Below are 53,880 nucleotides of genomic sequence, written 5' to 3'. Positions count from 1 at the left end.
GTCTCGGCTTCCTTCCGGGGGCGGCACACCCGTTTGAAAACGGGCAAGCGGCAGCTGCATTCCCTGCTTTCATAGCCCATTTACTGCGCAGACGCAGCAAGTTTCGCTGCATTGCGGCGAAAAAGCGCTGTTTTTGAGAAGAGGCGGCTAAATTTTCCGCATTCCCGCAGGGTTAGCCAACGTGGAATAAGGTCGTGAACAGACGCGGATCAAGGCTGGATGCCGCAAATGTAGGCCCTTCCGTCAGGATCGAGACCGCATCATGGCTGTGAAGGCTCTCCTGATGGCTGGCGATCACACGGAAATCGCCCACGTGATGATCGGCCAGCAATTCGGCACAGAACAGGCGCGCAGCGTCTTCGACAAAGATCGGATTGGCCGCGTTCAACTCGGCAAAAGCCTGTTCATCCTCGCGCTTGACCATGACCTGTGTTTCCGTCGGGACCGCACGGCGGCACAACTCGATCAGGTCTTCAAACCACAGGCAATCAGCGTCGCAATCCACCAACACTGAAATCCGCGCGACCGAGCGCTGCGAGTGCGGCGTTGCCAACTGTCCGCGCTGCGACCTGGCATGCTCGCTCAGTTCCAGCGAGCAAGGACAGGTCGAGGAATAGACATAGTCCAGATGCATGATCTTCTGGCGCACACCGTTCTGTTCGATCAGCTCCAGTGCGATGTCGTAATATTGGTAGCCCTCGAGGCCAGAGCGCAGGCTTTTAACCTTGGCCGGATAGGAAAAGCGCATCTGCAGACGCGCGTCGAAACTGTCGAGGTCGGTCAGATAGTCGCTCAGCGCCGCTTCCATCACCTCAAAGCTGAAGGTCCGCTCGGCGTGTTTGTAGAAGGACCGCATGATACGGGACATGTTGATGCCCTTCTTCTCGGCCTCCAGGCTCACCGTGCCAGTGACTGAAGCCTCGAGCGTCAGATCGTCCCCATCCTTGCGGTGAAAACGGATCGGCAGGCGAAAGTTCGAGATGCCCACATGTTGGATCTGCTGCTTGGCCCCCCGGATCAAGCTGGACGGGCCGTTTTGCAGGTCGGGCAATGTTGCCCGATACGCCTCATCCGCGACAAAACCTTCGGGGTATTCACGTGACAGGGACGGATAGTTCACCGCCGACATGCCGGGCACGAGCCGCGCCAAGGACGGGTCTAGCTGGCTGATCTCGGCCGCAGGCGCGGTCTTGGCCCATTGCCGTAGCAATTTCAGCGCTTCAGCGGCCTGTTCCCGGTTTGGGGCGTCGTCGATGTCACGGGGGTGAACGTTCATAGGCTGAGGTTCCTCGGTTGGCCGTCGAAATTAAGACGGCTGAAGTTCAGTATCCAGTTTAACCCGATACGGGCCAATTAACAGGATGGATCGAAAAAACCCAGCGTAAATCCGGCATTCTGCGCGCGGCAGCGACACATTGTGCCGCCAGTTTCCACGGATCAGAGCGGCAGGCTGCACCACCTCTCTGCCTGTCACGGCGCCTGCTAGCCCTGCGAAACGTCCAACGCATGTTGGATATCGGCCAACAGGTCATTTGCATCCTCAAGACCAATCGACAGGCGGATCAGACCGGGTGTGATGCCCAGCTCATCTTTCTGTTCATCACTCAGACGCTGATGGGTTGTGGTTGCAGGATGGGTCGCGATGGATTTCGCATCCCCCAGATTGTTCGAGATCACCGGGATCGTCAGCGCATTCAGAAATGCAAATGCTGCGTCCTTGCCGCCCTTGATATCCAAAGACAGTACGGTTCCGCCCTTGCCCCCGAGCTGCGTCTGCACCAGAGCATTCTGCGCATGGGTTTTCAAACCCGGATACAGCGTCCGCTCCAGCGCCGAGTGACCTTCCAGCGCCTCGGCCACCGCCTGCGCCGTTGCGGCCTGCGCGTTGACCCGCAGGGCCATCGTCTCAAGACCCTTAAGCATGATCCACGCGCTGAACGGGCTAAGTGCACCGCCGGTATGCTTCATGTAGGGTTCGACCGTGCCGCGGATAAACTCCTTGGTGCCAAGGATCACACCACCCAGCGCCCGGCCCTGCCCGTCGATATGTTTGGTCGCCGAATAGATCACCACATCCGCGCCCTGCTCGACCGCGCGCGAGAACACCGGTGTCGAAAACACGTTGTCCACCAGAACCAGAGCACCAACCGAATGGGCCAGTTCCGCAACGGCGGCAATGTCGATCACCTCGAGCGTCGGGTTTGACATGGACTCGAAGAATACGGCCTTAGTGTCGGGGCGGATCGCCGCCTTCCACTGGTCAAGATCGGTTCCATCGACAAACGTCACCTCGACACCATAGCGGGTCAGGATGTTTTCCAGAATGAACAGGCACGACCCGAACAGCGCCTTGGCCGAGACCACATGGTCCCCCGCTTTCAGCATCGAGGTCAACGCACCATTGACAGCTGCCATGCCGGACGCCGTGGCAAACGCATCCTCGGCCCCTTCCAGCGCCGCGATACGCTGTTCGAACATCGACACAGTCGGGTTGCCATAGCGGGCATAGATGAACTCATCCGGGCCACATTCCAGGAACCGGGCCTCGGCCTGCTCGGCAGTGTCGTATACGAAGCCCTGGGTCAGGAAGATCGCTTCGCTCACCTCGTTGTACTGACTACGACGGATACCGCCATGGACGGCTTGGGTGCGTTTGGTCCAGTTCTCGCTCATGTCATTCCTTTCGGCCTCAATCCCAGAGGCGCATCAAAAAAACCCCAGACGCGGTCAAGCGAAAGGGGCCTTTCATCCTGACCTTTTAGCGGTGTTGTTTAGCGTGGCCCGCAATCCGGTAACAAATCGCCACGTGGTGTTGTTGCCCTTACGCCGCAGTTGCGAATTCGTCAAGCCCGACGCCTGCGACGTCACGGTTCTGTAATCGTTCATTCACGGAAACGTCATAGCGTCATGACAAAGCGGCACCACAACATCTTGTATGAGGCAGAGCTATGCCAGTAATCAGGATCAACGCTGTTAACGGACGTGCTGAGTTGCATGGTAGTTCCCGACCCCTGATCGGGGCTGTGCAAGAGGCCCAGCAATCCGACGGGCCAGCCATTGTCATGACCCACGGATACAAGTATCGGCCCGACGATGCAGGTGCCTGCCCACACCGGCATATTCTGTCGCTGCATCCCAAGGCGATGCCCTGGTACAGCCCCAGCTGGCCACAACATCTGGGCTTTGGTAGCGGGTTTGAGGACGAAGGTCTTGCCATTGCCGTTGGTTGGGACGCGCGGGGCCCGCTCTGGTCAGCGCAACGTCGTGCCGTTGAAGCGGGCAAGGTACTGGCTGACGTCATTCGGGATGTGCATCACTTGAACCCAAAGCGTCCGATCCATTTCATCGGCCATTCCATGGGTATCGAAGTGGCGCTGGAGGCTCTGCATCACATTCCACCCGGCGCGCTCAGCCGGATTATTTCTCTCACCGGAGCCGCCTATCAATCCCGCACCGTCGCGGCCCTGAAAACACCTGCCGGGCGCGCAGCTGATTTCATCAACATCATCAGCCGCGAGAACGATCTATTCGACTTTCTTTACGAAACCTTCATCCAGCCACCCTGTCGTGGCGATGTCAGCATTGGCGCGGGCCTGACGGCACCAAACTCGGTCACATTGCAGATCGATTGCCCGGACACGGTGGATCACCTGTCGGCGCTAATCTCCCCGCTCGCCGCGCCCGAGCGGCGTATCTGCCACTGGTCCAGCTACACACGCCCAGGCGTGCTACGCGTCTACAACGCCTTGCTGCGCGACCCCGAGCGCCTCTGCCTGCAAAGGCTCAAACGCGGTATCCCCGAAAAACCGCACAGGCGCTGGTCACGGTTTTTTGCCCTACCCCGCCCACAGGGCCTCTTGCCGTTTGCTCAGAAAGCTTCATGATCCCGTCAGCTTGAGGAGACATCATGATCGACCTGTATTTCTGGCCAACCCCAAACGGTTGGAAAGCCTCCATCGCCCTGGAAGAGATGGAGCTGCCCTACACCACGCATCTGATCAATATCGGCAAGGGTGACCAGTTCGAACCGGAGTTCCTTAAGATCTCGCCCAATAACCGCATGCCCGCTATCGTCGATCCAGACGGCCCCGATGGTGCGCCGATCACGGTTTTCGAAAGCGGCGCGATCCTGATGTATCTGGCCCGTAAAACCGGCCGGTTTTACGGCGCGACCGAACGGGACAGGGTTGCGGTAGAAGAGTGGCTGATGTGGCAGATGGGCGGCGTTGGCCCGATGGCGGGTCAGGCGCATCACTTCCTGAAATATGCTCCCAACCTAGAGCCTCCGCAGGACCTGCCCTACGCCAAAGACCGCTACCGGACCGAAGTCGCCCGGCTCTACGGCGTGCTGGATCGGCGTCTGGCCGAGAACGAGTATGTTGCGGGTGATTTTTACTCGATCGCCGATATATCTATCTGGGGTTGGGCGAGCCTTTGGGAGGGTCAGCAGCAGGTTCTGGACGACAAGCCTCACTTCACCCGCTGGCTAGAGGCTGTGAGCGCCCGCCCGGGCGTGCAAGCCGGACGCGCCTTGTATGCAGAGCTGCGTGGGGATCACAGCAGCAAGCAAGCGCAGAGTGTTCTGTTCAAGCGATAGCTGAGGCCAGTTCGCCAACATTCGAAGCCTACGCGAAAACGTCGGCCATGTTGCGAACAACCGGTTTCTGACGCGCCACGATAAGAGCGATACTTGTCAGCCCAAACACAATGAACGGCGTCATCAACACGTTTTCAACCCACGGATAAACTGCATCCCGCTGTGACAAGTCCTCGAACAGACGAGTATGAAACAAAAAGGCCCGAGTTGTTAGCTTGGTGGCGAAAAGCGCGGACATTGCGACGCAGAACTGCAATGCGATGTTCCAAAGACTGATCGGCTTTTCGAAATTCCTCACGCTGAGTTTCGACGTGCCAAGCAGAGTCGCGAATATCCACATTACGATACAAACTCCGACCGTGGTGGTCGTCGTCGGACTATTCAGGAATATAACCGACCCCAGAATTGTGCCAGCGATGACAAAGGCAAATACACACGCAATCAACCGGGCGGAATAGTGCACTTTGCGCAGCGTTCTGAACTGACCCCAGGGATCTTCATCACCTTTTGGCCAAGTGAGACGAAAGGCCCCCAATACAGCAAGGCAACAATACGAAGCGGCACACCCCAAAATGAAAAACTGCGCGATGTCATTGGGCGCGACCCAAGAGATCAACGGGGCATCAAGGACAATAAATCCACTCAATATGACCAGAGCGGCGCCGCACAGGCATATCACGGCGTGAAACAGAACGTATCCAACTGTACCGGGCGAAACCACGTGCTCCATCAGTCTCGGCACGGCTAAAAAAGCCAGAATGAATGTCAGACCCGCAACGGGAAAATAGGCCTGAACGTCCAAATCAGTTCTGATTTTTCTATCAAGCTGCTGTATGAAAAACGAAATGGACAGGGCGATCACAATCAGAGTGATCACGACGGCAAATCTCAACAACAAACGATGCGTGTGGAAAATAAATGAACTCATAGCTGCCGCGTAGTCAGGGAATTGGGCGAAACTAAGACCTTACGCTTTCTTTGAGCGCGACTAGTGGCGATCGATTGGCAAGCACATAAAAATTGGAATTTTCAGGCCAACGCCCCCTCTCCCCGCACCAGAACATCCAGCATTCCCGAGATATCCTCGATCTCTTCCGCAATTACATGGATCACGGCGTCGGCCTTCTGCATTCGGCCCGTGACCCTCAGCAAACGCCCCGAGATCACCGCGCGGCGGAATTGCTCGTAGATCTTGCGCCAGACCACGATGTTCACGATCCCCGTCTCGTCCTCAAGCGTCAAAAAGATCACCCCTTTGGCGGTTCCGGGCCGCTGTCGCAGGATCACCAAACCCGCCACCGCCACCTGCGCGCCTTCGGGCGGCTGATCCAACCGGTTGGCAGGCAAACAGGCCGGCGGTCGGGGCCAGGTTCGGTTTGAAACATCAGGACAAGTCGCGGCAACAAGCATGAGAACAAAAATAGAACAATTGCGCAGAAAGTCCAGACGCGGCGCACAGAGTCGCAAATGAGGCTAGAAAGACCTAAATGCCTTGATTAAGGAAGAATTCGAACATCGCAAAAGGAAGACGCAAGCCATGGCAAAGATCACCTATGTCGAGCATAGCGGTACTGAACATACAGTCGACGTCGCCAATGGGCTGACCGTTATGGAAGGGGCCCGAGACAACAACATTCCCGGCATCGAGGCCGATTGCGGCGGCGCTTGCGCCTGCTCGACCTGCCACGTCTACATCCACCCCGACTGGGTTGAGAAAATCCCCGCCAAGGACGACATGGAAGAGGACATGCTGGACTTTGCCTATGAGCCCGACCCCGCCCGCTCGCGCCTGACCTGCCAAATCAAGGTCACGGACGCATTGGACGGTCTGGTTGTGCAAATGCCAGAAAAACAGATCTGATGCCCTCCAAAGCGCCGCGTCCCCCCGCCTGCCCCTGGCACCGTCGGGCACGCGGCGCGAAACTGATGTTGTGCCTTTGGCTGGCGGGCGCAAGCTCTGCCGCAGCATCAGAAGAAATCATCGAAGCCCGATTTGCTGAGCCCACGACGCGCTATGCCCATGGCGTATTGGGGGACGATGTGGAATACGGCGCCTTAGAGCTCCGGGTCGAAACTCGCGGTTCAGACAGTGCGCAAACGTTGCGGACGATACGCCTGCCCCAAGATCGGGTTTTCGAAGACCTTTCTCCTCGACTGGTGGACATGGACTCCGACGGAACGCCCGAAGTGATCGTGGTCGAGTCCCACGCTCAACTTGGCGCACAACTTGCAATCTACGACGAAAGCGGCACAAAGATCGCTGCCACCCCGCATATCGGAACCCGCTTTCGCTGGCTTGCCCCGATCGGAGCCGCCGATCTGGATGGCGATGGCTATACCGAGATCGCTTATATCGACCGCCCGCACCTCGCCAGAACCCTGCGCATCTGGCGTTACAAAGGGGGCGCGTTGACCCAAATCGCCTCTCTGCCCGGTCTGACCAACCATCGCATCGGTGAAGACTATATATCTGGTGGCCTGCGTGTCTGCGGCGAGACGCCAGAACTGATCACAGCCAGCGCCGACTGGTCGCGTATCATCAGCGTCACGTACGACAAGGGATGGACCAAGTCGGACCTCGGCCCATTCACAGGCCGCCAAAGCCTGAACCAAGCCTTAGAGTGCTGATCCGCTCTTCATCTGGCTAAAAATATCCTGGGGGAGAGGCCGCAGGCCAAGGGGGCAAAGCCCCCTGACCCACATCAAAGTCAAAGCGCCCGCCACCCAATATCGCGCCGATAAAAGCCCTCGGACCAATCCACGCCGTCAACCATTGCATAGGCCCGATCCCGCGCCTCTTGCAACGTCGCACCTCGGGCGGTGACACTCAGAACACGACCGCCAACCGCTTGAATCTGCCCTTCGACAGCCTTTGTCCCCGCGTGGAACACCATGTTGCTGCTGTCTTCAGGAAGGCCGTCCAAACCTTTGATAACCGAGCCTTTCTCATAAGAACCCGGATACCCGTTGGCTGCCATAACGATGGTCATCGCGTGATCATCGGCCCAGTTCACGCGCGTTTCGTCCAAACGCCCTTCGGCTGCGGCATGCATCAGGTCCATCGCCTGCGCCCCAAGACGCATCATCAAAACCTGACATTCGGGATCGCCAAACCGGACGTTGTATTCCACCAAACGCGGCTGCCCATCCTTGATCATCAAACCGGCATAGAGAACCCCTTGGAACGGCGCGCCCTGGCGCTTCATCTCGGCCATGGTTGGGCGGATGATTTCATCCATCGCGCGCGCCTCAATCTCGGCGCTCAGAACCGGAGCCGGGGAATAGGCCCCCATCCCGCCGGTGTTCAGACCTGTATCCCCCTCGCCCACGCGCTTGTGGTCCTGCGCGGTGCCGATCGACAGGATGTTCTCTCCATCGCAGAGAACGAACAATGAGGCCTCTTCGCCATCCATAAACTCTTCGATGACAACCTCGGCACCCGCCCCACCGAAGGCCCCGCCAAACATGTCGTCAATTGCGTCCAGAGCGGTCTGCTCGTCCATCGCTACAATCACGCCCTTACCCGCCGCCAGACCATCAGCCTTGACCACGATCGGAGCGCCTTGCGCTTGGATGTAAGCCTTAGCGGGGGCGGCTTCGGTGAACCTTGCATAGGCCGCTGTCGGCGCACCGGATGCATCGCAAACCTCTTTGGTGAAGCTCTTCGAGGCTTCCAACCGGGCCGCTTCGGCAGAGGGGCCAAACACCAGCACACCGGCTTCACGTAGCCGGTCCGCCACGCCAGCGGCCAAAGGGGCCTCGGGGCCGACGATCACGAAGTCAATCGCGTTGGCCTCGGCGAAATTGACCACGGCACCGCCATTCTCGATATCCAGCGAAGCGCATTCGGCGATCTGGGCGATCCCGGCATTGCCTGGCGCAACGATCAGACGGTCGCATTTGGGGTTCTGCATCACCGCCCAAGCGAGGCTGTGTTCACGCCCACCGCTGCCGAGAATAAGAATGTTCATTGGGTCGTCTCCGATCTGCTTGGCCTCGCCTGCGCGGCGTTCTAAGCTGGCACGGCATTTGACACAAGGCGCTGAAATGTCCGACCTGCTTGATGACCCAATTCCCGGCCAAAACACCCCTGAATACTCGGTTTCCGAGATTTCTGGCGAGGTGAAGCGCACGCTCGAGGGCTCGTTCGGGCGAATCCGTGTACGCGGCGAGGTTGGCCGCGTGTTCAAGGCGCGCTCGGGTCATTTGTATTACGACATCAAGGACGACCGAAACGTTCTGGCCTGCACCACGTGGAAGGGGCAGATTTCCGGACTGTCCGTTGTTCCAGAGGAAGGGTTGGAGGTCGTCGTTACCGGCCGCCTGACCGCATTCGGTGCGCAATCCAAATACAATATGAACGTTGATGAGGTCGCAGTCGCTGGCCAAGGCGCGCTGATGGCCCTGCTGGAAAAGCGAAAAAAGCAGCTGGAGGCCGAAGGACTTTTCGCGCCTGAGCGCAAGAAACCGCTGCCCTACCTGCCCCAGATCATCGGTGTCGTGACCTCTCCGTCCGGGGCGGTGATCCGCGATATCCTGCATCGCCTGCGCGACCGGTTTCCCCGCAAAGTCCTGATCTGGCCTGTCGCCGTGCAGGGTGCAAATTGTGCGCCCGAGGTGACCCGCGCCATCGAAGGCTTTAACGCGCTGACGCCAGGTGGCGCGCTGCCCCGCCCCGATCTGATCATCGTCGCGCGCGGTGGCGGCTCAATCGAAGACCTATGGGGGTTTAACGAAGAAAACGTGGCCCGCGCGGCTGCGGCATCAGATATCCCGCTGATCTCGGCCGTGGGGCATGAGACAGACACGACGCTGATCGACTTTGTCTCCGATCGCCGCGCGCCTACGCCAACAGCCGCAGCCGAATTGGCCGTCCCCGTGCGGATGGAGTTGATGGCCTGGACCAACGAACAGGGTGCGCGCCTTTCGCGGGCTGCGAGCGATGCGGTTCAGCGCCGTGCGCAGCGTCTGCGTGACGTGTCGCGTGCGCTTCCACGTCCGGATAGTTTGTTGAACTCTCCACGGCAACGTTTTGATCTGATTGCAGAACGCCTAACACCCGCCTTGAATCGCGGGGTGCAAAACCGTCGCCTGCAACTGGTCGAGATGTCGGCGCATCTGCGCCCATCGACTTTGCGAAGCGTCGTCTCCTCCCGTCAGGAGCATCTACGTAACCTGTCGTCGCGCCTCTCCCTCCGCCCGATTCAGCGCGAAATTGAACAGCAACGCCAGGCTACCGCTCGACTGGCCGAGCGGCTGGACGCGGCCCAAACCGTCCGACTAGAGCGCCTGCGCCAGCAACTGAGCGCAACCGACCGCCTGCGTGAAACGCTCAGCTACAAGGCAACGCTGGCGCGGGGCTATGCGGTCGTGCGCGCCGAGGGTGACGTTGTGACTACCAAGGCTCAGGCTGGCAAACACGCGGCGCTTGAGATCGAATTCTCGGACGGTCGCCTGGCGACCGGTTCCGCTGGCCGCCCTGCCGCGAAAAAACCCAAACCCGACACGCCGGATCAGGGATCGCTGTTCTAGAGGTTAAACCCCAACTTCAGGCCCCAGACACACCATCTCTTCCCCGAGGTCTTCCGCCTCATAGAGTTCAGTCGCCTGTGGGTCGCCTTCGAACTGCGCGATCAGCCCACCGCCCGACTTGGTGAATACCCAGCATTGCGGGTCCAGCCGGTCCTCGTAGACGAAACAGATTTGATCCTCGCGCTGATACCAGACGCCTTCTTTGCACTGTCCGTCCAAAAACGACCAGATCACGCGGCGGTTGGGCAAGTATCGCTCAACCCCATAAACCTGCCCTTCAAAACCATAAAACAGGGTTTTGCCCCGCGTGTACTCATCGAACTCGGCCCCGGACAGCGCCGTTTGCGCGCCCGCCGTCTGCGCCGACAGCGCCAATAGAATCACGAGATGCCTCAACATGAGGCCATAGTGTCAGATGCGGGCGGGCATGGCCAATCACCACGGCGGTATTCGCCTGCCCCCACGTCATTATTGTACCGCGTGCCTCCGCAAAGAACAGTGGTCTCGAACAAGACAGAGGGAACTGATGTGACAAACCTGCTATTCTGGCTCGCCGCCGCGTGCGCCTTGGCCTATTTGCCGCTATCCCCGCGCCCGGCAAGTTTGCTCCGCACCGTTCTGAAAACCGCGTCGGTTGCTTTCTTGGCCTTCGTCGCCCTCCTCAGCGGTGGCGCGACCTTGCTGGTTGTCGCCTTGGGCCTCTGCGCAGTTGGGGATGCTCTGCTGTCGCGAGAGTCCGACACCGCCTTCATGGCAGGTATTGGCGCGTTCGCCGCGGGGCATATCGCTTATATCGCGCTTTTCCTGACGCACCCTGGCAGCAACTTCGACCTCATTCTGGAACGGCCGGGATATTTCTGGTCGCTCCTCATTCTGGGGATCGTTGCCTCCACTTTGTTCGCCCCGCGCGCTGGAGATCTAAAACTCCCGGTTCTGATGTACATCCCGATCATCCTCGGCATGGGCGTCGCAGTTCTATCTTTGCCCGAGACCGGAATGCTGCGTTGGGCCTTACCTGCGGCACTGGCATTCATCGCCTCAGACCTCGTGCTGGCAACCGAGAAGTTTCTGCTGCCCCAAGGACATCCAGCCCTGAAGCAAACCCCCTATATGGTCTGGCCGCTTTATTGGGCTGCGCAGGCTGGACTACTGAACGCTTTCACCTGACCCTTTGCAACTCCGGCAAATCCACATTAGGTGGAGGGGAACACCTGCGGAGACCGAAAATGGCGTTTTTTTCAAAGCTGAAGGACAAGCTGTTCAAATCCTCATCTCGTATTGAGGAAGGGCTGGACGCCATTGTCGAAGACGGAGGTGAAGAAACCACCGCACCAGAGCCGGTGGCGCAGACGCCCGAACCCGCCCCGCAGCCGCAGCCGCAGGAAGCTGCGCCGCTACCAGAGACTTTGCAAGAAAATCAGCCCGCATCCAGCGGATTGCTGGGTCGCCTGTTCAGCCGCACAGAAACCAAGACCGAAATCCGCCGGACGCTGGATGACGATATGCTGGAACAGCTCGAAGAGTTGTTGATCGCCTCGGATATGGGCGTCGACACTGCCCTGCGCGTTACCTCGAATATGGCCGAGGGGCGTTTTGGCCGTAAACTCTCGTCCCGAGAGATCAAGCAACTGCTGGCGCAGGAAGTGGCCCGCGTGATGGAGCCGGTCGCCCGCCCCCTGCCAATCTACCCCAAACGCCCGCAAGTGGTGCTGGTGGTTGGCGTCAACGGCTCGGGCAAGACCACGACCATCGGCAAACTGGCCAGCCAGTTCAAATCCGCGGGCAAAAAGGTCGTGATCGCCGCCGGAGATACCTTTCGCGCCGCCGCCGTAGAACAACTGCAGGTCTGGGGTGACCGCGCTGGCGTCCCGGTTCTGACCGCGCCCGAAGGCTCGGACCCCGCAAGCCTTGCCTTTGACGCCCTGACCAAAGCGCAACAGGACGGTGCCGACCTTCTGATGATCGATACCGCAGGCCGCCTGCAAAACCGAGCCGACCTGATGGAGGAACTGGCCAAGATCGTCCGCGTGATCCGCAAGGTCGATGAGACCGCGCCGCACAACACGCTGCTTGTGCTGGATGCGACCACGGGCCAGAATGCCCTCAGCCAGGTGGAAACCTTCCGCAAACTCGCCGATGTGTCGGGCCTTGTGATGACCAAACTGGACGGCACAGCCAAAGGCGGCGTGCTGGTCGCGCTGGCCGACAAGTTCGGCCTACCCATCCACGCCATCGGCGTCGGAGAGCAAATAGACGACCTCGCCCCGTTCGACCCCGAAGAATTCGCAGCGGCCCTGACCGGCCTCGACCAAAACTGATCCGCCTCTTCATCTGGCTGAAAATATCCTCGGGGGTCTGGGGGCAGACAGCCCCCAACCTCGTCACACAAAACAAGTTCTGACAATTGAGCGACTGGCTGATCTCACTCGAAGGCACCGAAGCGGGCCACACCCTCGCCCTGGGCCTCGCCTTGATGGCCGCCTTCCTGCACGCAGTCTTCGGAGCACTGCAAAAGGGCCGCCACGATCCGTGGCTGTCTCGCGGGGCCATCGACGCCTGCTATTGCCTGATGGCCATCCCTTTTGCCCTATTCGTCGTGCCGTGGCCCGAACCCTATATGTGGCCCATCTTCGGCATCGTCTGGCTGATCCACATCACCTACAAGATTCTTCAGGCCTTTGCCTATACCAAAGGCTCCTACACGGTGGTCTACCCGGTCGTTCGCGGCACCGGCCCGCTTTTCACTGTGATCGGAGCCTACCTCCTGTTCGGAGAAACCTTCACAGGCACGCAATGGTTCGGTGTGGCCGTCCTTCTGGCCGGTATCTTTGGGCTGGCTGCCTATAATTTCCGGTTTCTGGAAACCAATCGTGAGACTCTAGGCATCGCTCTCACCCTGGCGATTGCCACAGGTCTCTTCGTAGCGCTCTACACGACCTATGACGCCTATGGCATCCGCGCCACCGCTGATCCGTTCACCTTTCTGGCCTGGTTCTTCATGATCGACGGCTTCGCGATGCCGATCTACGCGTTCCTCAGATGGCGCGCCATGATCAACCGCCCTTCCCCAGGTCCGCTGATGCTGCGGGGGCTTGCAGGCGGCTTGATCGCGCCACTGTCATTCGGAGCCATCATGCTGGCCACCCGATTGGACAAAGTCGGAGAAGCGGCTGTACTGCGCGAAACATCAACTGTATTTGCAGCCTTGATCGGCTGGCTGGTTTTGAAAGAAACCGTTGGCCCAAGACGCATCGCCCTGATGGCACTGATTGCATTGGGCGCTGTAATCGTTGAAATGGGCGGATGAACAGCAGGACACCACGATGACAGGCAAAAAAGAGATCAATCCGTTTCTGAAACAGGTGCTGGAGCTGGGCCCCCCGCTGGCCTTCTTCTTCATCTACCTGCGACTGCGTGATGACAGTTTTCTGATCGGCGGTATCGAGTATTCAGGCTTCATCATCGCTACTATCCTCTTTGTCCCGCTGATGCTGGCGGCAATGGGCATCTTGTGGTTTCTGACAGGCAAGCTCAGCCGGATGCAGATTTTCACCGCTTTCATGGTGATCTTCTTTGGTGGCCTAACCGCCTGGTTCAATGATGAGCGGTTCTTCAAGATGAAAACCACGCTGGTCTACGGGTTCTTCTCAGTCATTCTGGGGATCGGGTTGCTGCAGGGAAAGTCCTACCTGGCCTACGTTCTGGATGAAATGCTACCCATGAAACACGAAGGTTGGATGATCCTGACCCGTCGCCTCTGTGCCTGCTTTGCGGTTCTGGCCATCGCCAATGAGATCGTCTGGCGCACCATGTCCACCGATCTTTGGGTCAAGATCGAAACCTTCGCCTTTCCCATCGCGTTGATGGCCTTCCTGATGTACCAGTTCCACCGCTTGCAAAGCTATCTGGAAGACCCCGATCGCCAGTAGTCGACCTAAAGCCCCTTTGGTATCAGTTTGACACTCATCCAAGGAAACCACTTGGCTTGTTGACCTTGCTGTGAATAATTGAGTAACCACTCACCATCCTACTCCGGAGATTAGTACCCGAATGGCGGTATTCCCAAATAGCGGCTTCCTGTCCGATGCATCCGAAGGCCTGCGCGAGATGCTCTCGGCGCTGGCGACGGAAATCTCTTTGGATAAAAACGAAACCCTGTTCGATCAGGACGATGAAGGCGATGCGCTTTATGCCATCGTCGAAGGGACGCTCGAAGTGTCCTTCCTGGCCATGAGCGGCCGGAAGCTGGCGCTGACGCTCATGCGCCCGGGCGAGGTCTTCGGTGAGATCGCTCTGTTCGACAGCGGCCCTCGCACTGCCACTGTTGCGGCTGCTGAACCTTCTCGGGTTCTGCGCGTGCGTCGCAGGGACGTGATGGAGCAAATCCGCCAACACCCCGATCTTGCCGTTGATATGGTCCGTCTTGCCGGATTGCGCATGCGATCGATGAGCTCGCAGTTGAACGAGCAGGTCTTTCTGCCGATGCCGATTCGACTGGCGCGCAAACTGCTGCACCTGTCGTCTCTGCAGGACGATCCCACGGAACGCATTACCCTGTCGCAAAGTGAATTGGCCGAATTCGTTGGGGCCACGCGTGAGGCCGTCTCAAAAACCATATCGATCTGGAAACGGGACAATGTGGTTGAGGCATCGCGGGGCGGATTGCTGATCCACGACATCGAAGCTTTGCGCGCTTTGGCTGAATCGGACCTGATCTGACCTTTTGTGATCTTGTTCACAGACGACTCGGAAGACAGTGCCCTAGGTTAAACCTGTTACCGTAGGAGGTCAGTAATCATCCCCGATATCTGTCCACTGATCTCTCCCTGTACCTAAGCCATATGCTCAAAAGGCATATGGCTTATTTTCTTTCTGCCGGACCCAGAAGAAATGAAAAAAGGCCGGGGAAACCCCCGGCCGTTTTCAGTAGTTATGTGATGAGCTTAGTTTTCAAGGCTCAACGCGACAAAGCGCGGGTCGCCGCCACGGCGCACCAACAACAGCAGTGATTTGCGCCCGGCTTCAGTAGCTTCTTCAATACGCGCCTCAAGGTCGCTGATGGATTCGACCTTCTGCTGTCCAGCTTCAGTGATCAGGTCACCCACGCGCAGACCCTTGGCAAAGGCTTCCGAGGCTTCATCAACCTCGGTCACAACCAGACCGTCCGCCTCGGCATCCAGCCCCAGATCTTCACGCAGCGTATCTGTCAGCGGTGAAATGGTCAGGCCCAGAATGTCAGCGTTTTCGTCGGTTGGCGCGTCCGGAGTATCTTCCTCACTCGTCTCGGCACGCTCTGCATCCTCACGACGCCCTAGTGTGACCAGAATAGTCTGAGTGCCACCGTCGCGATGTACGACCACACGAACCGATTTGCCTACGGTTGTCTCACCGACCTGACGTACCAGACCGCGCGTGTCTTCGACCTCGACCCCGTCAAAGCTGAGGATCACGTCCCCTGCTTTCAGACCGGCCTCTTTCGCAGGACCCTCCGGTACATCGCTGATCAGCGCCCCCCCGGGTTTATCCAGACCCATCGCCTCAGCCATGTCTTCGGTCACATCCTGAATGCGCACACCCAACCAACCCCGGCGGGTTTCGCCGAACTCACGCAGCTGGTCGACGACCTTGGTTACGACATTGGAGGCCATCGAAAAACCGATACCGATCGAGCCGCCGTTGGGCGACAGAATCGCGGTGTTCACGCCGATGACCTGACCATCCATGTTGAACAGAGGACCACCCGAGTTGCCCCGGTTGATCGCAGCATCGGTCTGGATGTAGTCGTCATAGGACCCGCTCAGCGCGCGGTTACGGGCCGAGACGATCCCCGCCGACACCGAGAATCCCTGCCCCAGCGGGTTGCCCATGGCAATCACCCAGTCACCAACACGCGCCGTGTCGCTGTCGCCGAACTGGACGTATTGCAGCGGCCCCGAAGCCTCGACTTTCAACAGAGCGATATCGGTTTTCTCATCCGTGCCGATGACCTTGGCAGGCAGTTCCTTCACGGGCTGGCCGTCGCCTGGGAAGAACTCGATCAGAATTTCATCAGCCTCGGCGATCACGTGGTTATTTGTAACGATAAAGCCGTCTTCCGAGATCACGAACCCCGACCCCAGCGCATTACTGCGGCGCGGGCGGTCACCATTGTCGCCGTTGCGATCCTGAAACTCGCGGAAGAAGTCTTCGAACGGAGAGCCCTCGGGCACGATCCCCTGCGGCCCGGTCTGGCCTTCAATCAGGGTCGACGTGGTGATATTGACCACCGCCGGGCTGATCTGTTCCGCCAGCGGCGCAAGGCTTTCCCCGCGTGCATAAGCCGCAACTGTTTGCGCTGCGATCAGAACCATCGCTCCGAAGGCCAGCCACATCAGTCGCATGAAACCAACACTATCGTCCCGCCGGACGGAAATACTGCGCGCTTGTGCCTGCACTTGGGAACTCCTTGTCGTCAATTTCTTACAGACCGCCCTAAGGCAGACTATCTTTCCACCCAATGTAGTCGGTTTGATCACGCTCGCAACTGAGGATCGCGGGGAAATCACCGGCAAGTGAGGTCAGCAAGTCAAAACCCCAGCTGATAGGCGCCCCAAAGCAGCACAAGACCGCTTACAACACACAGCAGCCCTGCCAAACGACGCGCTTGTTCTGGTAGCGTGCGCAGCGCGTCTAACATACGTTCAATAAGCGAAGGGGCCAGCGCATAGGCCAGCCCCTCGACAATCAACACCAGCCCAAAGGCCAGAAGGATCATACCCATTACTGGGTCGCCTGCCCGGTGGGCGATTTCAGGTAGTTGAAGAACTCCGAATCCGGGCTGAGGACCATTGAGCTGTTCCCGCCCTGCAACGCGCGCTCATAAGCTGACAGCGAGCGGTAGAATTCAAAGAACTCTGGGTCTTTGCCAAAGGCGTCGGCGAAGATCGCGTTACGTTCGGCATCTGCCTCACCGCGGATGATTTCGGCCTCGCGGTTGGCGTCCGAAACCAGTTCAACCACGGTCCGGTCAGCCTGCGCGCGGACACGCTGCGCGGCTTCGTTACCGCGGGCGCGTTCGTCGGTTGCTTCACGTTCCCGCTCGGCTTTCATCCGATCAAAGGTCGCCTCAAGGTTCGCCTGCGGCAGGTCGGTGGCTTTCAGGCGCACGTCGATGACGTTGACGCCCAGCGCCCGCGCTTCGGCAATTGCGCTGTTGCGGATCCGCAGCATCAGGGCCGCACGGTCAGAGCTGAGGATATCCCGCGAGGAGACCGAACCCAGAACTTCCCGAGTTTCCGCACGAAGGATACGGTCCAGACGATCCTCGGCAACCGGAATACCGCCAACACCAACGGCCTGACGGAACTGCTCCAGATCCGAAATCCGGTAGCGCGCAAAGGCATCAACCACCAGACGACGGTCATCAAGAGGTGTTACCTCAAGCGGCTGCACGTCGATCGACAGGATGCGGTCATCATAGCGCACAACCTCTTGAATCAGAGGGATTTTAAACGCCAATCCGGGCTCTTCCTTGACCGCGACAACGCGACCAAACTGCAGAACCAGAGCGCGTTCACGCTCATCCACGATAAAGATCGAGGACAGAACACCGACAATCGCGAGGAAGACGACGGGTAGGATAAATGTCGTTTTACGCATCAGTTGCTCTCCGCTGCAGGGGTACGACGCAGTTCATTCAACGGCAGGTACGGCACAACGCCCTGCCCCGCGCCGCCGGTGTTTTCGTCCAGGATAATCTTGTCCACGTCACCCAGAACCTGCTCCATGCGCTCCAGATACAGACGCTTGCGGGTCACATCCGGCGCTTTGGAGTATTCCTCCAGAACCGCGCTGAAGCGGCTGGCCTCACCTTGGGCGCTGTTGATCTGTTGGGCGCGATAGGCTTCGGCCTCTTCCAGAACCTGAGCAGCTTCACCACGCGCTTCCGCTAGAACACGGTTGGCGTAGGCATCAGCGACGTTCTGCAGACGATCCCTTTCCTGCGCAGCGGCCTGAACGTCACGGAACGCGGCAATCACGTCCTGAGGCGGGTCAGCCTTGTCGAAGTTCACGCGGACGATGTTCACACCCGAATCGTAGCTGTCCATTGTCGCCTGAATCAGCTCTTGCAGACGTTCTGCGATAATGCCGCGGTCTCTGTTCAGGATCGGAGCAAGTTCGCTTTGCGCGATAATCTCACGCATCGCCGATTCCGACACCGCCTGAATCGTTTGACGCGGGTCGCGCAGGTTAAAGAGGAACTTGGCGGGGTCGTTGATATTCCAAACGACCTGATAGTCGATATCGACCACGTTTTCGTCACCGGTCAGCATCAGACCATCATCGCTGCCACGAGCGCCGCCCATGTCTTCATTCTGTTCCCGTGTAACAGGAATGACTTCGGCAGTTACGAATGGCCAAGGTGCAAAGTTCAGACCGGGATTTCCAACAGCCGAGAATTCGCCAAGGAACAGTTCAACTGACTGTTCTTCCGGCTTGACGGTGTAAAAGCTGGCCGCAGCCCAGAGGCCGATCGCGACCAATGCACCAATCGCCACGGTTCCCTTGGTAAAGATAGGGCCACCGCCGCCGCCTGAACCGTTGCTTCCACGGCCACCGCCGCCACGACCGCCCATGAGGACGCGCAGCTGCTCTTGCCCTTTTTTCATCAGCTCATCGATTTCGGGGATCTGCGGGCTCTCCCCTTCGGGAGGCTTGCGCCCGTCACCGTTGTTACCCCGATTTCCTCCACCACCAGAGGAGCCTCCGCCCCCCCAGGGGCCACCGCTGTTGCCCGCCATATGTGTCTATTCCCTTGTGTTTGACCGTGTGATCACGGTGTTCCTTGTAACTTGGTTGCGCGCAGTTGCAAATCAAGCCGTGCGTACAGGTTGCCGCATTGTCACCAGTTCTTCGGCCATGACCGGGTGAACTGCAACCGTGCGGTCGAAATCTTCCTTGGTCGCACCCATTTTGACGGCAATGCCCGCCAGTTGGATCATCTCACCCGCGCCAGGCGCCACGATGTGGCAACCCAACACCTTGCGCGTCGCCTGAGAGACGATCAGCTTCATCAGAACCCTCTGAGTACCACCGGCAAAGGATTTCTGCATCGGCTTGAACGAAGTCGCATAGACGTCAATTGGTTCCTGCGCGGCCGCCTCTTCCTCGCTGAGGCCCACGGTGCCGAATTCGGGCTGGGTGAAAATCGCGGTCGGGATCAGCTCATGATCCACTGGCGTCGGGTTGCCTTTGAAGACGGTCTCGACAAAAGCCATGCCTTCGCGGATCGCAACCGGGGTCAGATTCACTCGGTCGGTCACATCACCAATCGCATAAATCGAGGGCACGCCGGTCTGGCTGTACTCATCCACAACGATCTCACCCTTGCGCCCACGCTCGACGCCCACGTCCTCAAGCCCCAGGTTGTCCGCATTCGGAGTGCGCCCGGTGGCATACATGACCACGTCGAAATGATCCTCGGTCCCGTCGGTGGCTTTGACCCGGATCTTGTCGCCCTCTTTCGTCATCTCAAGCACATTGGTGCCCAGACGCACGTCGATACCGTTCTGGCGCATCTCTTCACAGATCAGGCCACGCGCTTCTTCGTCAAAGCCACGCAGGATCTGCGCACCGCGGTAGAACTGAGTGGTCTTGACGCCCAACCCGTTCATGATCCCGGCGAATTCACTGGCGATGTAACCGCCGCCGACGATCAGAATGCTTTCGGGCAATTTCTCAAGGTGGAAGATTTCATTCGACGTAATCGCCAGATCCGAGCCGGGGAAGTTCGGCACAACCGGACGGCCACCCGTCGCAATCAGGATATGCTTTGCGGTCTTGCGTGTGCCATCGGCCAGTTCAACCGTATGCGGATCAACCACATGGGCACGCTGATCAAAGCTCTCGACACCGTTGTTTTTCAGGATGTTGCGGTAGATGCCTTCCAGCCGATCCAGTTCCGTCACCAGCTTGTCGTGGAAGGTGTTCCAGTTGAACGCTCCGGGCTGAATGTCCCAGCCATAAGCCTGCGCGTCACCGACCATCCCCGAATATTCGCTGGCGAAGACCATAAGTTTCTTTGGAACGCATCCACGGATAACGCAAGTGCCGCCGTACCGATCCTCTTCCGCCAGAGCCACTTTGGCACCGTTTTCACCCGCCGCTACGCGCGCCGCGCGGACCCCACCCGAGCCTCCGCCGATTACGAAGAGGTCATAGTCAAAGCTCATGCTGGGTTCCTTCATTCAGCTTGCAAAATTCTTTGGATATCTGGGCGCGAAAACCGCCCTGCCAACCCCCAAAGGCGTAAATTTCCAGTATATTCCAACACGTCCTTGGGATGGCGCCTTCCACTCAGTCCGAAAAATCCGAAAATAGGTTGTCCTTGGCGCCATCAAGGAACTGGTCCAACTCAACTGTTCCGGCATTGATATCGCGCAGCTCGACCCGTCCATCGCCGTAGCCCACAACGACCTTGTCGCAGATATCTATGAACAGCCCGTTCTCGACGACACCCGGCACCTGGTTCAAAACCAGCGCCATCTGCCGGGCATTGCCGATCCGCTGCAGATGCAGGTCGAGGATATGGTTGCCCTCATCGGTTACAAATGGGGCCTCACCATTCATCCGAAGGGCTGAGTTAGTGCCAAGCACATCCATCGTGTCCAAAACTTCTTCGATCAGCGTTCGAGTGGTCTGCCAGCCAAAGGGGATCACCTCGACCGGCAGCGGGAATGCGCCGAGCGTTTCGACCTCTTTCCCGGCATCGGCGATCACCACCATCTGATCGCTGGCCGTTGCCACGATTTTTTCCTGCAGATGCGCGCCGCCACCGCCTTTGATCAGGTTCAGATCACCGTCGAACTCATCCGCGCCGTCAATCGTCAGGTCCAGCCATCCGGCCTGATCCAGCGACACGACCTCGATCCCGACTTCACGCGCCAATTGCGCGGTTCGGGTTGAGGTTGGTACGCCCTTGATGCGCAGGTCTTCTTGCTGGACACGCTCGCCCAGACGGCGAACAAGCCAAGCGGCGGTCGAGCCGGTGCCCAGCCCCACCCGCATTCCGTCTTCGACCATGTCGGCCGCGCGGTACGCCGCAACGTATTTGGCTGTGTCGATTGGCGACAAATCCGCGGTCATTGGCAGTCTTCCCCAAATAGTCTGCAAGACTTATATGCAATGCTCCACCCAACTTCGAGACCCAATTCACGTCGCCCGGATGCGAAAGATGTCGCTCAATTGCGCGTTTCCTATCGGAAACGTCGCAAACAAGGCTTTTCAGGTTTCGGTTGCTGTATATCTAGTCCGTATGATGACGCCCTATCGCCTGCACTATGCCCCTGACAACGCCTCGCTGGTGATCCGGCTGGTGCTGGATGAAATGGATCAGCCCTATGAGACGGTGCTGGTTGATCGTCGTCAGAACGCGCAAGACAGCGCAGCCTACCAAGCGTTGAACCCGAACGGGCTGATCCCGGTTCTCGAAACCCCTCAGGGGCCGATATTCGAGACAGCAGCCATTCTGCTGTGGTTGGCCGATAGCCATGGGCAACTTGCACCCGCGTCGACCAGCCCTGACCGGGCCGCCTTTCTGAAATGGCTGTTTTTCGCGTCAAACACGCTCCATGCCGATCTGCGCATCCTGTTTTATGCCGAGAAATACATAGACCCAGAACAGGCGGAGACCATGCGAGTCGGAATACGTCCAAGGCTGCGCACTCATCTGCAAAATCTGGACGCGGTCGCCGCGCAGGCTCCGGAATGGCTCAGCGCTGATCAGCCGTCAGTTCTGACATACTATATCGGCTGCATGATGCGGTGGATGGCGCTCTACCCATCCAATGCGGACCGCAGCTGGTACCAACTCGCCGATACGCCCTATCTTCAGCGCATCCTGACGCAGCTGGAGATGCGTCCCGCAACGCGAACGGCAATAGCCGCCGAAGGTCTTGGGGCCACGCCGTTCACCTCACCTATCTATGCCAACCCTCCTGAAGGCTCAGCTATCTGACATGTTCCTCTCTGTCTTCGATATGTTCAAAGTGGGCATCGGCCCGTCCTCATCCCACACCATGGGCCCCATGGTGGCCGCCGCGCGTTTTCTGGACATGATGCGTGCATCGCCGTTTGAATTTGCCGGGCTGCGCGGCTCGCTACACGGTTCGCTGGCCTTTACCGGGGTCGGTCACGCCACCGACCGCGCCACCATTCTTGGCCTCGCTGGGTTCGTGCCGGACACATATGACAACGACAAGGCCGAGGCCGCGCTGGCAGCGATTGCTGAGACGCACACCGTAACGCCCGAGGGGCTGCCGACTCTGGCCTTCAACCCCAAGACCGATCTGGTCTTTGACTACGACCACAATCTGCCCGGCCATGCCAACGGTATGATCCTGATGGCAACCGACGCGCAGGGCGATGTGATACTGCGGCAGGTCTTCTACTCGATCGGCGGCGGCTTTGTTCTGACCGAAGAGGAACTGGCCGCTGGCAAGGCCACAGACGAAGGCGCTCCAGTGCCCTTCCCCTTCAAATCGGCTGTCGAGATGTTGGAGATGGCCAAGTCCAGCGGCAAGTCCATTGCCGAAATGAAACGTGCCAACGAAATCGCACGTGGCTGCGCGGATAGCTTTGCCAAAGGCTCTGCCCGGCTGTGGCAGGTGATGAACGACTGTATCGAGCGTGGTCTGACCACCGACGGCATCCTGCCCGGCGGCCTCAGCGTGCGTCGCCGCGCAAAGGGTATCTATGATGCGCTGATGGCCGAGCGCGGCATGAACCTGACCGCACCGCACACCATCAACGATTGGATGAGCGTCTATGCCATGGCCGTGAACGAGGAAAACGCGGCCGGAGGCCAGGTGGTCACCGCGCCAACCAACGGCGCGGCAGGTGTTCTGCCTGCGGTACTGCGCTACTACCTCGACCACGTGCCTGGCGCGGCGGAAAGCCATATCGAGGATTTCCTTCTGACCGCAGCTGCCATTGGGGGGCTGGTGAAATTCAACGCCTCGATCTCGGGAGCTGAGGCTGGATGTCAGGCCGAGGTAGGCAGTGCCTCGGCGATGGCGGCGGCTGGTCTTTGCGCCGTGATGGGTGGCACGCCCGAGCAGGTGGAGAACGCCGCTGAAATCGCGCTTGAACACCACCTGGGCATGACCTGCGATCCGGTTGCAGGGCTGGTTCAGGTGCCGTGCATCGAGCGCAACGGCCTTGGCGCGATCAAGGCCGTTTCGGCCGCGTCGCTTGCGTTGCGTGGCGATGGGCAGCATTTTGTACCTCTGGACGCTGTGATCGAAACCATGCGTCAGACCGGGCATGATATGCATGAGAAGTACAAAGAAACCTCATTGGGTGGTTTGGCCGTAAACGTCCCGAACTGCTGAAGTGAGACAGGAGGTGGCGCAATGCGCGGACATTGTTTGTGCGGCAAGGTTGCGTATGAAGTTGATCCTCCGGTCTTGTCCTGCGTCTCATGCCATTGTGACAGTTGCCGCCGCCAGTGTGCCGCTCCGATGACGACCTATTTCGGGGTGCGCGATGGCCAATGGCGCTGGATCGGAGAAGAACCTAAGCGCTTCAACTCTTCGCCCGGAGTCCAGCGGAGTTTCTGCCCACATTGCGGAACACCGATCTCATTTCGGTCGACCAAGATGTCGGACGTTCTTCACCTTTACGTAGCGACTCTAGAGAGCCCCGAAGTCTTGCAGCCAACACTTCATGTCTCACATGAAGAGAAGTTGGAGTGGCTGAAACTGGGCGATGATTTGCCCACCTGCATCGGCCCCGACTACACCAAGGTTCAACCACTTCCGAAGGCTTGAGAACAGAGCTTTTCTCGGCCTTGGGAAACCGCTAGCGTCGCAGCCATGACTCAGGATCGTCCCGTATTCGGCATCGTTCTGATGCTTGGTTTCTGCGTGCTTGCCCCGATGGGGGATGCGCTGGCAAAGCTGTTGGGGGAAACAACCCCGCTGGCGCTGTTGGTCTTCGTGCGTTTCGCCATTCAGGCGGCGATTCTTGTGCCCTTGGTAGCGTTCACCGGCAGGCCATGGCGCATGCGGGGCCGTATTCTGCGACTGACCGTGATCCGCACACTTTTGCACATCGCGGGCATCACCGCGATGTTCTCGGCGTTGCAATTCCTGCCCCTGGCTGATGCGGTCGCCATCGCCTTCGTGATGCCCTTCATCATGCTGCTGCTCGGGAAATACATACTGAACGAAGAGGTCGGGCACCGCCGCCTAGCAGCCTGTATTGTCGGATTCGCCGGAACCCTTCTGGTCATTCAACCCAGCTTTGCCGAGGTCGGGCTGCCCGCGTTTTTGCCCCTGATCGTCGCAGTTGTCTTTGCCTTGTTCATGCTGGTCACGCGCCAGATCGCCAAAGAGACCGACCCAATGTCGTTACAGGCCGTCTCGGGTGTGTTTGCCACGATCCTACTGCTGCCCCTTCTAATCTGGGGAACGCAGTCTGAGATCCGGGAGCTGTCATTCACCCTCCCCTCGGGCCACGAACACTGGCTGCTTCTGTCTATCGGGATACTGGGTACTGTCGCCCATCTGTTTATGACATGGTCGCTGCGCTATGCGCCTTCGGCAACGCTGGCACCGATGCAGTATCTTGAGATCCCCGTCGCCACCCTGATCGGCTGGCTGATCTTTCACGACCTGCCGAACGGTCTGGCTGCGCTTGGCATCCTGATCACGATCGCCGCAGGGCTCTATGTTATTCTGCGCGAGAGGGCCACGGCGCGCTCAGCCCCGACTGAAACGCCTGCATGACCTGATCCAGAGCGCTACGAGGTACCATCACCAACATTCCCGGGCCGTCCATCTGAAGCTCAACCTTTGAAATGACACGGTTCGAGGTGCCCACCTGCCCGCTCGGATCGAAGTGAAGCCCCTCGATCGGCCACTCCAACCCGCGGCTGCGCCCGGTGACATTTTTCAGAGGAAAGAGAGAAACAACTGCGCCCGGCGTCAGATCCAACACGATGCTGGGCGGCGCATGGAACACGACCTCATGCGCGCCGATCAGAACACACGCCTTGTCCGGATACCGGACCAGAGTGTTCAAGACCGCCAATTGATGGTCCAGCCGCCCTCCCAAAAATCCAGCCCCTAACACCAAAGGGGCGTGCACGTTCCGCAGTGCCTTGTCGAAATCCGTGCTGTCCTGTTCCGCAATCGGAAAAAGGCGATCCTGAGGAATACGAGTTCTGATTTCAGGGGACAACGAATCGAAATCACCAATCACGGCATCCGGAATCCGCCCCGAATCGACCAGAACCGAGGCTCCACCATCCGCCGCAACCGCTATTGTGACGCTATTCAGCACCAAATTCAGGTCTTCAGGGCCGATCTGCCCCCCTCCAAACAGCCCGATTGGGCCACTTGAACGTACAATTGCCCCATTTTTTCTAAGATTGATCATTTTTCCCGGATTTGGACACATTGAGACCACAAAATGATAGGTTCATGCAGTTAGTTCCGAGTCGATCGGGTTGCCCCTGTCCGGGCGGATCGGCTCAGTTAGTTTGTAAAGGACGCATGTCTGATGGTACAGAACAACAAGGTATTGACCGTTTCCTATGGGACTTTCTCGTGCACTTTGGAAGGGTTCGACGACTCTTTCGAGACTATGAAAGCCATAGCCGAATACTTCCGCGATCTTGCGGCAGAAGACAGATACTTTGGATCTGAACCCCCGCAACCTGACGCCGAAATGCTGACGCGGATTGCGCAGCGCGACAACGCGCAACAAGTTGAAGCACGCCCGAGCGATACCGGCCTGCTTCTGCGCGCCACGGAAACGCCCCCCCGGACTGAAACGCCCCCCGCCCCTGAAGCGACCCTGCCACAGGATAACGCCATGCCCCAATCGCCCGATCTGAATGTTGTCCAGCCGACCCCCTCTGCGACACCTGAAACAGACACTGCTGCATCTTTCTTTTCCGAAGCTGCGCCGGTCGATGCCGACGCGGACCCGGCGCCCGATAGCCTGGCCGCCAAGCTGCAACGCATCCGCGCGGTTGTTTCCCATTCGGACGTGGATACGGACAACTATGCCGAGGAAGAGGTCGCCCCCCTAACGGCCGACACCCCGGCGCCGATGGACGCTGTCTCAGCCGCCTTTGCAGCAGGTTCGCTGAGCCCCGAAGATCTGGCCCCTACCGAGGCACCTGCCGTCGAAGCCGTTGAAGAGGCACACGCGCCGGAACTGCCGGATGCGCCAGCCATGGAATCGGCGCCGCTCGATTTGCAAGATGAGACCCCAATGCAAATCGAGTTTAAAGACTCAGAGGAAGAAGAGGCCCCCAAGGTGATCTTCGACGAAGACACCGAGACGGCGACCGATGACGGCGATGAGGTTGAGAATATCCTTAGCCCAGCAGACGAAGCAGAAGACGACCAGCAAGGTGTTCTGACCGCTGAGGATGAAGAAAGCCTGTTCCTCGAGATTGACGAGATCGAAGAGGAAATGGATGCGCAAGCGACCGTGGCGTCCTCGGATCTGGATCAGGATGTCTCGCGCCTGATGGCAAAAGCGGATGAGCAGATGGACGACCCGGCCGCCAGCGGCACGCGTGAGGCCTATTCACATCTGCGTACGGCCGTTGCTGCAACCTCGGCGGAAGATGTGGCCAAGCAGGCCGCGACTGATGAAGAGTATCGTGGCGATTTGGCCTCGGTCGTCAGCCCTCGCCGCCCAGACGATGTTCAGGTCACCAGCAAACGCCCTGATGCAGACATGGCGGCCCCTCTGAAACTGGTCGCCGAGCAGCGTATTGACGCGCCCAACGCGGATACAGGCCCGGTGACCCCCCGCCGTGTCACCTCGGATCAGTCCGAGTACGCGTCAGAAGAAAGCGGCTTTGCACAATTCGCACAGGATCAGGGCGCGCAGTCTCTGTCCGACCTTCTCGAAGCGGCTGCGGCGTACTTGTCCTTCATCGAAGGGCAGGAACAGTTCTCGCGCCCGCAATTGATGAACAAGGTCCGCTCGCTGAAACAGGATGAGTTCAATCGCGAAGAAAGCCTGAAGTCCTTCGGGCAGCTTCTACGCGACGGCAAAATCGAAAAAGCTGGCGGAGGGCGCTTTGCGGCCTCAAGTGACATCGGTTTTCGCCCGGAAGGTGAACGAGCCGTAGGCTGATATCCTCTATTTCGCTATCGAGAGTGGGTCGGAGATTTCTTCGACCCATTTTTCTTGCACTAACGCTATGGAATCTCGATGCGGACATGATGCCGCTATGCTGCATTGCAGAAAAATGATATTATCTGAGTAAAGGTAACAAATCTTTCAGTTCGTGTTCAAATCAAGGCTCCGCCATGTATGAACTACCAATTCGACGCCTCAGAGCATTCGACAAACCCAAAATAGAAAGCCATTTCAAGAGCCTCGATGCAGAAGCGCTGACGTCTCGATTTGGCGTACCGGTCAGCCTGGCCTTTGTTGAGGCGTACCTTGCAGGCATATTCAAAAATTCTGCGCTGGTATTTGGCGCGTTCCCCGATTCCTGCCTGCGCGGTGTCGGAGAATTGCGGGCTGTTCCGGACAGCCACAACCATGTGGCTGAACTGGCCTTCACCGTTGAAACGGTCTGGCAGGACTTAGGGATCGGCGATGCACTGCTGTCGCGGATAGTTACCGCAGCCCGCAATCGTGGATTTCGCGAAGTCCATATGTTGTGCCTCGCCACCAATCAAAAAATGCGCCGTCTGGCTGCAAAACACGACGCCGAGCTGAAACTGACGACAGGACAGATTGAGGCGACCCTGACAGCGCCCTGGCCCACCCCCTTCAGTGTCGCCGAAGAAATCTCGGGTGAGTATCATGCCATGGCCCGAGCGATCCTAAGTTGGTCGGGAAACGGTCGACGAACCGGCTAAGAACAGACATAGACACGCAGCGCCTATGACGACCAACGGCACTCGTAGAACCGGACAGCCCGAAGCTGAAACTTCGGACTTGCCCTCATCTCACTGTCTGGGTGTTGCGCAGGGAAATGATGCAAGCCTTGAATCTATGCAAAGATACTGATCAGTCGGGCTTCTGGTCCGGGTCTTCTTTCCCGACACCCTTGAACACGAACTTGAAGGGTAAAGCCCACAGAATGCCCAGCGCCACGTAAACCAGCAGCTCAAGCCAGATCGGAGGACGATCCAGCCAGTTCACCACCGTGACTACGGCGACAATATAGACAGGCAGGCCGATCACCAGAATGAACAGAGACCAACGCCTACGCGCCTTGTAGCTTAGGCCGGGTGTCTTGTCGTCCGACATCAGTCTGCAAACGGGTCGGTCACCAGAATGGTGTCGTCCCGCTCCGGGCTGGTGGATAACAGCGCCACTGGGCATTCGATCAACTCTTCGACCCGGCGCACGTATTTGATCGCGTTTGCTGGCAGATCCGCCCAGCTGCGCGCGCCTTCGGTGGATTCGCTCCAACCTGGCATCTCTTCGTAGATGGGCGTGCAGCGCGCCTGCTGATCGGCAGCGGTCGGCAGATAGTCCAGACGCTCGCCATCCAACTCGTAGCCGGTGCAGATCTTCAGCGTTTCGAACCCGTCCAACACATCCAGCTTGGTGAGAGAGATCCCGTTCACCCCGCTCGTCGCGCAGGTCTGGCGCACCAGACAGGCATCGAACCAGCCGCAGCGGCGCTGACGACCGGTGGTAGTGCCGAACTCATGCCCACGCTCGCCCAATCGCTGACCGTCGGCATCCTCAAGCTCGGTCGGGAACGGCCCCTCACCCACGCGGGTTGTGTAGGCTTTTACAATTCCCAGTACGAAGTCGATCGAGCCCGGCCCGATCCCCACGCCGGTCGCCGCTTGACCGGCAATCACGTTCGAGGAGGTCACGAAAGGATAGGTGCCAAAGTCAATATCCAGCAGCGCACCCTGCGCGCCTTCGAACAGGATACGTTTGCCCGCCTTGCGCTTTTCGTTGAGAACCTTCCAGACCGGAGCCGCAAAAGGCAGAATGTCCGCTGCAATTTCTTTCAGTTGCGCCAAGAGAGCATCCCGGTCGACAGGTTCAATCCCCAAACCCTTGCGCAATGGGTCGTGGTGCTGCAGTGCACGATCAACACGAGCTTCCAAGGTCGCCTCATCGGCAAGATCGGCAACACGCACCGAACGGCGTCCGACCTTGTCTTCGTAAGCCGGGCCAATCCCGCGCCCCGTGGTACCAATCTTTGTCCCTTTGCTCGCTGCTTCCTCGCGCGCGCGGTCCAACTCACCGTGGATCGGCAGAATCAGAGGGGTGTTCTCGGCAATCATCAGCGTCTCAGGCGTGATCTCAACGCCCTGAGCGCGCACAGTCGCGATTTCTTTGACCAGATGCCACGGGTCCAGAACCACGCCATTGCCGATCACGCTGAGCTTACCGCCGCGTACAACGCCCGAGGGCAACGCGTGCAGTTTGTAGACCTCGCCATCAATGACCAGAGTGTGGCCGGCATTGTGCCCGCCCTGAAAACGCGCGATCACGTCCGCCCGCTCGCTGAGCCAGTCGACGATCTTGCCTTTTCCTTCGTCACCCCACTGGGCGCCGACAACAACCACGTTGGCCATATCCGGTCCTTTTCGCGAAAAGATATCAAACTCGGCTGATATAACGAGGCTCAGACGGTAGGGAAACCGATATTTCGCCGCATCTGCAAATCGCGCTGCGCGCAATGCCTCCGGCGGGGATATTTTTAGCCAGATGAAGAACGGATCCCCTGCTTCATCTGGCCGAAAATATCTCGGGGGAGTCGCCAAAGGCGGCGGGGGCAGCGCCCCCAACTCGCTTTACGGCAAACGGACCGGTTTACCATGAGGCGTGGTCAGGTAAGCCCTTTCCCAAGCGCCCTGCAGCAAGGTGACCTCATCTGAGCGGGCATCTCCTTGTTCAGCCAACAAGGCCTCAAGGGTTTCGAGCCATGCCTGGAAGTAGTCATCCCCGCCATCCAGCTCTTTGTTCAGACCGTTCCGTTTCAACGTGTGCGAAAACCGGTCTGCCCAGTCGGGCCAGTCAAAACGCCCAGCCTCGTTCAAGGCGACAGTGACCGCAAAGACCTGAGCATGCCAGGGCTCGGAAAAGACAGGCTCTGGGGCTGTGGCTGTGATGCAGTTGCTCATGCAGGCTCCAGATAGGATTGCCACAGATCCAGCACCACCTCATCCTTGGGGTGTTCCGGATCGGTCCATAGCTCGGACGCCAGGAAAGATACGGCATAGAGAGGTTCTGGTGCCTCTCCCAGCCCGTGGGCATTGGAATCGGGTAGAACATGCGTTCCGTTCAAGCGAACGATCCGGCCTTGGGCCCCAGCGGCATAGTTCGGCAAACGTGTATGCCCACCATCCACCAGACGGTTCGCGGAGGGTCGCACTGTTTTCACCATCTGCCCGACCTCGAACTGCGCCGCGATGTTCGATTTGCGGTCCGCAGGGCCGCCTTTGGCCAATGCAGCTGCGACAGTTTGCGCTTTCAGCATTCGGTCTGCCAGTGGGTGATCCCCAACCGAGGTTTCTCCGCGCAGGTCTTCGAGGGTCAGCACCCCTTTTGCGACCAACAGATCGGCCAGCCCAGAGATCCATTTCTCATAGTAGGAAAACCGGGTGTAGTCCTTCGGCGACAGCTGCTCACGCGCATGGCGCGATGTGTCAATGTTCCATTGCCCCAAAAAGCCCGAGGCCAGCGTCACTGCCAAAGCTCGCGCGTGCCAGTCTTCGGAAAAAATGGGGGCGTCTTCGGCTTCTGGGTTGATCGGCCCGTCGCCAAACCGCCCTCCCATATCGTGAACGCGCGTCATGACGCCTCCTTAGGCAGGCCAGTACCGATCATGCTGTCGCGGGTGACCATAGCCGCGAGTTCCTCTTCGCCCAGCCCTTCTGTCCCCTCGGGACGCATGGGCAGCACAAGATAGCGAATCTCGGCCGTGGAGTCCCAGACGCGTACCGCTGTGTCCTCGGCGAGCGTCACACCAAACTCAGCCAGAACCTTGCGCGGTTCGCGCACGGCGCGGGCGCGGTAGGCGTCGGATTTATACCAGCCGGGCGGGATACCAAGCAGCGGCCACGGATAGCAACTGCACAGCGTACAAACGACCATGTTGTGCTGCTCCGGTGTGTTTTCGACCACCACCATATGTTCGCCTTGACGACCATAGTAACCAAGCTCGGCGACAACCGGCGTTGCATCTTCAAGCAATGCGGCTTTGAACGCAGGATCGCTCCAGGCCCTGGCGACAACGCGCGCGCCGTTCTGCGGGCCGACCTTGTTCTGATACGTGTCGATGATTTCATCCAGCGCCGCCGGGTCAATCAACCCCTTCCGGGTCAGAATCGTTTCGAGCGCTTTGACGCGCAGCGCGGGTTCGGGGGGCAACAAAGCGTGCGGGTGGTCAGAATGATCATGAGGCATGGCCGCAGGGTGCGCCAAGCTTGACCGATCTGTCCAGTCCCTTTGGTGTGATGTGCAACATCATCAACTGTGATGCCAACTCGTGACTTGCCCCCAGAACCAAACTTGCATAAGTACCACGCGATACACGCCACGCTGTACAGGACCACCATGGAAAACGTCGTTCTCATCATCCATCTTCTTCTGGCTTTGGGCCTGATCGCCGTCGTTCTGATGCAGCGGTCCGAGGGTGGCGGTCTTGGCATGGGTGGCGGTGGCGGCGGCGCCATGACAGGCCGTGCAGCTGCAACGGCCCTGGGCAAAGTGACCTGGATCCTGGCCGCCTGCTTTATCGTCACCTCGATCACCTTGACGATTCTGGCAGCGCAGAAGTCCTCGGGCAGCTCGGTCATCGACCGTTTGGGCGTTCCGGCTCCGGCCGCAACTGAAGAAAGCGCGCCTGCGGTTCCGTCCGCAGATGACCTGCTACCTCCGGCGCAGGGCGACAATGCCCCGCTGATCCCGCAGGCCGACTAAGCCACAAAACCTAGAAACCTGAAAGAGAACTGCAACAGCATCTTGCGGTTCTCTTGCGCTATTGGCGCGAATCCTTTATACGTGAAGTCCCGTGATGCAGCGGTTTTTCGGAACCGTCGGGCAGCTGATTTTGACGTCTCACGGGAGCAGCCGAAAAAACATGGCGCGTTTTATTTTCATCACTGGTGGTGTGGTTTCGTCCTTGGGTAAAGGACTGGCTTCGGCGGCTCTGGGATCGCTGTTGCAGGCGCGGGGATACTCGGTGCGTCTGCGCAAGCTGGACCCCTATCTGAACGTCGACCCCGGCACCATGTCGCCTTTCGAGCATGGCGAGGTTTTCGTCACCGATGATGGCGCTGAAACTGATCTGGACCTTGGTCACTATGAACGCTTCACCGGCGTGGCCGCACGCAAGACCGACTCGGTTAGCTCGGGGCGTATTTATTCCAACGTGCTGGAGAAAGAGCGCCGCGGAGATTACCTCGGCAAGACCATTCAGGTGATCCCGCACGTCACCAATGAGATTAAGGATTTCATCGCGATCGGTGAGGATGAGGTCGATTTCATGCTGTGTGAGATCGGCGGCACCGTGGGCGATATCGAAGGCCTGCCCTTCTTTGAAGCCATCCGTCAGTTCAGCCAGGACAAGCCGCGCGGTCAGTGTATCTTTATGCACCTGACGCTACTGCCTTACATCAAAGCCTCGGGCGAGCTGAAAACCAAGCCGACCCAACACTCGGTGAAAGAGCTGCGCTCGATCGGCCTTGCCCCCGATATTCTGGTTTGCCGGTCCGAAGGGCCGATCCCCACGAAAGAACGTGAAAAGCTGGCCCTGTTCTGCAATGTACGCCCCGATAGCGTGATCGCAGCGCAGGACCTGTCCACCATCTACGACGCGCCTCTGGCCTATCATAAGGAAGGTTTGGATCAGGCGGTTCTGGACGCGTTCCAGATCAGCCCTGCCCCCAAGCCCGATCTGGCGAAATGGGAAGACGTCAGCGACCGTATCCACAACGCCGAAGGCGAGGTGAAGGTCGCGATTGTGGGTAAATACACCCAGCTGGAAGACGCCTACAAGTCGATTGCCGAGGCGCTGACCCATGGCGGCATGGCGAACCGCGTCAGGGTCAAGATTGAATGGGTCGATGCCGAGGTGTTCGACCACGAAGATGCCGCCCCTTATCTGGAAGGCTACCACGCCATCCTCGTTCCCGGTGGCTTTGGCGAACGTGGCACCGAGGGCAAGATCAAAGCCGCGCAATATGCGCGTGAGCACAAGGTGCCCTATCTGGGCATCTGCCTGGGCATGCAGATGGCCGTGATTGAAGCCGCGCGCAATGCGGCTGGTATCGCCGAGGCGGGCTCGGAAGAGTTCGACCACGAGGCTGGTAAGAAACGGTTTGAACCGGTGGTCTATCACCTCAAGGAATGGGTTCAGGGCAATCACAAGGTCGAACGCAAAGTGGGCGACGACAAGGGCGGCACCATGCGCCTTGGGGCCTATAACGCGGTTCTGGCCGAAGGCTCGAAAGTTGCGAATGTCTACGGCGGCACTCAGATCGAGGAACGCCACCGTCACCGCTATGAGGTCGACATCAAATATCGTGAACAGCTTGAAAAAGCGGGCCTGAACTTCTCGGGCATGTCCCCTGATGGCCGCCTGCCTGAGATTGTCGAATGGTCGGATCACCCGTGGTTCATCGGCGTTCAGTATCACCCCGAGCTGAAATCCAAGCCGTTTGACCCGCATCCCCTATTCCGCGACTTCGTGCGCGCGGCCAAGGACAGCTCTCGACTGGTCTGATGCGGTCGCTGCAACGTGATGTACCGACACAATTAAGCGCTTAGGATTCTGGCGTCCTGGGATTAACTGTTGAACGAGTTTCGACAGGAGATACCCATGACGACCCAAGCCCAACGTGCTGAAACCTTCACGCGCCTGCATGTCAAAGGCGACCCGGTCATCCTGTTCAACATTTGGGACGCGGGCAGCGCAGCCGCCGTGCGCGATGCAGGCGCGCAGGCGATCGCGACGGGTAGCGCTCCGGTCGCGATGACGCAAGGCTATGCGGACGGGCAGCACATCCCGCTGGAAGCTGCGCTGGACAACGCAAAGCGCATCGTCAGCGCCGTTGATCTGCCCGTAACGCTGGACTTTGAAGGCGCCTATGCCGTCGATCCCGCAGGCATCGCCGACAATACGGCGCGCGCTTTGGATTGCGGTGTTGTTGGCTTCAACTTCGAAGATCAAATCGTCGGCGGAGACGGCCTACACACCATCCCCGATCAAGCGGCGCGAATCGAAGCGATGCGCAAAGCCTGCGACGCGGCTGGTATCCCCGCCTATATCAATGCCCGCACGGACATTTTCCTGAAGGCACCGGCCGACACGCATGATGCCACCATGTTGGAAGACGCCATTGCCCGGGCTACGGCCTTCCAATCCGCGGGTGCCAGCGGCTTCTTTGCCCCCGGCCTGAAAGACGAGACGATGATCCGACAGCTCTGTGAGGCCACCGAGTTACCGTTCAACATCATCGCTCTGCCTGGAACACCAGACTCAGCGACACTCGCCAAGCTGGGCGTGGCCCGGATCAGCTACGGCCCGGTGCCCTATCGCCAGATGATCGCATGGCTAACCGAACAGGCGCGTCAGGCCATCGGCTATGCCGGATAGGCACAACTTGCAATTTTTACGCAAACTTCGCACCTTGCCCTAAACCAGAACGGGAGAATTGCATGAGCAAAGGCTACTGGGTGGCCCATGTCGATGTCGACGATATGGAGACATACAAGAACTACATCGCAGCGAACGCAGAACCTTTCTCCGCCTATGGCGCCCGCTTTCTGGTGCGCGGCGGCTCGCGCGAGGTCAGAGAGGGCGCAGCACGGGCAAGAACAGTTGTGATCGAGTTTCCCAGCTACGAACAGGCCCTCGCCTGCTACGAAAGCGAAGGCTACCAAAAGGCCAAAGCGCTGCGCGATCCCGTCTCGTTCGGCGATCTTGTGATCATTGAGGGCTATGACGGGTAGTCTCAACTTGGCGCGCCACAAAATATGGATTAGATTGGCCTCATGTTGAAAAAATTCTTCCAAGCGTTTCGACCGCCACAGACAGAACACCTGCCCGACCCCGACGCCGAACTGGCGCTGGGTGCATTGATGGTACGTGTTGCGCAAGCGGACCGGGACTACAAACTGGAAGAGATCAGCCTGATTGATCGCATTCTGGCCCGCCTCTATCAGCACAACGCGATCGAGGCCGCTAAAGTCCGCGCCACCTGCGAGAAACTGCATGCAGCAGCACCGGAGACCGATACGTTTGGCAAACTGATCCGCGAAACCACCGACCTGAACGAACGCCTCGCCGCGCTGGACGCGCTGTGGGAAGTTGTGTTGGCCGATGGTGACACGGATGAGGGTGAGATCAAGATCGTTGAAGAGGCCCGCATGGCGATGGGACTCAGCTTCAACGACAGCAAATCCGCCCGTGAACGCGTGCAAAGCCGCTTGGAAGCTCACTAACCTGCCTCTATATCTGTCTCATGTTTCGAGATTTTCTGTCCCGGCTGACACAGCCTGACCCCGACCCTCTGGCCGAAGACGATGCCCGTCTTGCGCTGACGGCGCTTTTGGTGCGCATCGCCCGGTCCGACAATGACTACGCCGACTCGGAGATGGCCCGAATCGACAAGGTCTCGGTCGAACGCTATGGCCTCTCGCCTTTCGAAGCTGCAGGCCTGCGCGCCCGCGCCGAAGACCTTGAGGCCGAGGCCCCCGACACCGTCCGCTTCACCCGCGCCATCAAAGAGGCCGTCGCCTACGAGGATCGCCTGGCCGTTGTGCAGGCCATGTGGTCGGTCGCCCTCGCAGATGGGCAAAGGACCGGCGAGGAAGATTCGCTGCTGCGCCTTGTCGTCAGCCTACTGGGTGTCAGCGATGTGGATTCGGCCCTCGCCCGTCAGAAGGCAGCCAAAGCGTGACAGCGATGCTGGGCATGTATGACATGCCCGCCCTGCGCGCCTCCAACGATCGCTTCTGGGATCTGATCAGGACGCATTTGGGGGTCGGTCCCGCCAATCTTGAGCGGTCGCGCGATTTCTGGGAAATCTGGCGCGATCCCAATCTGATCTTTGCCCAAACCTGCGGTATGCCCTACCGAACGCAGCTTCATGACGCGGTGCAACTGATCGGCACGCCGGACTATGGTCTGCCCGGCTGTCCAGAGGGTTACTACAGATCTGTCTTTGTCGCCCGCGCCGATGATCCGCGCAGTCTGGCGGAGCTGACGGACGGGGTCTTTGTCTATAACGAAGCGCTGTCTCAATCCGGCTGGTCCGCTCCGATCACGCATTTGTCCCAGATGGGGCTTGCACCGAAGCACCTGCAGCAGACCGGAGCGCATGCCAATTCGGCCCAATCCGTGGCCGAGGGCATGAGCGATTTCGCCGCGCTCGACGCGCTGACCTGGGAGCTTCTTAAGGAGCATACCGATCTGGGAGACGCATTGCACGACGTTGCCGAGACGGAACCGACCCCAGGGCTGCCCTACATCACTTCGAAATCGCAGGATGCGCTTCGGATCGCACGCGCGGTTCAGGCCGCCATTGATGCTCTGACGGATGAGGATCGAGGTAATCTGCGCATCCGTGGGTTGATCAATATTCCCGCAAGCGCGTACCTCGCTATTCCAACTGCGCCTTCGCCCAAAGCACAGTTGCGCAGCAGCTAACCAATTTGATCACGACCTTTGGTCATTTTGATTGATTCCCCGCTCGATTCTGTGTTTTGCGCATTGCATTGCGCCGGATTTTCCGCCCTATTACCGCACCAACACCACTCATGACTGGAGCTTCCGTGACAGACGCCTCTGCCGTAATCGAGATCAAGGACCTTCACAAAAGCTTCGGTAATCTCGAGGTGCTCAAGGGCGTGGATATCACCGCGAAACGCGGCGATGTGGTCTCGCTCATCGGGTCCTCCGGCTCGGGGAAATCCACCTTGCTTCGGTGCTGCAACCTTCTGGAAGACAGCCAGCAGGGGGAAATCAAGTTCAAGGGCGAACCCGTCAAATGGAGCGGCTCGGGCAGCGCTCGCCGACCTGCCGATCCCAAACAGGTCCTGCGCATTCGCACCAACCTGTCGATGGTGTTCCAGCAGTTCAATCTGTGGGCGCATATGACCATTTTGCAAAATGTCATGGAGGCCCCGGTAACCGTTTTGGGCCGTGACAAAGCCGAAGTGGAAGACAGCGCGCGCAAATATCTGGAAAAGGTCGGCATCGGCGACAAATGCGATGTCTACCCTGCGCAACTGTCCGGTGGTCAGCAACAGCGCGCGGCCATCGCGCGCGGCCTGTGCATGGAACCCGAAGCACTGCTGTTCGACGAACCCACCTCGGCACTCGACCCCGAGCTGGAGCAGGAAGTGATCAAGGTGATCAAGGATCTCGCCGCCGAAGGCCGGACGATGATCATCGTGACCCATGACATGAAGATGGCCGCCGATATCTCAAGCCACGTGGTGTTCCTGCATCAGGGCCGGATCGAAGAGGAAGGCAGCGCCGAGGATATCTTTACCGCGCCTGAATCCGAACGGCTTCGGGGCTTTCTTTCCGCCACTCAGGCGGCATAAGTTTCAGAAACAGAACCAAACTGGGGAGTAACCAATGAAAAACCTGATTCTGTCCACCGCAGCACTGGCGCTGACCGCCGGTATCGCCTTGGCCGACACCGTCCGCATGGGCACCGAGGGCGCCTATCCTCCGTACAACTTCATCAATGATGCCGGCGAAATCGACGGGTTCGAGCGTGAAGTGGGCGACGAGCTGTGTAAGCGCGCAAACCTGGAATGCGAGTGGGTCAAGAACGACTGGGACTCGATCATTCCGAACCTGGTCTCGGGTAACTACGACACCATCATCGCAGGCATGTCGATCACCGACGAGCGTGATGAAGTTATTGATTTCACTCAAAACTACTTCCCTCCTGCGGCGTCGGCCTATGTTGGCGCATCGGACGGAGTTGACGTAGGCGGCGGCATCGTTGCGGCTCAGACTGCAACCATTCAAGCGGGTCACGTAGCTGAATCCGGCGCGACTCTGGTCGAGTTCGCGACCCCCGAAGAAACCATCGCAGCCGTGCGCAACGGTGAAGCAGACGCCGTGTTTGCCGACAAGGACTTCCTTGTGCCGATCGTCGAAGAATCGGCTGGTGAGCTGGTCTTCGTAGGCGATGACGTTCCGTTGGGCGGCGGTATCGGCCTGGGTATCCGTGAATCCGACGGCGAACTGCGCGGCAAGTTCGACGAAGCGATCACTTCGATGAAAGCGGATGGTTCGTTGAACGAACTGATCGTCAAATGGTTCGGTGAAGGCGTTCCGACCTACAACGCCGACGGTTCTGTCGTTTCCAACTGATCTGCATTAAAAGGTTCGGCGTTTTGATTGCGCCGAACCTGCCCCGGCCTTGCGCCGGAATTGACGTTCGAAAGACGCCACATGTTTTCCTATTGCGCTGATCCCGACACGCTGGGCACGTTCCGCTGGTTTTCCTGCTATTTGACCAACGGCGTGCATTGGTCGTTCTACCTGTCCTTCCTCAAGGTACTTGGCCTACTGGCCGTGACCGCTCCGGTCGCGCTGAGCTTTGGCTTTGCGGGCGCGATGGCAGCCAGGTCACATGTCGCGCCGCTCAGCTGGCTGGGCAAAGGTTACATCGCCATCGTGCGCGGCGTTCCGGACATCGCGTTTTTCCTGTTTTTCGTCATCGCTCTGGATCAGGCCTTCGAGTGGACGCGCCACCAAGTCATGTGTCCCGAATGGACAGATCCGGTCCGTCAAGGCAATGATTTCATCGTCTGTCAGGCTGCCAAACTGCCCTTGGGCAGCGCCCCGGAATGGGTTCACGAGACCTATGGGTTCTTCCTGGCCGTTGTCACCTTTTCCATCGTCTTTGGCGCGTTTGCTGCCAACGTTCTTTTTGGCGGTATGCGCGCCGTGCCGCATGCTCAGCTTGAAACGGCCGAGGCCTATGGCATGACCCGCCGCCAGACATTCTGGCGAATTCTGGTACCGCAGATGTGGGTCTACGCCCTGCCCGGCCTGTCCAACCTGTGGATGGTGCTGATAAAGGCCACCCCGCTTCTGTTCCTGCTGGGCATCGAAGACATCGTCTACTGGGCGCGTGAGTTGGGCGGCACCAAGACGTCACGCTTCACTGATTACCCCCATGGCGACTGGCGCATGTGGTATTTCCTGTTCCTGCTGATCTTCTACCTCAGCATGACCCGCGTCTCGGAAATCGTGCTTGAAAAGCTGATGCGCCGCCTGTCCCACGGTCAGGCCACATCCGGCGGAGAGCTGCTGCGCAAGGAGACGACGGCATGAGCTGCATCCAGACGATTCAGGACTACGCCCTGCGCTCTGTCGGGCTTGGCGAACGGCTGTTACCCAAATCAGACTTCACCCTGTGCGAACAGTTCACGCTGATCGGCTCGGGCATGATCTGGAATGTCTATTTCGGCATCATGGCCCTGGCGACTGGCTTTTTCCTGGCCACCGCGCTGGCCGTCGGCAAAGCATCTCCGAACAAATGGCTGCGCAAACCTTCGGAATGGTTCATCTTTCTGTTCCGAGGTTCTCCGCTGTTCATCCAGTTCTTTTTTGCCTACTTCTTCTTCCTGTCGCTGAAGAAGCCCTATCCGATGTTCGACGCCCTGACGTCGGCCTGGCTGGGTGCGTTGATCGTACTGTTCCTCAACACAGCCGCCTATACGGGTGAGATCTTCTATGGCGCCCTCCGCTCGATCCCCAAGGGTGATATCGAGGCCGCAGATGCCTATGGCATGACTGGCTGGGCTCGCTTCCGCCGGATTGTCTGGCCGACCATGCTGCGACTGGCTTGGCCCGCCTACACCAACGAGGCGATCTTTCTGTTTCACGCGACAACGCTGGTCTTTTTCTCGGCCTTCCCGGCCTGGCAGCAGCGCGGAGACGCACTGTATTACGCCAGCTATTTCGCGGACAAGACCTTCAACCCGTTCATCCCCTATCCGATTCTGGCCTTCTATTTCATCCTGCTGACGCTGGTCATCATCTGGGGCTTTGGACTGGTCAACAAACGACTGAACCGGCACCTACCCGCTGCTCGGAAAAGCAAGATGAAGTTGCGGCTGAACCTGGCGCGCTGATCTCCAGCGCGCCTGAGCATCAAAACCAAACGCACTACGCCGCGCTTACAGCGCGGTTTTTCTGTTCGAAACTTAGTTAGATTGAGGTGAAATGGTACCGCCTCCCTGGCTTGAACAGGGGACCTCTGGATCCACAATCCAGCGCTCTAACCAACTGAGCTAAGGCGGCACTTGTGAGGGGCGATGTACCGAACACGCCACGGGAATGCAAGAGGATTAAAGCCGAATTTTCCAGCTTTGTTCGACAAGATCGACACCAAAAGAATGCACTGGCTTGCTGTCCACCAGCTGCCATCCAGTGGACTGGTACAAGGCGCAGGCGGCCTTGTGGCTTTCATGCGTCCATAGCTGCATTTGCTGGTACCCAGCCGTCTTGGCAAAGCCCATGCAGGTGCCAAGAAGCCGCTTTCCCAGCCCCAGACCGCGTGCCTCGGGTACCAGAAGAAACAGGCGCAGTTTTGCGGTCTGCGCGTCCAGTTTGACGCAAAAGATACTCCCCAGTCTTTGGCCTTCTGCCTCGGCGATCCAGCCCTTCTCACACGCTGGGTCATGATCGGCGATAAATCCATCCAGAATACGCGCGACCAGCGGGGCGAAGCTGTCATCAAACCCCTCATCGCGGGCATAGAGGGTTCCGTGACGCTCAACCAGCCAAGGCGCATCTTGGGGCTGAAAGGGTCTGATGCTCACATTCTCCATACCATATCAGAGCGCAAAGGCGGCTTGATTCTCAACCCCGTGCGCGTTAGCAGGAACGCTCAGTCCCCGGAGGCGAGTATGGGTATCAACACCGAACGCGACATTCAGGCCAACCTTCAAATCGGCCCTACCGACCAGGGTATGGTACGTCTGTTTATCGAGGCCGATGGCCTTGAGATTCCGATGGATTTCGATCCCGAGGAAGCCGAAGAGATCGCAGACGAACTGCGTGCCGCCGCACAAGCTGCCCTGGCCGTCAAAGGCTGATCTGCGTCACAGCCGCGGGTCGCGCAACCCCTGCAATCGACGTGCAGCATCTGTGGCGAATTTCTGGATCATCTTTTTACGCCGGGCCGGAGGCAGCTTGTCCTCGGGTGCCATGCGAATGATCTCAGCATCGTAGGCGTCTGCGATAATCAGACCGGTTTCCTGAGGCAAGAGGTCCGTTGGGAACTCGGTATCGACGGCCCAAAAGAATCGATCACACCACTCCAGATAGCCTTGCCACTTCGCATCTGACTGATAGTCGGCACGGCTGGATTTGCACTCGATCACCCAAAGCTCGCCCTTTGGGCCCAACCCCATCACATCAACACGCAGCCCACGCGTTGGCACAAATTCTTCAACGGAAACAAAACCGTGGGCGGTTAGATGGCGCGCGACGCCGCGCGCAAGTTTCTGTCCGGGCTGTAAATCCAGTGTCATACTGAGAATGTGAACAATTAGTGAACAAAAGTAAAGTCTTCATTCAACGCTTGACATGGTACCATATGGTATCACATTAATATAATACTAAATGGTATCTTTACCGAGGCGACAAATGCAAACCCTTACCCAAAACGCGTTCCGTGCGCTTGCAGACCCAACCCGTCGGGACATCATCAAACTGCTTGCCTCTCAGGACATGACGATCGGACAGCTGACGAACCGGTTCGACATGACGAGGGCTGCCGTCAAAAAGCACCTGACGGTCTTGTCTGATGGCGGGCTTATTACGGTGGAAGCTCGCGGCAGAGAACGCATCAACCGCATTGAACCACAGGGCATGGCCCCGGTCTTGGATTGGCTCAGCTACTTTGACCAGTTCTGGGATGAACGCCTCAACTCTCTTAAGGAAGCTATTGAAAGGAAAAAAGAATGACGAATACCGTATTGCAAAAAACGATCTTTCTACGGGCGGATCCAGATACGGTCTGGGCCTATCTGACTGAACCCGAACGGCTGGCAGAGTGGTTTCACAAGCCGGAACTCACGTTGACCAAGGGAAGCAAACTGCAAATGTTTGGGACCACTAGCGGCGACCTTCTGATCTGGGGCGAGGTACAGGAGGCACGTGCCCCTGAATATCTTGAGTACACATTCTCTGTGAAGCCAATGGGAGACGCGGTCAGTCTAGTCAAATGGACTCTGACCCCCGTCGCAGGCGGTACAAAGCTCAGCCTTCAACATGAAGGCCTGCCTCAGGGTGCGGATGCGTTCGGCCTGATCCTTGCGCTCGACAATGGCTGGGATGAGCATTTCGGCAAAATGCGCACAGCGCTGCACGAAACTGTTGATGCCTGACCCCTTGTGTAAACCCGCCGGACGCCCTACGTAGGCGCTTGGCGGGTTCTGCCCTTCTTGTGACTGGTAGCATTCTGGTGGCCTTAAGCAATTCCGAGGGGGCTGGCTCTGTTCAGGTCCTGGCCTGATTACCTGGCGCCCACCTGTACATACAGGTCCTCGGGAATCACACCGCACGGTTGACTGGTGGTCCCGCCACATTTTCCCTGAAATTCAGCGCTCTGCGCGGGCTTCCTGCTTGACCAATGCGGGCTTGAAGCTATCCACCACGGGTGAGCCGCGACGTGGGCCGCCGGGTTTTTCCGCCATGCTCATGATCTTGTAGCCGAACTGAACACCGGCAAACACGATCCCGTTCATGAACCAGATCATCACAAGGGCGACCAGACCGATTTCAGAACTGGTGATCAAATGACGGAGGTTTGCCACGTTAAATGCCAGAAGCACCCCGACAAACACGGCCGAGATAACGAAACCCCAGGCGACTTGCGTGATATACAGGCGGATCAGTTTGGGCATGGCGAACCTCATTGCGCTATGACATTCAGGTTAGCGCATGTTTGGTTCGAGTAAAGGCGTCAGAATGCCTCGGGCTTAGCCTCACGGGCCATGTGATCCAGCACGGCGTTGACGAATTTCGGCTCTTTGCCTTCAGGGAAGAAGGCACGCGCGACGTCGACGAACTCGGTGATAACCACTTTGGGCGGCGTGTCGCTTTGGGTCAGCTCGGCCCCGGCGGCACGGAACAACGCCCGCAGGGTTGGGTCGATACGTGAGATTGGCCATTTGGCGACCAGAGCACGGTCGGTCATCTGGTCGATCGGCGCCTGATAGTTCACCGCATTGTCGACCAGCGACCGAAAGACGCTGATGTCGCCGTCCAACATTTCTTCGCCCTCATAGACGGCGCCGAACCGGTGATCCAGAAACTCATTCACGACCGCTTCGGTCGTCTGCCCCGATTGCTCCATCTGGAACAGTGCCTGCACGGCGTAAAGCCGGGCGGCGGATTTCATCAGGCGTTTCTGGTTGGCCGGTTTCGGCGCGTCTGTCTGGGTCATGCTGTCGTGGATCCGTTGCTGTCGCCCGCCACAAGGATGGACTCGGACGGCGGCTTGAAACCCACGCCCTTTTTAGAAGAGCCCCACTTACGGCTGAGTGCGATCAGATGCAAGGCCGCAGCGGCTGCCCCGCCACCTTTATTCATCTTTTCGGGATTTGCGCGGACTTCGGCCTGATCGTCATTCTCGACGGTCAGGATGCCGTTGCCGATGCAAAGCCCCTGCAGCCCCATCAGCTGGATCGCACGGCTGGAGTCGTTGCAGACAGTTTCATAGTGCGTGGTCTCGCCGCGAATGACACAGCCCAGCGCAACATAGCCGTCGAAGTCGCACTGACGGTCGGCCATAGCGATGGCGGTCGGAATCTCCAACGCGCCGGGAACTTCGACGACTTCGCAGTTGCCGCCAGCTGCTTTGATCTCGGCCTTCGCACCTGCAATCAGGTTGTCGGCAATCGCGCGGTAGAAAGGCGCCGCGACGATCAGCAACTTCACCGGCTTGTCGAAGCTGGGTGTCGGCAAAATGCCATGTTTGTCTTGCTCAGCCATGATTAGTCTTCCTTCAGGATCGGACGGGTGCCAACGATGGAAAGCCCAAACGCGTCCAGCCCCAGATATACGGTTTCGGGCGAGTCAGTCAGCAGGACTAGCTCTTGAATGCCCAGTTTGGACAGGATCTGAGATCCCAGACCGGTTTGCTTGATGGTCCGCGGGCCTTCATCTTCGGCTGCATAGAGAGAGTTGCGCGGCTGGCGGAACAGACAGACGACCCCCCGGCCCTCTTCCGCGATCTTCTCCATTGCGCGTGGCAATTCGCGAGAGGACTTCGGACCGAGGCCCAAGATATCCGGCGCTTCGTGCAGCGCGTGGGTGCGGGTCAGGACAGGCTCGGGCGTGGTGATGTCGCCTTTGATCATGACGACATGTTCGATGCCGTGAAGCTGATCGGTGAACAGGCGCATTTCCCATTCGCCGCCGTATTCCGACGAGACCATCTCGCGCGAGGTTTCGACCACGAGGTTGTCATTGCGTGAGCGATAGGTGATCAGGTCGCTGATCGTACCGATCTTCATGTCATGGGTTTTGGCGAACTCGACCAGATCGGGCAGACGGGCCATGGTGCCGTCGGGCTTCATGATTTCACAGATCACGCCCGAGGGGTTCAACCCGGCCAGGCGCGAGATATCCACGGCAGCCTCAGTGTGGCCTGCGCGGACCAGCACCCCACCCCGCTTAGCGCGCAAGGGGAAGATGTGACCTGGTGTTGCGATATGAGCCATGGTGTTCTGTTCATTGATCGCCGTTGCCACGGTCAGCGCGCGATCTGCGGCGGAAATACCGGTGGACACGCCCTCACGCGCTTCGATCGAAACCGTGAACGCCGTTTCGTGGCGGGATGAGTTGTTCACCGCCATCATCGGCAGCGCCAGCGCCTCGACCCGTTCAGCCGTCATCGGCAGGCAGATCAAGCCGCGCCCATGGGTTGCCATGAAGTTGATCGCCTCGGCATCAGCAAATTCTGCGGCAATGACCAGATCACCTTCGTTCTCCCGATCTTCATGATCGACGAGGATATACATCCGGCCTGCGCGGGCCTCTTCGATGATGTCCTCGATCGGGCTGATCGCATCGCGCAGCTGGGCCTCGACCGGGCCGGGGGTTTCAAAGCTCATGGGGCAGCCTTTCACAAGAGCATTTCTGCAAGGCGGGATAGACCACCCCGCATCCAAAAGCCAGAGCGCAAACGGCCTGAGCTGGCTCAGACGCGACGTATTCTAACGCTCAGACGGTCTCGGCCAGGCGGGCGACGTAACGGGCCAGAGTGTCGATTTCCAGATTCACCCGATCCCCGACGGCGACATCTCCCCATGTGGTGACCTCTTTGGTGTGAGGGATGAAGTTGATGCCGAAATCGCAGCCCTCTACATCATTCACCGTCAGAGACGTCCCATTCAAAGCAACCGAGCCCTTGGGCGCAATGAAACGCGCCAAATCCTTGGGCGCGCGCAAGGTCACGCGGGTGCTGTCGCCTTCGTCGCGCACATCGACAACTTCGGCGACGCCATCCACATGTCCCGATACGATGTGACCGCCCAGTTCGTCACCAACTTTCAACGCCCGCTCAAGGTTGACACGCTTGCCCAACGCCCAGCTGTTCAGGTTGGTTTTCGAGACGGTCTCGGCGCTGATCTGAACGTCATACCAATCATCGCCCAGCGCAATCACGGTCAGACAAACGCCATCGCTTGCAATCGATGCGCCAATGTCAATCGAGGCCGTGTCATAGCTCGTCTGGATACGCGCACGCAGGTCGCCTTGCTGGTCCAGCTCGGTCACTGTTCCGATATCGGTCACGATCCCTGTAAACATTCCGTCAACCCTCGCGTTCTACCCTGACTCAGACTATCAGGGCCGAGGTAAGCTGATCCGCGCCGCCCGGCAAGCCCAACCTTGCCGAGAAATCCTCGGGCGGGCATAGTTTCGACAAGAATATTGGCTAAATCGCGCAGATGCACCACCAAGACCCACATGCTGACCCTCGGGTCTTTCTGTTCCTGCAAGGCCCGCATGGCCCGTTTTTCAACGCGTTGGGCCGGATGCTGCGTGCCTCGGGGGCGCAGACATGGCGTGTTGGCTTCAACGCAGGCGATCAGACGTTCTGGTTCGACAGGAAATGCTACATCCCCTATCGCGACGCGCTAGAACACTGGCCCGAATTGCTGCAAGCGCTAATCGCCGAGAAACAAGTGACAGACATTGTTCTGTACGGCGACACCCGCCCGGTTCACGCAAACGCCGTCAGGATCGCCAAGACACGAGGCATCACCGTGCATGTGTTCGAGGAAGGCTACCTGCGCCCATGGTGGGTCACCTATGAGCGTGGCGGCTCAAACGGCAATTCGCGGCTGATGTCTCTGGATCTGGACCAGATGGCACAGGCACTGTCGCATTCGGGCGCACATTCCCCGCCACCGCCATCCCATTGGGGAGATATGCAACAACACATCTTCTACGGTGCGCTATACCACTGGTTCGTGCTGTTTCTGAACGGGCGATATCGCAATTTCAAACCGCACCGCGCGCTGCCAGTCTCGAAAGAGTTTCGGCTGTATTTCAAGCGCCTTATGCTGATGCCTTTCCACCGACTGCAACGAAGTCTAGCCACGGCACGGGTACGTAGCGGCGCCTTTCCCTATCACCTTGTGCTTTTGCAACTGGGTCATGACAGCTCGGTCCAGTCCCATTCGGAATATTCGGGGATGTGCGCTTTTTTAGAACAAATGATGGAGGGCTTCGCCAAAGGCGCCCCCGCACATCATCATCTGGTCATTAAGGAACATCCGCTTGAGAACCACCGCGAGCCCCTCCGTCGACGTGTTCGGGATTTGGCGCTCAAACTCGGGATCAAAGGCCGGGTGCATTACGTCCCCGGCGGCAAACTGGCGAAACTGCTGGACGACGCCAGCTCGGCCGTGACCATCAACTCGACCGCAGGGCAGCAAGTGCTATGGCGCGGCATCCCCTTGCGGATTTTTGGCCGTGCCGTCTATGACAAGCCGGAACTTGTGTCACAACAGGAGGTTAGCCGTTTCTTTGCCAACCCCGAATTACCCGATATTGAGGCCTACCAATTGTATCGGCGGTTTCTGCTGGAAACCAGTCAGGTTCCGGGCGGCTACTACTCCCGGCGCGGACGACGACAATTGCTGCGACGCGCTGTCGATATGATGCTGAGGGCTGATGATCCGTATCAGGCCCTACTGTCCGACGACGCGACCCCAGAGCCACAGTTGAAAATCGTTGAGTAGACTCAGCCATCCTTCTCTGGAAGTTGCAGCGGTAAAAGAGTAGTTTGCCGAAAAACAAGTAGAACTGAGGTTATCGGTAGTGCATCGCTTTCCAATCCGTTGGGTACGGGGGGTCGCCCTTGTGACCTCGCTCGTCGTGCTGAGTGCATGCCAGTTGCCCAAGGCGGGCCCTAACAAGAATGAGATTTTGGCCGGCTCAGTCAATAATGGCGGCAACGCGTTTGTGGTAGAAGTCGATGACCGCGTTTCGAGGGCCACGTCATCCGTGCCGCAGTTTGGGTTCTCTTCCTCCTTTACCTCAGCTCCGTCGCTGACCGCAGATACCGTGCGCCCAGGGGACGTTTTGGGCCTGACGATCTGGGAAAACGTCGATGACGGGTTGCTGGCTGGCGAAACGGGGGCCTCGACCGCGCTGGAAGAGGTTCAGGTCGACAGCGAAGGCTTCATTTTCGTCCCCTACGCGGGCCGTTTGCGTGCCGCAGGTAATACTCCTGAAGAGTTGCGCGGGTTGATTACCGATGAGCTGGAAGAGCAAACGCCTGACCCTCAGGTCGAAGTGCGCCGCCTGGCCGGAGACGGCTCGACCGTTTCGCTGACGGGCACCATCGGCGCCCCTGGTATCTATCCAATCGAACGCCCCACCCGCACCCTGCTTGGCATGCTGTCTCAGGCCGGAGGGGTTTCAGTGGCCTCCGATATCGCGCTGGTCACCCTGATCCGAGGCGATCAACGCGGGACAGTCTGGTACGAGGACCTGTTCCGCAATCCCAAACTGGACGTCGCACTGCGCGGCGGCGACCGCATTCTGGTTGAAGAAGACAGCCGCTCTTACATCGCGCTTGGCGCAACCGGTGGGCAATCGCGCGTCGCTTTCGACAGTCAGGACCTGTCCGCGCTTGAGGCCCTGGCTCAGGTTGGCGGGCTTGTATCCGTTTCCTCAGACCCAACTGGTATTTTTATCCTGCGCCGCGAACGTCAGGACGTCGCGCGCCAGGTAATGGGGCGCCCGGACCTGCAGGGCGATCAGCGCATGATCTATCTGCTGAACCTGACTGCGCCCAATGGCCTGTTCATCGCGCGTGATTTTGTGATCCGCGACGATGATACTATCTACGTCACCGAGGCACCGTATGCACAGTGGACCAAGTCGATCTCTCTGATCGCCGGGGGCCTGACGCCGGTTGCAAATGTTGCCACCCTGACCGGTAACTAGATCATGACCCTTGGGGACCCCACCGCAACTGGCGCGGCGCGGTCCCGGGCATTTGTCTACAATGGCGGGTTTCTGACCAATCGGCGCATCCGGCGCATTCTTTCCCTTTCGGGATATGACATCCGGCTGGGCCTGCCCCGCACCGAGGACACTGTAGCCATCTGGGGCAACAGCCCCACGGCCCATCGCGGGCGGCGCATCGCTCAGGACCGGGGCACCTCTTTGCTGCGGGTCGAGGATGCCTTTCTAAGATCCCTCCACCCCGGCCGAGAGGGCGAGCCTCCTTTGGGTCTGCTTCTGGATCGCTCGGGACTGCACTTTGATCCGGCCCAACCGTCAGATCTGGAAACGCTTCTGGCGACGCATCCGCTGGATGATACCGCGCTTCTGAACCGCGCGCGTGGCGCGATTGAGCGCCTGAAGGAACTGAACCTCAGCAAATATTCCGCCTTTGACCCCGACGCGCCGATCCCCGACCCCGGCTATGTGCTGGTGATTGATCAGACGGTCGGTGATGCTTCGGTCACGGCAAGCGCAGGGGATCGTGCACGGTTTCTTGAGATGCTGGTGATCGCGCAGGAAGAAAATCCAGGGATGCCGGTTCTGATCAAGACCCATCCCGAAACACTGGCTGGTCACCGCACCGGGCACTACACCGAACAGGACCTCTCGGATCGCGTTTCCTTCGTTGCGGACAACATCAGCCCTTGGTCGCTGCTGGACGGCGCGGTTAGTGTCTATACGCTCTCATCGCAAATGGGGTTCGAGGCCATTCTCGCCGGTCACAAACCCCGCGTCTTCGGGCAGCCATTCTATGCCGGATGGGGTTTGACGCAGGACGAAAACCCCGTTCAACGCAGACAACGCAATCTAACGCGCGCCCAGCTGTTCGCTGCAGCCATGATGCTCTACCCCGTTTGGTATGATGCCTATAGGGACCATTTATGTGAGCTAGAGATCGTGCTGGATACGCTTGCGGCGCAGACCCGCGCGTGGCGGCAAGATCGTTTGGGATGGACAGCGTCGGGCATGCGGATGTGGAAGCGTAAGCATCTGCAAGCCATGTTCGGCCAGCACCAGAAGATACGGTTTGTGCCGTCGCCACCTGCCCCATCCACCGGCCCACACATGGTCTGGGCCAATCAATCCCGGGAGGCCGAGGGTGTCACCCGTATCGAGGATGGCTTTCTCCGCTCACGCGGATTGGGGGCAGATCTTGTGCCTCCCCTGTCGCTGGTGACGGATGATCTGGGTATCTACTACGACCCGACCCAAACCAGCCGATTGGAAGAATGGATATCCAAGCGCGAAACTCTGCGTCCGGATCAGGAATACCGTGCCGAGCGGGTGATCTCAGCCCTCGTGTCCGAAGGGCTGAGCAAATACAACACCGGCGGCGCTGCGCCGCCTCTGCCCAAAGGTCACCGTATTCTGGTGCCGGGGCAGGTCGAGGACGACGCCTCAATCCTGCTAGGCACCAGCGTCATCCGCACCAATCTGGACCTGCTGCGCGAGGTTCGGGCTGCCAATCCCGATGCCGTAGTGATTTACAAACCCCATCCGGATGTCGAGGCTGGCCTGCGTTCGGGCCGGATCGACACCGAGGGGTTGGCGGATGTGATCGCGACTGAAACAGACCCATCGGCCTTGCTGTCTGAGATGCAGGAGGTCTGGACCATGACCTCGCTTATGGGGTTCGAAGCGCTGCTGCGCGGAATTCCGGTGACCACTTTTGGCGCGCCCTTCTACGCAGGTTGGGGCCTGACCACGGATCTGGGCAGCGTCCCGGCCCGTCGCGGCGCGCGTCCGTCGCTGCTGGGTTTGGTGCATGCCAGCCTGATCGACTATCCCCGCTATCTAGATCCGGTGACCGGCGTACCCTGCCCCGTCGAAGTTGCCATTGAACGGTTGGCCCAGGGGCAGCCCCCCAAACGCGGGCCGCTGAATCGCGCCTTGTCAAAGCTACAGGGCGCTTTTTCCACCCATGCCCATCTCTGGCGACGCTAATGCGTCGTTCGCGCCCAACGGTGCAATACGTCGCCACCGACCGGGCGCGCCTCGATCAACTCGAACCGAGGGGCGCTGTCTAGTTTTTCCAGCCCCAACGCGCCAATCGCCGAAAGACCCTCGGCGCCGATGGTTAAACCAGCCGTGAAACCGACAAGCTCATCGACCAGATCTTGCGCCAGCAGAGACGCCGCTAAAGCCGAACCGCCTTCGCAGAAAACACTTGTCAGTCCTTCCTGGCCCAGCTGCTGCAGCAGGTCGCGCGCATCAACCTGATGGTCGTGCAACGCACAGGGCAACAGCCTCGCGCCCAACCCTTCCCAAGTGCGGGCGCGCTCGGCGTCGGGATGCGGGCCATGACACAGCCAGACGGGCGTTTTTGAGGCTGTGCGCGCCAGTTGACCCATTAAGGGTAAATCCAAATGGCGCGAGACAACCACGCGCACCGGCTGACGCTCTATCCCCAGTTCCCGAACCGTAAGCGAGGGGTCATCCGCGCGCGCCGTGCCAGCGCCGACCATGACAGCATCGTGTCGGGCGCGCATCGCGTGAACCTCGCGACGCGCGGTTGGTCCGGTGATCCACTGGCTATGTCCAGTGGACGTGGCGATCCGCCCGTCAAAACTGCTGGCCAGTTTCAACGTCACAAACGGACGGCCCTGTTCGGTTTTCAGAAAGAACCCGGCCAGATCACACTCGGCCTCTTGCGCCAGCACGCCGGTTTCAACTTCGATCCCGGCCTCGCGCAGCATGGCGAAGCCCTGCCCGGAAACGCGAGGGTCGCTATCTTCGATCGCTGCAACAACGCGGGCCACGCCGGCCGAAATCAACGCCTCGGCGCAGGGCGGTGTTTTGCCGTAGTGGGCGCATGGTTCCAGCGAGACATAGGCCGTGGCCCCTTGGGCCTGCGCACCCGCTTGCGCCAAAGCCTCAGGCTCCGCGTGGGGACGTCCGCCGGGTTGAGTCCACCCTCGCCCAACAATCCGCCCATCGCGCACGATAACGCACCCGACGGCCGGGTTGGGCCAGCACGCCCCTTGACCGCGCCGACCCAAAGACAAAGCCAGCGCCATAAATCGCTTATCTGTTTCGCTCACTCGTCCGTCGAAGGCTGCGGCGGGCGCAGTTCGTGAACAAACTCCTCGAAATCATCGGCCGCCTGGAAATTCTTGTACACACTCGCAAAGCGAACATAGGCGACGGTGTCGATCCGCGCCAGAGCTTCCATGACGATCTCACCAATTCTGTTGGACGGAATATCGGTGTCGCCCATGCTTTCCAGACGCCGCACAATACCCGAGATCATCTGATCAATCCGTTCAGGATCCACCGGGCGTTTCTGCATCGAGATACGGATCGAACGTTCCAGCTTGTCGCGGTCAAAATCTTCGCGTTTTCCGTTGGTTTTGATAACTACCAGATCGCGCAACTGAACCCGTTCATAGGTCGTAAAACGCCCTCCACAGGCCGGGCAAAACCGACGTCGGCGTATTGCAACGTGATCCTCTGCCGGGCGTGAATCTTTCACCTGAGTATCAATATTTCCGCAAAACGGGCAGCGCATCCGCCGTCTCCTCGTCCCTAGCTGGCCTCTTTTGTAAGCGCTTTGGCTTACTTATCCACAACTATAGGGCAGCCGCTAGGATTTGGGTAGTCGGAATTTTGCACCCCAAAATAAAGGGTCAGGACAGATGTGCCGCGACCAGCCGCCGATGCGGGGCGCGGCGGTGTTCAAACAGGTATATCCCCTGCCAAGTTCCCAAAACCATCTGACTCTGACGGACAGGAATGGACAGGGAAACTGGCATCATCGCCGCTTTGATATGGGCTGGCATGTCATCCGGCCCTTCATACGTATGGCGCAGGTAAGACATTGAGGGCTGATCGGACGGGGGCACCAGGCGCTCAAAAAACGCATGCAAATCCGTCTGCACCTCGGGGTCTGCGTTCTCTTGCACCAGCAAAGAACAGGATGTGTGCCTGACGAACAGCGTCAGGACACCATCCCGTTCAAAGGAACTAAGCCAATCAGCGACTTGAGACGTGAATTCGTATAAACTGGGCCCATCGGTCTGGAGCGCGAATTCTGTCTGCATTCTGGGTTAAACCTCTTGCCTTACCTGGTGAAAATCGGCCTACGACCGCACCGAGCGTTTGCACTCTGTACGGACATACTGGAACCAGAAACGAAAGGGCCACGTGAGCTGCCGGATTGCGCGGACGCATCAGCCGAAGGCGGCTTCAGCGAAAACTGCACGGCCGTTCTACGCCCGGTTGTCACACTAGGTCCATAGCCTCGCAACACATAGATGGGGTCCTGCCATCCCGCCCCAAGTCCGCGTCGTGCAAAATCTGCAGCCGCACACCAATATCCATCCGTATCATCCCTACTGCGAGGAACGACTTCGAAGTCGGTGCCATTGATTGAATTAGTCTGGAAACCCAAACGCTCCGCGTTCGCCGCCAAGGGAATACTCAGGACAACCACCGCTAGTGCGGCGCAATACCGTAGATTTTTCACCATACTATTTCCTCACTTACTGCGCCTCTTAATCTAGAGGTCAACACGCCCACGGAAAGCAGGCCTCACGATCATTTCAGCCCACCACTATCTATATGTAAAGCGGCGTGAGCCATCCGTTATTGCGAATCAGCAGCCCCAATCCGTGCGCTCCGGCGGCCACGTCAAATCGAAAGCGCCCCAATTCGTCCTGCCACTCGGTCATGGACGATCACGGTTGCAACATCCGAGGGAGCTGCACGCCGAAAACCGCCAGGCGATGGATATGAACCTCCAGCCCACGTTTCGACGCCACAGGCCTTAGCCAGACCGAAAGCGGCCCGAAACGCTCAAGAACATCGCCCGTTTTTGCATCAAGCCTCAGCTCTGACGTTGTTTTGTGCCCCCCAAAGTCTCGCAGACAGCTGTGGTCTTCATCCTTATTTTGGGTCACCAGCCGAACGGGCACATGTCTGCCCGCAGGGGGAAATCGTCCCAATTTAAGCGCGAGTTGAATGAGAATACCCTGGCCACGTTCGATATCGCATTCGCCGACATATTTACTTGGGCTGTGATGCAGGTCTCGCACGGATTGGGGCAGAACACTTGGGTCTGCCAAAGCCCGAAGAAACGGATCCGCCACGCGTCAAAACCCTGTTCGGCAAAACGCTCAAGGAGAGCAGCATCCGGAATCATACAGGTATCGTACCGCCCGAACAGAGTATACCGATTTCGGGCGATCGAGAAATACAGCGGGTCTTTCACAGCGCTCGGCAGAAACCGTACCAGCGA

The 53,880-nt window shown here is 58.8% G+C and carries 63 protein-coding genes, 1 tRNA gene and 1 riboswitch (1 of these 65 cut by a window edge); of the genes, 33 read left to right on the top strand and 31 right to left on the bottom strand.

Going from position 1 to position 53,880, the window contains the following annotated elements; genetic code table 11:
• Positions 1–172: 172 nt before the first annotated feature.
• Together folE2 and metZ are read right to left on the bottom strand one after the other, a co-directional pair.
• Positions 173–1,276, bottom strand: coding sequence for a GTP cyclohydrolase FolE2 (folE2, locus tag ACR3FB_RS06695; protein ID WP_480565269.1), 1,104 nt, complete (start codon positions 1,274–1,276; stop codon positions 173–175).
• Positions 1,277–1,482: 206 nt separating this feature from the next.
• Positions 1,483–2,673 carry an O-succinylhomoserine sulfhydrylase gene (gene metZ / locus ACR3FB_RS06690; protein WP_425083341.1) on the bottom strand — a complete coding sequence of 397 codons (1,191 nt, stop codon included), beginning with the start codon at positions 2,671–2,673 and terminating at the stop codon, positions 1,483–1,485.
• A gap of 65 nt (positions 2,674–2,738) precedes the next feature.
• Positions 2,739–2,816, bottom strand: a riboswitch (SAM riboswitch).
• Positions 2,817–2,948: 132 nt separating this feature from the next.
• Here metZ and ACR3FB_RS06685 point away from each other — a divergent pair.
• Both ACR3FB_RS06685 and ACR3FB_RS06680 read left to right on the top strand, forming a co-directional pair.
• The gene (locus ACR3FB_RS06685; RefSeq protein WP_480565266.1) at positions 2,949–3,884 is read left to right on the top strand and encodes a DUF726 domain-containing protein; all 936 of its coding nucleotides are present in this window, start codon (positions 2,949–2,951) and stop codon (positions 3,882–3,884) included.
• 23 nt (positions 3,885–3,907) lie between these two features.
• A complete protein-coding gene (locus tag ACR3FB_RS06680; RefSeq protein WP_480565263.1) occupies positions 3,908–4,597 on the top strand; it encodes a glutathione S-transferase N-terminal domain-containing protein in 690 nt (229 codons plus the stop codon).
• Positions 4,598–4,625: 28 nt separating this feature from the next.
• On the opposite strand, the gene ACR3FB_RS06675 is transcribed toward ACR3FB_RS06680, so the two are convergent.
• Together ACR3FB_RS06675 and ACR3FB_RS06670 are read right to left on the bottom strand one after the other, a co-directional pair.
• Positions 4,626–5,474: a hypothetical protein gene (locus ACR3FB_RS06675; RefSeq protein WP_480565260.1), complete on the bottom strand. Its 849-nt coding sequence runs from the start codon at positions 5,472–5,474 to the stop codon at positions 4,626–4,628.
• 152 nt (positions 5,475–5,626) lie between these two features.
• The gene (locus ACR3FB_RS06670; protein ID WP_425083345.1) at positions 5,627–6,007 is read right to left on the bottom strand and encodes an OB-fold nucleic acid binding domain-containing protein; all 381 of its coding nucleotides are present in this window, start codon (positions 6,005–6,007) and stop codon (positions 5,627–5,629) included.
• 127 nt (positions 6,008–6,134) lie between these two features.
• On the opposite strand from ACR3FB_RS06670, the gene ACR3FB_RS06665 reads away from it, so the two are divergent.
• Together ACR3FB_RS06665 and ACR3FB_RS06660 are read left to right on the top strand one after the other, a co-directional pair.
• Positions 6,135–6,458, top strand: a complete 324-nt coding sequence (locus ACR3FB_RS06665; protein WP_170376365.1) for a 2Fe-2S iron-sulfur cluster-binding protein — start codon at positions 6,135–6,137, stop codon at positions 6,456–6,458.
• Positions 6,459–6,523: 65 nt separating this feature from the next.
• Entirely contained in the window at positions 6,524–7,225 is a 702-nt protein-coding gene (locus ACR3FB_RS06660) for an FG-GAP repeat domain-containing protein (RefSeq protein ID WP_480565257.1), read from the top strand.
• Positions 7,226–7,305: 80 nt separating this feature from the next.
• On the opposite strand, the gene purD is transcribed toward ACR3FB_RS06660, so the two are convergent.
• On the bottom strand, positions 7,306–8,568 hold the full coding sequence (gene purD, locus ACR3FB_RS06655) for a phosphoribosylamine--glycine ligase (protein ID WP_480565254.1): 1,263 nt from the start codon (positions 8,566–8,568) through the stop codon (positions 7,306–7,308).
• A gap of 76 nt (positions 8,569–8,644) precedes the next feature.
• Here purD and xseA point away from each other — a divergent pair, with 76 nt between their 5' ends.
• Positions 8,645–10,129 (top strand): exodeoxyribonuclease VII large subunit, encoded by a 1,485-nt coding sequence (gene xseA / locus ACR3FB_RS06650; RefSeq protein ID WP_480565251.1) that lies wholly within the window; start codon positions 8,645–8,647, stop codon positions 10,127–10,129.
• Positions 10,130–10,132: 3 nt separating this feature from the next.
• Here xseA and ACR3FB_RS06645 read toward each other — a convergent pair whose 3' ends face one another.
• Entirely contained in the window at positions 10,133–10,528 is a 396-nt protein-coding gene (locus tag ACR3FB_RS06645) for a hypothetical protein (RefSeq protein WP_480565248.1), read from the bottom strand.
• 129 nt (positions 10,529–10,657) lie between these two features.
• Between ACR3FB_RS06645 and ACR3FB_RS06640 the strand changes: the two genes are divergently transcribed.
• The 5 genes from ACR3FB_RS06640 to ACR3FB_RS06620 all read left to right on the top strand — a co-directional run bounded on the left by ACR3FB_RS06640 (position 10,658) and on the right by ACR3FB_RS06620 (position 14,848).
• Entirely contained in the window at positions 10,658–11,296 is a 639-nt protein-coding gene (locus tag ACR3FB_RS06640) for a lysoplasmalogenase (RefSeq protein ID WP_480565245.1), read from the top strand.
• Between the two features lie 59 nt (positions 11,297–11,355).
• Entirely contained in the window at positions 11,356–12,447 is a 1,092-nt protein-coding gene (gene ftsY, locus ACR3FB_RS06635) for a signal recognition particle-docking protein FtsY (RefSeq protein WP_480565242.1), read from the top strand.
• Positions 12,448–12,533: 86 nt separating this feature from the next.
• The gene (locus tag ACR3FB_RS06630; protein ID WP_480565239.1) at positions 12,534–13,436 is read left to right on the top strand and encodes an EamA family transporter; all 903 of its coding nucleotides are present in this window, start codon (positions 12,534–12,536) and stop codon (positions 13,434–13,436) included.
• A gap of 16 nt (positions 13,437–13,452) precedes the next feature.
• Positions 13,453–14,058, top strand: coding sequence for an inner membrane-spanning protein YciB (locus ACR3FB_RS06625; RefSeq protein WP_170376332.1), 606 nt, complete (start codon positions 13,453–13,455; stop codon positions 14,056–14,058).
• A gap of 121 nt (positions 14,059–14,179) precedes the next feature.
• Positions 14,180–14,848, top strand: a complete 669-nt coding sequence (locus ACR3FB_RS06620) for a Crp/Fnr family transcriptional regulator (RefSeq protein WP_170376330.1) — start codon at positions 14,180–14,182, stop codon at positions 14,846–14,848.
• A gap of 224 nt (positions 14,849–15,072) precedes the next feature.
• On the opposite strand, the gene ACR3FB_RS06615 is transcribed toward ACR3FB_RS06620, so the two are convergent.
• The 6 genes from ACR3FB_RS06615 to rpiA form a co-directional block, all read right to left on the bottom strand.
• Positions 15,073–16,509, bottom strand: a complete 1,437-nt coding sequence (locus ACR3FB_RS06615; protein ID WP_480565931.1) for a Do family serine endopeptidase — start codon at positions 16,507–16,509, stop codon at positions 15,073–15,075.
• Positions 16,510–16,694: 185 nt separating this feature from the next.
• Positions 16,695–16,889: a DUF2065 domain-containing protein gene (locus ACR3FB_RS06610; RefSeq protein ID WP_480565235.1), complete on the bottom strand. Its 195-nt coding sequence runs from the start codon at positions 16,887–16,889 to the stop codon at positions 16,695–16,697.
• Positions 16,889–17,767: a protease modulator HflC gene (gene hflC / locus ACR3FB_RS06605; protein WP_170376326.1), complete on the bottom strand. Its 879-nt coding sequence runs from the start codon at positions 17,765–17,767 to the stop codon at positions 16,889–16,891. The genes ACR3FB_RS06610 and hflC overlap by 1 nt, the downstream gene beginning before the upstream one ends.
• Complete coding sequence (hflK, locus tag ACR3FB_RS06600) at positions 17,767–18,909, bottom strand: FtsH protease activity modulator HflK (RefSeq protein ID WP_480565232.1); 1,143 nt, start codon at positions 18,907–18,909, stop codon at positions 17,767–17,769. The genes hflC and hflK overlap by 1 nt, the downstream gene beginning before the upstream one ends.
• A 72-nt stretch (positions 18,910–18,981) precedes the next feature.
• Positions 18,982–20,340 (bottom strand): glutathione-disulfide reductase, encoded by a 1,359-nt coding sequence (gene gor / locus ACR3FB_RS06595; protein ID WP_480565229.1) that lies wholly within the window; start codon positions 20,338–20,340, stop codon positions 18,982–18,984.
• A gap of 124 nt (positions 20,341–20,464) precedes the next feature.
• Positions 20,465–21,253, bottom strand: coding sequence for a ribose-5-phosphate isomerase RpiA (rpiA, locus tag ACR3FB_RS06590; RefSeq protein ID WP_480565226.1), 789 nt, complete (start codon positions 21,251–21,253; stop codon positions 20,465–20,467).
• Between the two features lie 169 nt (positions 21,254–21,422).
• Between rpiA and ACR3FB_RS06585 the strand changes: the two genes are divergently transcribed.
• The 4 genes from ACR3FB_RS06585 to ACR3FB_RS06570 are packed head-to-tail and all read left to right on the top strand — an operon-like array spanning position 21,423 to position 24,897.
• Entirely contained in the window at positions 21,423–22,124 is a 702-nt protein-coding gene (locus ACR3FB_RS06585; RefSeq protein ID WP_480565933.1) for a glutathione S-transferase family protein, read from the top strand.
• 1 nt (position 22,125) lies between these two features.
• Positions 22,126–23,499: an L-serine ammonia-lyase gene (locus ACR3FB_RS06580; protein ID WP_480565223.1), complete on the top strand. Its 1,374-nt coding sequence runs from the start codon at positions 22,126–22,128 to the stop codon at positions 23,497–23,499.
• A 21-nt stretch (positions 23,500–23,520) separates the two neighbouring features.
• Entirely contained in the window at positions 23,521–23,937 is a 417-nt protein-coding gene (locus ACR3FB_RS06575) for a GFA family protein (protein WP_480565220.1), read from the top strand.
• Positions 23,938–23,982: 45 nt separating this feature from the next.
• A complete protein-coding gene (locus ACR3FB_RS06570) occupies positions 23,983–24,897 on the top strand; it encodes a DMT family transporter (protein WP_480565217.1) in 915 nt (304 codons plus the stop codon).
• On the opposite strand, the gene ACR3FB_RS06565 is transcribed toward ACR3FB_RS06570, so the two are convergent.
• Positions 24,842–25,549, bottom strand: coding sequence for a thiamine diphosphokinase (locus tag ACR3FB_RS06565; RefSeq protein ID WP_170677553.1), 708 nt, complete (start codon positions 25,547–25,549; stop codon positions 24,842–24,844). The two genes, ACR3FB_RS06570 and ACR3FB_RS06565, sit on opposite strands and share 56 nt — an antisense overlap.
• 123 nt (positions 25,550–25,672) lie before the next feature.
• Here ACR3FB_RS06565 and ACR3FB_RS06560 point away from each other — a divergent pair, with 123 nt between their 5' ends.
• Together ACR3FB_RS06560 and ACR3FB_RS06555 are read left to right on the top strand one after the other, a co-directional pair.
• Entirely contained in the window at positions 25,673–27,271 is a 1,599-nt protein-coding gene (locus ACR3FB_RS06560) for a hypothetical protein (RefSeq protein WP_480565214.1), read from the top strand.
• Positions 27,272–27,447: 176 nt separating this feature from the next.
• On the top strand, positions 27,448–28,008 hold the full coding sequence (locus ACR3FB_RS06555; protein WP_480565211.1) for an N-acetyltransferase family protein: 561 nt from the start codon (positions 27,448–27,450) through the stop codon (positions 28,006–28,008).
• Between the two features lie 151 nt (positions 28,009–28,159).
• Here the strand turns inward: ACR3FB_RS06555 and ACR3FB_RS06550 are convergent, their stop codons facing one another.
• The 5 genes from ACR3FB_RS06550 to nthA form a co-directional block, all read right to left on the bottom strand.
• Positions 28,160–28,402, bottom strand: coding sequence for a DUF2842 domain-containing protein (locus ACR3FB_RS06550; RefSeq protein ID WP_170642268.1), 243 nt, complete (start codon positions 28,400–28,402; stop codon positions 28,160–28,162).
• The gene (locus ACR3FB_RS06545; RefSeq protein ID WP_480565209.1) at positions 28,402–29,697 is read right to left on the bottom strand and encodes an adenylosuccinate synthase; all 1,296 of its coding nucleotides are present in this window, start codon (positions 29,695–29,697) and stop codon (positions 28,402–28,404) included. The genes ACR3FB_RS06550 and ACR3FB_RS06545 overlap by 1 nt, the downstream gene beginning before the upstream one ends.
• Positions 29,698–29,916: 219 nt before the next feature.
• Entirely contained in the window at positions 29,917–30,246 is a 330-nt protein-coding gene (locus ACR3FB_RS06540) for a nitrile hydratase accessory protein (RefSeq protein ID WP_425083361.1), read from the bottom strand.
• On the bottom strand, positions 30,243–30,920 hold the full coding sequence (gene nthB, locus ACR3FB_RS06535; protein ID WP_425083362.1) for a nitrile hydratase subunit beta: 678 nt from the start codon (positions 30,918–30,920) through the stop codon (positions 30,243–30,245). The genes ACR3FB_RS06540 and nthB overlap by 4 nt, the downstream gene beginning before the upstream one ends.
• Complete coding sequence (nthA, locus tag ACR3FB_RS06530; protein WP_170638993.1) at positions 30,917–31,531, bottom strand: nitrile hydratase subunit alpha; 615 nt, start codon at positions 31,529–31,531, stop codon at positions 30,917–30,919. Before nthA ends, nthB begins: the two co-directional genes overlap by 4 nt.
• 150 nt (positions 31,532–31,681) lie before the next feature.
• Here nthA and secG point away from each other — a divergent pair, with 150 nt between their 5' ends.
• The 11 genes from secG (at position 31,682) to ACR3FB_RS06475 (ending at position 40,237) form a co-directional block, all read left to right on the top strand.
• A complete protein-coding gene (secG, locus tag ACR3FB_RS06525; RefSeq protein WP_170376300.1) occupies positions 31,682–32,047 on the top strand; it encodes a preprotein translocase subunit SecG in 366 nt (121 codons plus the stop codon).
• Positions 32,048–32,207: 160 nt separating this feature from the next.
• Positions 32,208–33,851: a CTP synthase gene (locus ACR3FB_RS06520; protein WP_170376297.1), complete on the top strand. Its 1,644-nt coding sequence runs from the start codon at positions 32,208–32,210 to the stop codon at positions 33,849–33,851.
• A 96-nt stretch (positions 33,852–33,947) separates the two neighbouring features.
• Entirely contained in the window at positions 33,948–34,724 is a 777-nt protein-coding gene (locus tag ACR3FB_RS06515; protein ID WP_480565206.1) for an isocitrate lyase/PEP mutase family protein, read from the top strand.
• 62 nt (positions 34,725–34,786) lie between these two features.
• Positions 34,787–35,080 (top strand): DUF1330 domain-containing protein, encoded by a 294-nt coding sequence (locus ACR3FB_RS06510; protein ID WP_480565203.1) that lies wholly within the window; start codon positions 34,787–34,789, stop codon positions 35,078–35,080.
• 42 nt (positions 35,081–35,122) lie between these two features.
• A complete protein-coding gene (locus tag ACR3FB_RS06505) occupies positions 35,123–35,572 on the top strand; it encodes a tellurite resistance TerB family protein (protein WP_170470193.1) in 450 nt (149 codons plus the stop codon).
• Between the two features lie 20 nt (positions 35,573–35,592).
• Complete coding sequence (locus tag ACR3FB_RS06500; protein ID WP_170376289.1) at positions 35,593–36,030, top strand: tellurite resistance TerB family protein; 438 nt, start codon at positions 35,593–35,595, stop codon at positions 36,028–36,030.
• 5 nt (positions 36,031–36,035) lie between these two features.
• The gene (locus tag ACR3FB_RS06495; protein ID WP_425083510.1) at positions 36,036–36,779 is read left to right on the top strand and encodes a phosphate/phosphite/phosphonate ABC transporter substrate-binding protein; all 744 of its coding nucleotides are present in this window, start codon (positions 36,036–36,038) and stop codon (positions 36,777–36,779) included.
• A gap of 125 nt (positions 36,780–36,904) precedes the next feature.
• Positions 36,905–37,681 (top strand): ABC transporter ATP-binding protein, encoded by a 777-nt coding sequence (locus ACR3FB_RS06490; protein WP_480565200.1) that lies wholly within the window; start codon positions 36,905–36,907, stop codon positions 37,679–37,681.
• Between the two features lie 34 nt (positions 37,682–37,715).
• Positions 37,716–38,465 carry a transporter substrate-binding domain-containing protein gene (locus ACR3FB_RS06485; RefSeq protein WP_480565197.1) on the top strand — a complete coding sequence of 250 codons (750 nt, stop codon included), beginning with the start codon at positions 37,716–37,718 and terminating at the stop codon, positions 38,463–38,465.
• An 81-nt stretch (positions 38,466–38,546) separates the two neighbouring features.
• Positions 38,547–39,434 (top strand): ABC transporter permease, encoded by an 888-nt coding sequence (locus ACR3FB_RS06480; RefSeq protein ID WP_480565194.1) that lies wholly within the window; start codon positions 38,547–38,549, stop codon positions 39,432–39,434.
• On the top strand, positions 39,431–40,237 hold the full coding sequence (locus ACR3FB_RS06475; protein WP_170470205.1) for an ABC transporter permease: 807 nt from the start codon (positions 39,431–39,433) through the stop codon (positions 40,235–40,237). The genes ACR3FB_RS06480 and ACR3FB_RS06475 overlap by 4 nt, the downstream gene beginning before the upstream one ends.
• Positions 40,238–40,329: 92 nt before the next feature.
• On the opposite strand, the gene ACR3FB_RS06470 is transcribed toward ACR3FB_RS06475, so the two are convergent.
• Together ACR3FB_RS06470 and ACR3FB_RS06465 are read right to left on the bottom strand one after the other, a co-directional pair.
• Positions 40,330–40,406, bottom strand: a tRNA-His gene (locus ACR3FB_RS06470).
• A gap of 47 nt (positions 40,407–40,453) precedes the next feature.
• Positions 40,454–40,936: an N-acetyltransferase family protein gene (locus ACR3FB_RS06465; protein ID WP_480524601.1), complete on the bottom strand. Its 483-nt coding sequence runs from the start codon at positions 40,934–40,936 to the stop codon at positions 40,454–40,456.
• 78 nt (positions 40,937–41,014) lie between these two features.
• On the opposite strand from ACR3FB_RS06465, the gene ACR3FB_RS06460 reads away from it, so the two are divergent.
• Positions 41,015–41,203 (top strand): DUF6324 family protein, encoded by a 189-nt coding sequence (locus ACR3FB_RS06460; RefSeq protein ID WP_170376278.1) that lies wholly within the window; start codon positions 41,015–41,017, stop codon positions 41,201–41,203.
• Positions 41,204–41,209: 6 nt separating this feature from the next.
• Here ACR3FB_RS06460 and ACR3FB_RS06455 read toward each other — a convergent pair whose 3' ends face one another.
• A complete protein-coding gene (locus ACR3FB_RS06455; RefSeq protein ID WP_480565191.1) occupies positions 41,210–41,641 on the bottom strand; it encodes an MmcB family DNA repair protein in 432 nt (143 codons plus the stop codon).
• Positions 41,642–41,756: 115 nt separating this feature from the next.
• On the opposite strand from ACR3FB_RS06455, the gene ACR3FB_RS06450 reads away from it, so the two are divergent.
• Entirely contained in the window at positions 41,757–42,077 is a 321-nt protein-coding gene (locus ACR3FB_RS06450) for an ArsR/SmtB family transcription factor (RefSeq protein ID WP_170470214.1), read from the top strand.
• On the top strand, positions 42,074–42,499 hold the full coding sequence (locus tag ACR3FB_RS06445) for an SRPBCC family protein (RefSeq protein ID WP_480565188.1): 426 nt from the start codon (positions 42,074–42,076) through the stop codon (positions 42,497–42,499). The genes ACR3FB_RS06450 and ACR3FB_RS06445 overlap by 4 nt, the downstream gene beginning before the upstream one ends.
• A gap of 213 nt (positions 42,500–42,712) precedes the next feature.
• Here ACR3FB_RS06445 and ACR3FB_RS06440 read toward each other — a convergent pair whose 3' ends face one another.
• From ACR3FB_RS06440 to ACR3FB_RS06420, 5 genes are all read right to left on the bottom strand, one after another.
• A complete protein-coding gene (locus tag ACR3FB_RS06440) occupies positions 42,713–43,018 on the bottom strand; it encodes a hypothetical protein (protein ID WP_480565185.1) in 306 nt (101 codons plus the stop codon).
• A gap of 59 nt (positions 43,019–43,077) precedes the next feature.
• Positions 43,078–43,560: a transcription antitermination factor NusB gene (nusB, locus tag ACR3FB_RS06435; RefSeq protein ID WP_480565182.1), complete on the bottom strand. Its 483-nt coding sequence runs from the start codon at positions 43,558–43,560 to the stop codon at positions 43,078–43,080.
• A complete protein-coding gene (locus ACR3FB_RS06430; RefSeq protein WP_480565180.1) occupies positions 43,557–44,108 on the bottom strand; it encodes a 6,7-dimethyl-8-ribityllumazine synthase in 552 nt (183 codons plus the stop codon). The genes nusB and ACR3FB_RS06430 overlap by 4 nt, the downstream gene beginning before the upstream one ends.
• Before the next feature lie 2 nt (positions 44,109–44,110).
• Positions 44,111–45,232 carry a 3,4-dihydroxy-2-butanone-4-phosphate synthase gene (gene ribB, locus ACR3FB_RS06425; protein WP_170665386.1) on the bottom strand — a complete coding sequence of 374 codons (1,122 nt, stop codon included), beginning with the start codon at positions 45,230–45,232 and terminating at the stop codon, positions 44,111–44,113.
• 109 nt (positions 45,233–45,341) lie between these two features.
• Complete coding sequence (locus ACR3FB_RS06420; protein ID WP_170551668.1) at positions 45,342–45,929, bottom strand: riboflavin synthase; 588 nt, start codon at positions 45,927–45,929, stop codon at positions 45,342–45,344.
• A 140-nt stretch (positions 45,930–46,069) separates the two neighbouring features.
• On the opposite strand from ACR3FB_RS06420, the gene ACR3FB_RS06415 reads away from it, so the two are divergent.
• The 3 genes from ACR3FB_RS06415 to ACR3FB_RS06405 all read left to right on the top strand — a co-directional run bounded on the left by ACR3FB_RS06415 (position 46,070) and on the right by ACR3FB_RS06405 (position 50,588).
• Positions 46,070–47,368: a capsule biosynthesis protein gene (locus ACR3FB_RS06415; RefSeq protein ID WP_480565177.1), complete on the top strand. Its 1,299-nt coding sequence runs from the start codon at positions 46,070–46,072 to the stop codon at positions 47,366–47,368.
• Between the two features lie 79 nt (positions 47,369–47,447).
• Complete coding sequence (locus tag ACR3FB_RS06410) at positions 47,448–48,581, top strand: polysaccharide biosynthesis/export family protein (protein ID WP_480565174.1); 1,134 nt, start codon at positions 47,448–47,450, stop codon at positions 48,579–48,581.
• Between the two features lie 3 nt (positions 48,582–48,584).
• A complete protein-coding gene (locus ACR3FB_RS06405; RefSeq protein WP_480565172.1) occupies positions 48,585–50,588 on the top strand; it encodes a capsular polysaccharide biosynthesis protein in 2,004 nt (667 codons plus the stop codon).
• Here ACR3FB_RS06405 and ribD read toward each other — a convergent pair.
• From ribD to ACR3FB_RS06380, 5 genes are all read right to left on the bottom strand, one after another.
• Complete coding sequence (ribD, locus tag ACR3FB_RS06400) at positions 50,585–51,685, bottom strand: bifunctional diaminohydroxyphosphoribosylaminopyrimidine deaminase/5-amino-6-(5-phosphoribosylamino)uracil reductase RibD (protein WP_480565168.1); 1,101 nt, start codon at positions 51,683–51,685, stop codon at positions 50,585–50,587. The two genes, ACR3FB_RS06405 and ribD, sit on opposite strands and share 4 nt — an antisense overlap.
• Positions 51,682–52,152, bottom strand: a complete 471-nt coding sequence (nrdR, locus tag ACR3FB_RS06395; RefSeq protein ID WP_170376254.1) for a transcriptional regulator NrdR — start codon at positions 52,150–52,152, stop codon at positions 51,682–51,684. The genes ribD and nrdR overlap by 4 nt, the downstream gene beginning before the upstream one ends.
• 118 nt (positions 52,153–52,270) lie before the next feature.
• Positions 52,271–52,684, bottom strand: a complete 414-nt coding sequence (locus ACR3FB_RS06390) for a secondary thiamine-phosphate synthase enzyme YjbQ (RefSeq protein WP_425083374.1) — start codon at positions 52,682–52,684, stop codon at positions 52,271–52,273.
• A gap of 636 nt (positions 52,685–53,320) precedes the next feature.
• Positions 53,321–53,629 (bottom strand): DUF4166 domain-containing protein, encoded by a 309-nt coding sequence (locus tag ACR3FB_RS06385; protein ID WP_480565935.1) that lies wholly within the window; start codon positions 53,627–53,629, stop codon positions 53,321–53,323.
• On the bottom strand, positions 53,539–53,880 hold the 3' portion of the coding sequence (locus ACR3FB_RS06380; RefSeq protein WP_480565165.1) for a thiol-disulfide oxidoreductase DCC family protein. It continues 291 nt past the right edge of the window; only the last 342 of its 633 coding nucleotides appear in the window; its start codon lies beyond the right edge, outside the window; the stop codon is at positions 53,539–53,541. The genes ACR3FB_RS06385 and ACR3FB_RS06380 overlap by 91 nt, the downstream gene beginning before the upstream one ends.

The sequence above is a fragment of the Ruegeria sp. AO1 genome, assembly GCF_056535985.1.
The sequence above is the reverse complement of the archived record's forward strand: the minus strand, read 5'-3'. Positions and strand labels throughout refer to the sequence as shown.

What these genes read in the sequence shown, in the direction of transcription:
- folE2 (WP_480565269.1), bottom strand. Translation starts at nt 1,276, where the DNA reads ATGAACGTTCACCCCCGTGACATCGACGACGCCCCAAACCGGGAACAG.
- metZ (WP_425083341.1), bottom strand. Translation starts at nt 2,673, where the DNA reads ATGAGCGAGAACTGGACCAAACGCACCCAAGCCGTCCATGGCGGTATC.
- ACR3FB_RS06685 (WP_480565266.1), top strand. Translation starts at nt 2,949, where the DNA reads ATGCCAGTAATCAGGATCAACGCTGTTAACGGACGTGCTGAGTTGCAT.
- ACR3FB_RS06680 (WP_480565263.1), top strand. Translation starts at nt 3,908, where the DNA reads ATGATCGACCTGTATTTCTGGCCAACCCCAAACGGTTGGAAAGCCTCC.
- ACR3FB_RS06670 (WP_425083345.1), bottom strand. Translation starts at nt 6,007, where the DNA reads ATGCTTGTTGCCGCGACTTGTCCTGATGTTTCAAACCGAACCTGGCCC.
- ACR3FB_RS06665 (WP_170376365.1), top strand. Translation starts at nt 6,135, where the DNA reads ATGGCAAAGATCACCTATGTCGAGCATAGCGGTACTGAACATACAGTC.
- ACR3FB_RS06660 (WP_480565257.1), top strand. Translation starts at nt 6,524, where the DNA reads ATGTTGTGCCTTTGGCTGGCGGGCGCAAGCTCTGCCGCAGCATCAGAA.
- purD (WP_480565254.1), bottom strand. Translation starts at nt 8,568, where the DNA reads ATGAACATTCTTATTCTCGGCAGCGGTGGGCGTGAACACAGCCTCGCT.
- xseA (WP_480565251.1), top strand. Translation starts at nt 8,645, where the DNA reads ATGTCCGACCTGCTTGATGACCCAATTCCCGGCCAAAACACCCCTGAA.
- ACR3FB_RS06645 (WP_480565248.1), bottom strand. Translation starts at nt 10,528, where the DNA reads ATGTTGAGGCATCTCGTGATTCTATTGGCGCTGTCGGCGCAGACGGCG.
- ftsY (WP_480565242.1), top strand. Translation starts at nt 11,356, where the DNA reads ATGGCGTTTTTTTCAAAGCTGAAGGACAAGCTGTTCAAATCCTCATCT.
- ACR3FB_RS06625 (WP_170376332.1), top strand. Translation starts at nt 13,453, where the DNA reads ATGACAGGCAAAAAAGAGATCAATCCGTTTCTGAAACAGGTGCTGGAG.
- ACR3FB_RS06620 (WP_170376330.1), top strand. Translation starts at nt 14,180, where the DNA reads ATGGCGGTATTCCCAAATAGCGGCTTCCTGTCCGATGCATCCGAAGGC.
- ACR3FB_RS06615 (WP_480565931.1), bottom strand. Translation starts at nt 16,509, where the DNA reads ATGCGACTGATGTGGCTGGCCTTCGGAGCGATGGTTCTGATCGCAGCG.
- ACR3FB_RS06610 (WP_480565235.1), bottom strand. Translation starts at nt 16,889, where the DNA reads ATGGGTATGATCCTTCTGGCCTTTGGGCTGGTGTTGATTGTCGAGGGG.
- hflC (WP_170376326.1), bottom strand. Translation starts at nt 17,767, where the DNA reads ATGCGTAAAACGACATTTATCCTACCCGTCGTCTTCCTCGCGATTGTC.
- hflK (WP_480565232.1), bottom strand. Translation starts at nt 18,909, where the DNA reads ATGGCGGGCAACAGCGGTGGCCCCTGGGGGGGCGGAGGCTCCTCTGGT.
- gor (WP_480565229.1), bottom strand. Translation starts at nt 20,340, where the DNA reads ATGAGCTTTGACTATGACCTCTTCGTAATCGGCGGAGGCTCGGGTGGG.
- rpiA (WP_480565226.1), bottom strand. Translation starts at nt 21,253, where the DNA reads ATGACCGCGGATTTGTCGCCAATCGACACAGCCAAATACGTTGCGGCG.
- ACR3FB_RS06585 (WP_480565933.1), top strand. Translation starts at nt 21,423, where the DNA reads ATGATGACGCCCTATCGCCTGCACTATGCCCCTGACAACGCCTCGCTG.
- ACR3FB_RS06580 (WP_480565223.1), top strand. Translation starts at nt 22,126, where the DNA reads ATGTTCCTCTCTGTCTTCGATATGTTCAAAGTGGGCATCGGCCCGTCC.
- ACR3FB_RS06575 (WP_480565220.1), top strand. Translation starts at nt 23,521, where the DNA reads ATGCGCGGACATTGTTTGTGCGGCAAGGTTGCGTATGAAGTTGATCCT.
- ACR3FB_RS06570 (WP_480565217.1), top strand. Translation starts at nt 23,983, where the DNA reads ATGACTCAGGATCGTCCCGTATTCGGCATCGTTCTGATGCTTGGTTTC.
- ACR3FB_RS06565 (WP_170677553.1), bottom strand. Translation starts at nt 25,549, where the DNA reads ATGATCAATCTTAGAAAAAATGGGGCAATTGTACGTTCAAGTGGCCCA.
- ACR3FB_RS06560 (WP_480565214.1), top strand. Translation starts at nt 25,673, where the DNA reads ATGGTACAGAACAACAAGGTATTGACCGTTTCCTATGGGACTTTCTCG.
- ACR3FB_RS06555 (WP_480565211.1), top strand. Translation starts at nt 27,448, where the DNA reads ATGTATGAACTACCAATTCGACGCCTCAGAGCATTCGACAAACCCAAA.
- ACR3FB_RS06550 (WP_170642268.1), bottom strand. Translation starts at nt 28,402, where the DNA reads ATGTCGGACGACAAGACACCCGGCCTAAGCTACAAGGCGCGTAGGCGT.
- ACR3FB_RS06545 (WP_480565209.1), bottom strand. Translation starts at nt 29,697, where the DNA reads ATGGCCAACGTGGTTGTTGTCGGCGCCCAGTGGGGTGACGAAGGAAAA.
- ACR3FB_RS06540 (WP_425083361.1), bottom strand. Translation starts at nt 30,246, where the DNA reads ATGAGCAACTGCATCACAGCCACAGCCCCAGAGCCTGTCTTTTCCGAG.
- nthB (WP_425083362.1), bottom strand. Translation starts at nt 30,920, where the DNA reads ATGACGCGCGTTCACGATATGGGAGGGCGGTTTGGCGACGGGCCGATC.
- nthA (WP_170638993.1), bottom strand. Translation starts at nt 31,531, where the DNA reads ATGCCTCATGATCATTCTGACCACCCGCACGCTTTGTTGCCCCCCGAA.
- secG (WP_170376300.1), top strand. Translation starts at nt 31,682, where the DNA reads ATGGAAAACGTCGTTCTCATCATCCATCTTCTTCTGGCTTTGGGCCTG.
- ACR3FB_RS06520 (WP_170376297.1), top strand. Translation starts at nt 32,208, where the DNA reads ATGGCGCGTTTTATTTTCATCACTGGTGGTGTGGTTTCGTCCTTGGGT.
- ACR3FB_RS06515 (WP_480565206.1), top strand. Translation starts at nt 33,948, where the DNA reads ATGACGACCCAAGCCCAACGTGCTGAAACCTTCACGCGCCTGCATGTC.
- ACR3FB_RS06510 (WP_480565203.1), top strand. Translation starts at nt 34,787, where the DNA reads ATGAGCAAAGGCTACTGGGTGGCCCATGTCGATGTCGACGATATGGAG.
- ACR3FB_RS06505 (WP_170470193.1), top strand. Translation starts at nt 35,123, where the DNA reads ATGTTGAAAAAATTCTTCCAAGCGTTTCGACCGCCACAGACAGAACAC.
- ACR3FB_RS06500 (WP_170376289.1), top strand. Translation starts at nt 35,593, where the DNA reads ATGTTTCGAGATTTTCTGTCCCGGCTGACACAGCCTGACCCCGACCCT.
- ACR3FB_RS06495 (WP_425083510.1), top strand. Translation starts at nt 36,036, where the DNA reads ATGCTGGGCATGTATGACATGCCCGCCCTGCGCGCCTCCAACGATCGC.
- ACR3FB_RS06485 (WP_480565197.1), top strand. Translation starts at nt 37,716, where the DNA reads ATGAAAAACCTGATTCTGTCCACCGCAGCACTGGCGCTGACCGCCGGT.
- ACR3FB_RS06480 (WP_480565194.1), top strand. Translation starts at nt 38,547, where the DNA reads ATGTTTTCCTATTGCGCTGATCCCGACACGCTGGGCACGTTCCGCTGG.
- ACR3FB_RS06475 (WP_170470205.1), top strand. Translation starts at nt 39,431, where the DNA reads ATGAGCTGCATCCAGACGATTCAGGACTACGCCCTGCGCTCTGTCGGG.
- ACR3FB_RS06465 (WP_480524601.1), bottom strand. Translation starts at nt 40,936, where the DNA reads ATGGAGAATGTGAGCATCAGACCCTTTCAGCCCCAAGATGCGCCTTGG.
- ACR3FB_RS06460 (WP_170376278.1), top strand. Translation starts at nt 41,015, where the DNA reads ATGGGTATCAACACCGAACGCGACATTCAGGCCAACCTTCAAATCGGC.
- ACR3FB_RS06455 (WP_480565191.1), bottom strand. Translation starts at nt 41,641, where the DNA reads ATGACACTGGATTTACAGCCCGGACAGAAACTTGCGCGCGGCGTCGCG.
- ACR3FB_RS06450 (WP_170470214.1), top strand. Translation starts at nt 41,757, where the DNA reads ATGCAAACCCTTACCCAAAACGCGTTCCGTGCGCTTGCAGACCCAACC.
- ACR3FB_RS06445 (WP_480565188.1), top strand. Translation starts at nt 42,074, where the DNA reads ATGACGAATACCGTATTGCAAAAAACGATCTTTCTACGGGCGGATCCA.
- ACR3FB_RS06440 (WP_480565185.1), bottom strand. Translation starts at nt 43,018, where the DNA reads ATGCCCAAACTGATCCGCCTGTATATCACGCAAGTCGCCTGGGGTTTC.
- nusB (WP_480565182.1), bottom strand. Translation starts at nt 43,560, where the DNA reads ATGACCCAGACAGACGCGCCGAAACCGGCCAACCAGAAACGCCTGATG.
- ACR3FB_RS06430 (WP_480565180.1), bottom strand. Translation starts at nt 44,108, where the DNA reads ATGGCTGAGCAAGACAAACATGGCATTTTGCCGACACCCAGCTTCGAC.
- ribB (WP_170665386.1), bottom strand. Translation starts at nt 45,232, where the DNA reads ATGAGCTTTGAAACCCCCGGCCCGGTCGAGGCCCAGCTGCGCGATGCG.
- ACR3FB_RS06420 (WP_170551668.1), bottom strand. Translation starts at nt 45,929, where the DNA reads ATGTTTACAGGGATCGTGACCGATATCGGAACAGTGACCGAGCTGGAC.
- ACR3FB_RS06415 (WP_480565177.1), top strand. Translation starts at nt 46,070, where the DNA reads ATGCACCACCAAGACCCACATGCTGACCCTCGGGTCTTTCTGTTCCTG.
- ACR3FB_RS06405 (WP_480565172.1), top strand. Translation starts at nt 48,585, where the DNA reads ATGACCCTTGGGGACCCCACCGCAACTGGCGCGGCGCGGTCCCGGGCA.
- nrdR (WP_170376254.1), bottom strand. Translation starts at nt 52,152, where the DNA reads ATGCGCTGCCCGTTTTGCGGAAATATTGATACTCAGGTGAAAGATTCA.
- ACR3FB_RS06390 (WP_425083374.1), bottom strand. Translation starts at nt 52,684, where the DNA reads ATGCAGACAGAATTCGCGCTCCAGACCGATGGGCCCAGTTTATACGAA.